Here is a 56,013-nt window from a genome sequence, read left to right on the forward strand (position 1 = left end):
CGGTTCGCCTCGACGATCTGCAGCGGAAACAGCGAGCTAGCCGTGATCAGTGCCACGAGGTCATCCGGATAAAGTGCGATGCGCGCGACAAGCGTCTCGAGTTCGTCCTCCGTCAAGGCCTGAGGCGCCGCTGCTGTTTCGGCGGTACTCGGTGCCGGCGCGGCGGCTGAAGCAGAAGCGGGTGCGGGCGCTGGCTGCTGCGCGTAGGCAGTCGGTAGCTCTGTCGGAATGACGAGCCAGGACACCGCCGCCAGCCAAGTTGCACACCAAGCAAGAAACCTTGTCATGATCGCACCTTTTCTTTCTTTGGTGGAAGACGGATCACCGTCTCCACTGGACGTCTGGGCAGCCTCGCTTGCACCCGCAGAAAATGCAGCCGCCGGTCGAGCGAAAAATACTTGCGGATGCGGAGGCCCCTCGCAACTCCATGAAGACAGGCTAGCAGCAATCAGCTCCGGCCGCACGTACGTTACGGTAAATTACGGGAGCCGATCTATGCCCGTCATGGCTGTCCAATGTGGAGAATTGCTGTCGACGTGCAGTTGGAATGCAAATTCATGCCGATCGTGCGAAATAGCGCGCTCGTGATCGCCGGACGAGCTAGTCAGATCGGGTTGATCAAGCAGTCACGGGCGCTACGATGAACTGTCATGTGTCACAGCGATCTAAGTCATCGCTGATGGGCGCGGAAACGGAAGTTGAACAGCGCCGAATGTTCGAACCACGGTGGCCCGCCTTCTTGTGAGGCCACGGGAGGTGAGATCAGCTATCGCCGCTACTCAAACGGCCGCGCAGATCCTCAGCAAGGAACTTTTGGTTTTCGAGCAGACGCTCATAGAGAACGAGCATCTCCGGCGTAATGTCCTCCCAGGACCCACCAGCGAATCTGGCCTGATGCTGCACCTCGCCCGTTTGGATCCGGGAAATGCGTTGCGAGAGATCTTCTATCATCGCGGCGCATTCTGCGAGGCGCTCGACGATCGTCGCGCCCATGTCTCCCTCCATGAAACATGCATGCTGCTGAACTGAACAACGAGCGCTGCCGAAATGCAAGCGGCTATCGGGTTGGTTCCCAACCCCGTCGTGTATTGGGACATGGTCCAATCCTGGGCCGGACTTTGTCTTCAAATGGCCGACCGGGCGTGGGGAAGCCACTGAAGCCAGAGACCGCTTCGACCCCAAGGCGAAATGGCGGTCGAGAACGGAAAGTGGTATGGGGCGGGATCGCAACCCGGTTCCGCTGATATGGCTGACGAACACCAGGCGACCCATACCACAAAAGCAAAGGAACCCGTGCGGCGATATCTCCTGGCGTCTGTACTGGCTATGGTTTGGGCGGTGAGCGTTCCGGTGCAATCCGTTGCGCAATCCTTGCCCCTGCCGGAGTTCCCAGAGGTGGAATTCGGCTCACGCAAGATATTCCTGATGCTTTTTTTGATGCTCGGCCCAATTAAGATACTGGTGCCATTCAAGGTCCTTGCGGGCAGCTACGAGCCCAGCGTTCGGCGACAATTAGCCACCAGAGCGATCCTGTTCTCCGCGGCGGCGCTCGCCATCGCCGGATTTCTCGGACGCACCATGCTTGAAAATCTGGAGATTTCGTTGCCGGTGCTGGCGATGACGGGCGGCATTATCTTGTTCATGGTGGCTTTGCGAACCGTTTTGCAGCCGACCGCGGACCCAATGATACGGCCAACGGAGCAGGGCCAGATAGACTTGAAATTTGCTCTGGCACCGTTGGCGTTTCCAACAATTGTGACGCCCTATGGTATAGCTGCCGTCATCGTCTTCGCTACGTTGGCGGGTGACCGGCAAGCGGAAGGCGTCACCGTGGCAGCGATCGTATTGCTGATCCTGACGCTTGACTGGCTGGCCATGATGTTTGCTGAATCCATCCTCAGATGGATCGGAACGTCATTGCAGGTTTTGGCGGTTGTGCTCGGGGTTACCCAAGCCGCTCTGGGACTGCAGATCATTCTGCATAGTCTAAGCATGATTGCTTGGTAACCGCCGCATTCTCACTAGGGAAGTTTGCACGCCTCGAATGTCCGCCCTGGCGCTCGGTGGCTTGATTACTTCAGTGGCACACGCGATGGCGAAGGAGTGTTTGCTCATGCCACAGTTGACCACACCCTCAGATTACATTTGCCCCAGTGGCAAGGCGAGAACCTCGCCGAGTATTACGTCAGCTCGCGCTTGCTGTCGTGGCTTCCGCCGAGATCTCAGGGCCCCGAGGAAACAATCGACGTTTCGTCGCCTGGTGAGGCGGAACTGCCCCTGGAGGATGGAATTGTCGCTAAGAGCGCTTTGCTGCAACAAGCCCGGTCAGCGCGGTCCGCGATCGAAAAGCACGCACCGGATCGCATCCTTACAATCGGAGGCGACTGTCTCGTCGATCTGGCCCCAATCGCGTATCTCAACAAGCGATACGGTGGGGACGTCGGAGTGCTCTGGATAGATGCACATCCAGATATCCAGACGCTGAAGGACACCGGTCACGCGCACGCGCAGGTGCTCGGTATGCTCCTTGGCGAGGGCCGACCGCGATTTCGTCGGCGAGGTTGATATCCCTGTTCGACCGTCCCAGGTCACGTATGCGGGGCTGGACGAGTGGTCTGCTAATGAGCAGAAGGTCATTGATCGCCTGAACCTCCGACACACATCCTCGCGTAAGTTGTACGGCGACAGTAACGCAATCCTGAAGTGGATTGCGGACGAGGACATCAAGCAGCTTGCAGTGCATCTCGACGTCGATGCGATCCTGCCCGGCCGTTTCCCGCCAATTCTTTTCAATAAACCGGGTACTGATAAAACGTTTCTATCCGGTGTCCCCAGGGGGCGCCTGGAACCTGAGCACGTGGTGCGGCTCCTTCGGGATGTGTCAGCTGCTTGCGAAATCGTGGGGATGGCCATCACCGAATACATTTCCTGGGATGCGATCGAAACCAGAAAACTTCTGAGCCAACTCCCGCTGGTCTAGCCGGGACCGATACATCGATCCAGTCATGAGACTAAGCCGATGGCAACGGACATGGAGCTACCTCCCAGATGTCGCGGGCATATTCGGCGATCGTGCGATCGCTCGAGAACCTTCCTGAAGCCGCGATGTTCATGATCGCCTTGCGGCTCCAAGCTTCCGGATTCCGATAGAGTGATTGAAGATTGGAATCTGCATCCATGTAGGAGGTGAAATCGGCCAAATGCATGTAAGTATCGCCACCGACCAGAAGTATGTTGCGCAGCGCGTCGGTGACTGCCGGCTCATTTCGCGAGAATTCGCCTGAGAAGATCAGGTCGAGGACAGCGCGTATCTCTGGCTCGTTCTCATAGTGCCAGCCGGGGCTATACCAGCAGCGGCTGTTTGCAACTTGGTCTGCGGTCAGCCCAAACAGGAAGAAATTTTCTTCGCCCGCGGCCTCGGCCATTTCGATCGTTGCGCCGTCACGCGTGCCGATGGTCAACGCCCCGTTCATCATGAACTTCATGTTGCTCGTGCCGCTTGCCTCGTATCCCGCCATTGATATCTGGTTGGATACGTCGCTGGCAGGAATGAGCTGCTCGGCGAGTGACACGCAGTAGTCGGGCAGGAATAGTAGCCGAAGGCGACCCCGCACCAACGGATCGCGGTCGATCGTGGCGGCAAGATTGTTCAAGAACTTTATAATCAGTTTGGCAGCGTGGTAGGCAGGAGCCGCCTTTCCTGCAAAGATGAAGGTGCGTGGCGGCATATCGAGACTAGGATTCTGCCGCAGCCGATGGTAGAGGGCGACGACTCGCAGCCCATTCAGGAGCTGTCGCTTGTATTCGTGGATGCGCTTCACCTGGCTATCGAAAATCGTGTCAGGATCAACCAGAACTCCCGCCTGCGCCTTGAGCCAATCGGCAAAACGGACTTTGGCCTTGCGTTTTGCGGTTTGGACGGCGGAAATGAACCCGCTGTCATCGGCAAGCGACCTCAGACGTTCGAGGTCCGTCGCGTTCGCTATCCAGCGGTCGCCGATAGCTTCGGAGATGCATTCGGCAAGACCCGGATTTGACAGCAATAGCCAACGGCGTGGCGTGACGCCGTTTGTCTTGTTGTTGAAACGGTCAGGATAGAGTTCTGCGAGGTCGCTCACGGTGACGTTTCGGAGCAGCTTCGAGTGTATCTCCGCGACACCGTTCGTGCTGTGGGAGCCGGCTATTGCGAGGTGAGCCATCCGCACCAGGTGATTGCCTTGCTCGACAATGGCTATACGCTCGATGCGGCCATTGTCGCCCGGCCAGCGAGTTTGCACCTCTTCCCGCAAGCGGCGATCGATTTCCAGGATGATTTCCAAGTGCCGTGGAAGCATCAACTCAAACCAGCGCACCGGCCACTTTTCCAGCGCTTCCGGGAGGAGGGTGTGGTTTGTGTAGGCAAGGGTCCTTTTCGTGAGGTCCCATGAACGCTCCCAGTCAAGTTTTGCCGTATCCAGGAGGATGTGCATGAGCTCCGCAACGGCGAGACTCGGATGGGTGTCATTGAGCTGGATAGCCACCTTCGTCGGCAGATCGTCCCAATTACTGTTGCTTTTTTGGAAGCGTCGAACCAGGTCGGCCAATGAGCACGCTACAAGGAAATATTCCTGCACGAAGCGAAGGCCCTGTCCCATGCTGGTGGAATCGTCCGGATAAAGAACACGTGTCACGGTTTCCGCTGTCAGCCGTTCGGCCAGTGCGCCAACAAAGTCACCTGCGCTGAATTCCTGGAAATCGAATACGTGGGGAGTTGCGGAAGCCCATAGCCGCAACGTGTTTATCGTTTTTCCGCCGTAGCCGACGACAGGCCTGTCGTAAGGGATTCCGAGCAAGCTTGAAGGCACGCCGGCGATCGCTCTCAGGCTTCCCCCGCGCACTTCGAACGAACATCCAAGCTCGACCGGCACGGCCAAGTGAGGTCGGGCAACTTCCCAGGGATCAGGCCTGCGCAACCAATTGTCCGGTTGTTCGCGTTGCCAGCCATCGACAATCGACTGTTTGAATATCCCGTACTCGTAGCGCAAGCCATAGCCCATTCCAGGCAATTGCATCGTCGCCATGGACTCGAGAAAGCATGCTGCCAAGCGTCCAAGACCACCATTGCCGAGCCCGGCGTCGGGCTCTTCGGAAAGCAAGGCCAATTCGTCCAGCTGATGTCTTTGAAAGAAGCGATCCGCAAGAGGGCCTAGCCCCAGGTTGACAACGTTGTTGTTAAGGGAACGACCGATCAAGAACTCCATCGAGAGATAATAGACCCGCTTGGGGTTCTCGCGATCATAGACCTCTTCTGTCTTTTCCCAGCGCTGGGAAAGAATATCCCGAACGGACCGTGCGACTGCCTCATACCGCTCGCGGTTTCCTATCTCGCTCGATGCCCGCACGTTGTCGAACAGAAGATGACGTTCGTACAACGCGTTGCTGCTGCCACTTAGCTTGAGGGGGCCGCAATCATATTGCGGGGGAATGGAGTCCGTCGCCTCCAATTCAGGAGCTTGGGCTGATGTTTCCTGGTCGTCTGCCATTCCATGCCTCCGAACCTGCCGGTCACGATCTTCGGGATTGGTTTACGAGCCATCGCAGTGCCATGCCGTCTTTCACGCGCTCAAAGGTCGAGCTAACGGTCCCGCGTGTTGCATGAAGAGGCGCTTTAGCAGGGCGGGTGCCGGGTTGATGGTGCCTGAAACCAACAGCGCAGTGAAGTATGTTACCGTAAACGACGCACGTAACGACACTGGTGAGGCTGCGGCGGCAAGCTCTAGGGCCGGGCCGCTGGGATCCAAAGTAGACATCATGATTGGCGGTCTAATTTCAAGAGTGTCGTAAAATCGTCCGGGCGACACGCCATGGGCCGTTCGAGACCATGAAAGCGCCGCGATCCGATAGGAGTCTTTGCCCGTAGCGACTCAGGGGAGGAGCACGCACATGCTTTCAAGGAGCGATTGGACCTTTGGTCTGGAAATCTGGCTGCCTGACTTTCCGCAACCCATCGATATCAAAGGAACTGGCGAAGCTTCCGCATTACTAGCTGACAAGTGGCCGGTAACCTTTGGGCCGGCATTTGAGCGTGCGCTTGCCGTTTGCGCGGCAGTTATGGAAGGGTTGCTCCCGGCAGACGATGCAAAGCTGGCCCTCATTGATGCGGCCGAAGAAGTCGGAATTTCCTGGATGGACCGGATCTATTATGTTCCCGATCGTCCGGATGGTCTGACGAAATCGCCACCTGCCGGGCAGGTTCACTAGCGCCGATGTCGGCTCAATCTTAAGCCGTCCTAGAGGCGAACGAAAAGAAGTACGTCACACGTTGCTGCCTGTGGATCCTCGCAGCTAGAACCGCTGCGCCGCCGCCGGCTTGTTTCCGGTAATTGCATCGATCCGATCGAGCACGTCGGAAGTCAACTTGTCCCTATGCGAAAGGGCCGCAAGATTGTCCTCCAATTGACTCGTGCGCGACGCGCCAACGATGACAGTTGAGACATTCTTGTTGGCCAGACACCACAGCAGAGCAAGGTGCGTGATCGAGATCCCGATCTCGTCTGCGAGCTTCGCCAACTCGCGGACTTTCGCGATCTGGGCGCGGCCAGCGTCGCTCGATAGCTTCTCCTTCAGCCACTCGTATCCGGGAAGGTTCATTCGGCTGTCAGCCGGCACGCCGTCGTTATATTTGCCGGTGAGGACGCCTGATGCAAGCGGCGACCAGATCGTGGTTCCGAGACCGAGAAGGTCGTAGAGCGGCCGATAATCGGCTTCCACCTTCTGGCGCTCGAAGATGTTGTATTGGGGTTGCTCCATCGTCGGCGGCGTGATGCGAAGATCCCGCGCGACGGCGTAAGCCTCGGTTAACTGCTGCGCCGACCATTCCGAGGTTCCCCAGTAAAGGATCTTCCCCTGCGCCACGAGATCGTGCATCGCCCGAACGGTCTCCTCGATCGGCGTATCGATATCCGGCCGGTGGCAGAAATAGAGGTCCAGGTATTCGACCTGCAGCCGCTTGAGCGCGGCGTGGGCAGCATCGGTTACGTGCTTGCGCGACAGCCCGCGTTGCGTCGGCTTCTCCCCGCCCCAGAACACCTTGCTGGAGACGATGAAGCTATCGCGGCTCCAGCCGAGCGTCTTGAGCGCTTCGCCCATCACAAGTTCGGATTTTCCACTCTCGTAGCCTTCGGCATTGTCGAAGAAGTTCACCCCCTTGTCATAAGCGAGCTTCATTAGGCTGACCGCATCGCCGCCATCAACCTGCTTGCCAAAGGTGACCCATGATCCGAAGGAGAATTCGCTGACTTTCAGGCCCGATTTGCCGAGACGACGATATTCCATAACGAACCTCCTACGAATGTTTACAATCAGCCGAGCAGCTGTTCGTAGCGAACCTAGCCCTATCCCGCTTGGGCGCAAGGCCAAAAACGAGAACGCGGAGCCGAGCATTTCCTCAGCCTTCGGGTTCCTGCTTGCTGTCCTTAGCCAGGCAGCCGAGACTCGCCAACTGATTGGGAAGGTTTACCGCAAAGGGACGGCAGCGTTCTGTTTTGGTTCTGCAGGATCTTCACTACCGCCGATCATCCCTGAAAATGTTGTCCGGCCGCAATATGCCCTCTCTTAGGTTCGTGACGGGTGGACCCAGCGGACTTTCGTTCATCGCAAAACGCCGCCCGCAATCTTGAGGTCTTCGGTATCAAGCGCTTCGTCAAACTTATCCAAGATCGGCTGAAGCAGCGCTCCCGCATCGCTTATGCGACCCTCAGCCGCTAAGAAACGAGCCAAGTCGGTCGCGGCACGCAATTCCCAGCCGCGGGCACCCATGTTCCGGATTGTGTCGAGGGCCTGCAGCAGGCACGTGTGCACCTCATCTGACGCCGACATCGACAACAACAGGTTCGCCTTTACACGCAGAAGTTCCGGCATATAGCAGAGATCGCCGTTGGCCTTGACTCTCCTCGCAAGCGCAGGCCGGGTGCTACGACCGCCGCGAAGCCGACATGCTGCGCCGCTCCCCATCTTCTGAGTGAGCTCCGACGGATCTCCGGGAGGCAGGAAGCATACGGTGATTATGCCGCTTGGCGGATGGGTGTCATCCTTCTATCGCCAATTCTCCCGAGACACGCAGACATCTAAATCAATTGCACCGACGCCGCTGGCGTTGGACGGACCGAGGGATCGGCCGTCGCAATCGAAAGGATGCAATCATGAGCAGTCATCAGAAGGTAGCCATCATCACCGGCGCGTCCCAAGGCATCGGCGAGGGCCTCGTCCGTGGATACCGGGAAAAGGGCTACAACGTCGTAGCTACCTCGCGTTCCATCAAGGCTGGTTCCGATGCCGGCGTTCACGCTGTCGCCGGCGACATTTCGAAGGTCGAGACCGCTGAGCGCGTCGTTCGCGAAGCCATTGAGCGCTTCGGCCGCATCGACACTCTCGTCAACAACGCCGGCGTGTTCACAGCCAAGCCGTTCGTCGACTTCACGCAGGAAGACTACGATCTGAACTTCGCCGTGAACGTCGCTGGCTTCTTTCATATCACGCAGCGCGCCGCAAAGGAGATGCTGAAGCAGGGATCCGGTCACATCGTCTCGATCACCACAAGCCTCGTCAACCAGCCGATCGCTGGCGTCCCCGCGGCCCTTGCTTCGCTGACGAAAGGCGGTCTGAATGCCGTCACCAAGGGACTCGCGCTTGAGTATGCCAAGACCGGGGTTCGGGTGAACGCCGTATCGCCCGGCATCATCAAGACCCCCATGCACGCCCCTGAAACGCATGAGTTCCTTTCGGCCCTGCACCCGATCGGCCACATGGGCGCGATCAGCGACATCGTAGACGCCGTTCTCTACCTCGAGAACGCCAGCTTTGTGACCGGCGAGATCCTGCACGTGGACGGCGGTCAGAACGCCGGTCGCTGGTAACACGCCTTCGGACCGAACGGCCTGACGCAAGTGCGTCAGGTCTCCCAGACGACAACGATTGGAACAACGATGGAACTGGTACTGGCCGCAGACCCGATGTGCTCGTGGTGCTATGGGTTCGGAAAGGAAATGGAACTGCTGCTCGAACGGCGCCCGGAAGCCTCTCTGCAGATCATACTTGGCGGTCTCCGCGCCGGCGCGACCGACGTTCTCGACGATGTCGGAAAGCAATTCAGGCTGCATCACTGGGCTAGGGTCGAAGAGGCAAGCGGTCTTCCGTTCAATCGTGAAGGGCTGCTGGCGAGACAAGGGTTCGTCTACGATACCGAACCGATTTGCCGCGCGGTCGTCGCCGCTCGCATCCTGCGTCCGGAAGCCAACCTTCTCAAGGTCTTCAGGGCGTTTCAGCATGCCTTCTACGTCGACGCGCTTGATACCACCGATGGCGTCGTCCTCGCAAAAGTCGGAAGCAGTGCCCTGACGACTTTGGGCCACCCCACAACTGCTGAAGAGTTCCTGGAGACGTGGAAGCGAGGCAGCACGATCGCGGAAGCGGCGACCGACTTCGCCACCGCCCGAGCAATGAGCGTTTCGAGCTTCCCGACACTTTTCGTTAGGAAGGATGCCGGGCTGGCCAGGGTTGGCTCGGGGTATGCACACGTCGACGCGCTCGAGCAGCACCTGTCGGCGCTGGGCTTTTGAAGGCAGACGGACAATTGGAAAGTACCAAACGATGCCTATTGTAAACGTGCAGGTCCCTCGTGAAGGAACTGCGCCGGGGCGCCAGTCGGTTACGGAGGAAGAGAAGGCCCGCCTCATTGCGGGCGTGAGCCAGGTGCTGCTCGAGGTCCTCAACAAGCCGCTCGAATCCACTTACGTGGTGATCGAAGAAGTGGACCTCGACAACTGGGGATGGGGCGGGCTGCCGACCGCGGAATATCGAAAGCTCGCCGCCGCCAAGGGCACCTAGTCCGCTTGGGGGCGGCAAGCGCGCAGTTTGATCGTGTCAATCCGGAAGATCGGCCCCTGCTTGCTCGGCAAGCATGTATGCGGCGTACCAATCGGGCCAGTCATCGTCATGCTTGCCCCCGTTTCGCTTCTCATGCTCGCCGTGGGCAGCCGCAGCGCGCCGAAGGGCTGCTGCCAGATCGCTGCCGGAGGTGAACGTCGCGCCGTTGGCCTCTTTTCGACCCGGTAGCCTCGTCGTAATCTCCTGGAGGAGCCATCCGTTGCCGTCCGGGTCGCTAAAGGATGCGAACGATCCATAGCTGGCGCGCGAAGGGTGTGGGCCGGGCAGCCGTCCATCGGTGTTCTTGTGGTGGAAGACGCCGCCGACGTCGTGGAAGACGCCGCTCATTTCAGCACCATGTGAGGCCAGTGCCGCGTGAGCCATCTCAATGTCCGATACGATAAGATGCAGTCCCTGAGCGGAACCCGGCGCCGCGGATGTGACGTTCGATCCGAAGATCACCGAGCAGGGAGATCCCGGCGGCGTGACTTGAACGACGCGGAAGCCGTCCTTGCCGGGCACGTCGGCGTCGAGACGCCATCCAAGTCCCGTATAGAATGCCTTGGCGCGGTCGATGTCCGAAACTGGGATCACGACGACCTCCAGTTTCATGTCGGCATCCTTCACTGTCTTTGTCGCGGTCGTGCTACGCTCCTGAATGGTCATCTTGTCATCCCTCGGTAAAATTGCCGCGGGGAACTTCCCGCGACCAGGCACACGATGCGCTCGCCTCGGGGGACCGTCCATTATCCAATGGTGTCGCCGCCAACGCCCCCATTGACTCTGGCATCCAGCGGGTGAGGAACGGGAGGAGTAAGACGGTTCAAATCGACAATTGAGTGTCGGTCTCCCTCTCGCTCATCATCCAGAGGCGCTCAGCAGAAGCAGGATCTACCGCATAAGGCGCGACTTTCGACGTTCGCCGGTCCCGCCCATCGAGCGAGGTGACGATGGACCCGTCCTCGAGAAGCGCTATGTCCGAATTCGCGCAGAACACGCCCCCGAGGCCGGCGAGCTGAGGGCTGACTGCGCACCAAACATGGGTTGCCGCACCTTGCGGAATCGATTTCATGTCCCTGTCAGGATCGATGACAGGCACACCCTTCTCGTCGAGATTTCCCATTTCCTTCAGGCGTTCGGTCGAGATGTGCTTCGCCAGACCAGTCACGATACCGCCGGGGTGTAACGAGAACGCGCGGATCCCGAAGTCGCGCCCTCGGCGATCAAGTTCGATAGCAAAGAGGATGTTGGCTGTCTTCGACTGTCCGTACGCGCTCCAGCCATCATATGGGCGGCGCTCGAAATTGAAGTCGTCCCAGACGATGTCGGAAAAGCGGTGACCCATTGAGGAGACCGAAACGACGCGCGCGCCTCTAGCTCGAACCAATGCAGGCCACAGGCGGAGCGTGAGCTGAAAATGACCGAGGTGGTTGGTCGAGAACTGCAGCTCGTTGCCTCGGGAGTCGCGGCTCAGTTCCGGCAGCGCCATGATGCCCGCGCTGTTGACGAGAATGTGCAACGGAAGCCCCGACCGGACGATGTCACAGCTAAAGGCGTCGATCGAGGCTGGATCGGTGAGGTCCATCGGCCGGACTTCGATCCCGCCACCAATCTCCGCGATAGCACGTCGCGCGCGATCTACGTCTCGCGCCGGGACGATCACCCGGGCTCCAGCCGACGCCAGCGTCCGCGCGGCTTCTAGCCCAAGGCCCGCATAGCCGCCTGTCACGATCGCCAACTTTCCGGTGAGGTCGATACCGGCGATGATGTCGAGCGTCGTGCTGGAGGCATGGAAGCCGGATCCGAGTGGCGTCTGCGTCGTAGGCATTTGGTGAGTTCCTTTCGGTGACTGTTCGCCCTTGGATATGCTCTCCGATTGCCGTACTTTGAATATTCAGAAGTTCCAGTTTCTTTCGCCAAAGTTCAAAATGACACGCGATCCGCTATCACATACCCTCAAGGTCTTTGACGCTCGTACGATCTATGCCGGCGGCTTTATTGGTGGCGGCGACTGGGCCATCCGTTTCGAACCACCGCGCAAGATCAAGTTCTTCGTTGTCGGTCGCGGGCACTGTTTCCTTGCCCTTGACGGCACAGTCGCAAGATTCCGGCTCGAGGCCGGCGACATCTTCATCTTGACGCGTGACGTCGGGTTTGTGGTCGCGAGCGATCTGGCGCTTGCTCCGCAGCCGGCGGCCGAGATCTTCAGGGGCGCCGGGAAGTCCATCATTCCAGTCGGGCAGGGCGACGACTTCCTGCTTCTCGGAGGTCATATCGATACACACCATGTCGGCGGACGCCTGATGATCGAAAGCCTGCCGGATTTTGTTCATCTTCCGGCGGCCGAAAGTGGAGCGAGCCGACTTGGAGCATTGATCGGCGAACTCGTCGAAGAGGCGGCAGGCGGCGCTCCAGGGGCCGAAATGGCGTGTTCAAGTCTAGCCCATTTGCTGCTCATCCAGATCCTACGTCGGCACCTTTCATCAGGAGACCAGGTTCGTCCCGGCTGGCTTCGCGCCGCCTGCGATCCAAAACTCGCCCCAGCGCTCAACCTCATGCACGGCGACATTGCCCGTTCCTGGACGCTTCCTGAACTCGCCCGTGCGGCGGGAATGTCTCGGACGGCTTTCGCGGTTCACTTTCGTAAAGTGACCGGAATCCCGCCGCTCAACTATCTGACTGAATGGCGAATGCTCCAGGCCGAACGCGCGCTTCGCCAGGAGGGCAGTTCTATCGCCAGGGTTGCGGCCTCAGTCGGATATGGTTCCGAGGCGGCCTTCAGCACCGCTTTCAAGCGCGTGATGGGCGTATCGCCTCGACGTGGAGGCCGACTTTATCTCGTCGAGGAAGCGGCGCACGCTTCCTGATTTTGTTTGCCCGTGCTCGCACGAATCATGTGAGGTGTCCGTGCGATTTGCCATGGACTGTACGGACACTTGTTTACCTATTTGTCGGCCAAAGTCCCTGTGTAGTGGCCAAGTCTGGCCTCGATGTCCGGATTGGTCTGCAGGCCCATGTCCATCAGCTTGCCAATGTTCTTCTGTGCGACCGGGCGCTGTACGGAGGTGATGAACGCGTCCCACCCGGCACCGATCTCGGGGTTGGACGGCAGGCTTGCATAGTCGACGAGACGTTTGGTGTCGGCAATCGCCTGCCGGTCGAAGCCGGAGATGCGAGTGGCGAGGGCGTCTACGAACGGGTCAAGCTTGTCGTCGGGGAACGACCGGTTGACGTAACCGTACTCCTCGGCGAGATCGCCATTGATGTCGTCGGAGCCGAGCAGAACCTCAAGCGCTCGGCCCCGGCCCATCAGACGGGGAAGCCGGGCCATAGGACCACCACCGGGTACGAAGCCTGCGCCGACCTCCCATTGGGAAAGGATTGCCTTCTCCCGGCTCGCAAAGCGCATGTCGCTGGCCAGCGCAAGTTCGCTACCGACCCCCGTTGCGCGTCCGCGTATCAGTGCGATGGACACCACTGGCGCCTTGCTGATGCGAACCAGCATGTCCGGAAGCGGATGAAGTCCCGTCGTCCCTGATGGCAGGCTGGTGGATTCGGAAAGCTTGGGCGTGAAGTTGTAGTGGGTCAGGAAAAAGCCCGGCACCGCACTGTCGAAGACAACGACGCGCAAATCGGGATCCGACTCGATCTCGGCGGCGACCTTCTCCATCTGCGGAATGGTCTCCGGCCCGAAGATGTTGAAGGGCGGGTTGTCGAAGGTCACCCGCCAGTACGCCGGGGTTCTTTTGTCGACCTTGATCTGTGTCTGCTCGCTTGCAGGCTGAGCTTGCTCGCCCGCCGGACGGGCCGTCTTTTCGGCGACGCCCGCCTGGCCGGAAAGCGCAAGGGCGGGCAGCATCAGAAGGGCGGTGGCCGTCAGAAACTTCGACGAGACAATGACGACGTTCCTCGCATCCGTTGGCTTGATCTTCATGACTTACTCCATCGTTCAGATTGGAAGAGAAAGGTTTGCTAGGGCTCGATCTCGAAAACGAGTTCGACTTCGACCGGCATGCCGAGTGGTATGCTGGCGACGCCGAGGACGATACGCGGTGGGACCCGATCCGCTCCGAAGACATCGAGCAGCAGTTCCGAGGCGCCGTCGGCGACCTTCGGATGTTCACGGAAATCTCCCGGCGTAGCGATGTAGACGCCGAGCTTGGCGATGCGACGAATGAGATCCAGCGATCCGAGCTGCGCCTTGGCAGCGGCAAGACCGCTGAGGCAGGCCGTCCGCGCCGCGTCATAACCTTCGAGGACAGACAATTCCTCGCCGACGCGCCCATGATAAACCGGATCGTGTCCAACCACTGGCAACATGCCGCTGAGGAATAACAGGGTGTCGCACTGGACAGCTTCGACGTAGGCGCCGAATGGGGTGGGCGGAGGAGGCAACGCAATGGCCAGTTCCTCCAGTCGCGCTTCTGGGCCGCGGGCTACCATTTGCCGAGATGTGCGCCGTTGTCGACGTGCAGCACCTCCCCGGTGATATTTGCGGACTCCGTCAGATAGACGACGCCGTCGACGATCTCCTGCACCGCGGTGATCGTTCCCATCGGCGACAGCGATTTCAAAAAGTCCTTCGGGTTGGACGCATGAAGCGGCGTGTCGACGACGCCTGGCGACACTGCGTTGACGCGAATATTGTCTGCCGCAAATTCCAGCGCGAGGCTTTTGGTTATCGCGTTGAGTCCACCCTTTGCGACCATCGGCAATGACGCGTTCACGCCCGCGATCGGGTGATCCGTAAGGGACGACGTGATGGTGACGATGCTTCCGCCAGACTTCTGGCGAAGCATCTGCCTGATCGCGTGATTGGTGAAAAGGATGAAGCCTTCGACGTTGGTCGCGGAGAGCTTCCGGAAATCGTCGACCGTGTATTCTAGGAAGGGCTTCGTAAAAAAGATTCCGGCGTTGTTGACGAGGGCGTCGACGGATCCGAAGCGGTCGATTGCCCGCTGCGCGACCCGTTCGGCGGTGTCGGGATCGCTGACGTCGCCGTCGACGAGTTCCAGACGGTCGGCGCGGTCGAATGGCGTCGTCTCGCTGATGCGTCTCGAGGTTCCCACGACGTTGTAGCCCTTGTCGAGGAAGGTCTGCACGATGCCGGCTCCGATCCCTTGCGAGGCACCGGTTACCACCACTGTCTTCTGCACACTCATGTATGCCTCCGTTTTGATGCAAAGAGCCATTCGCCTGCCGTGGGGGCAGGTCGGCTTGTTTCGAAATTGATGCGTTGATGCCGACCGTGCCGGGAACGAAGGCGCTTACGCCCTGCGTTCTCCGCAACCATCGCGCCGATTTCCTCGAGGCGCTATTGTACCAAGGTGTCCCCGATACTTTGGGATCGATTGGCGCGCGTAGACACCAAGGTGCAATGGACCGCAACGAGCACCGGAGATATGACGGTCAGACACAGGATACGAAATGGAGTCCGACATGACGCGCTGGCCCGACCGCCGAATCCTCGACTTATTCGGGATTGAAATCCCCATCATTCAAGCGCCCATGGCTGGCTCGACCACGAACGAGATGGTCATTGCCGCTGCACAGGCGGGCGGCCTCGGGTCGCTGCCAAGCGCGTTGTTGAGCATCGATCAGCTAAAGGCGGCTCTGACGAGCATCCGCAGCTCGACGAAGGCTCCTTTGAACGTGAACTTCTTTGCGCATCACACGCCGCCCTCCGATCCAGCCGCGCAGATGCGGTGGAGGGCGCTGCTCGCGCCATATTACGTCGAATCCGGCCTCGATCCAGCGGCGCCGGTGACGGCAGCCGGACGTGCACCGTTCGACTCCGCTTTCTGCGAGGTGGTGGAGGAGTTCAAGCCGGAGATCGTGAGCTTCCATTTCGGCCTGCCGGAGAAGTCCTTGGTGCAGCGAGTGAAGGCGACCGGCGCGAAGATCATCTCGTCGGCCACTACTGTCGCCGAGGCCGTCTGGTTAGAAGAAAACGGCGTCGACGCTGTCGTGGCAATGGGTTTTGAAGCCGGCGGTCATCGCGGAAATTTCCTGACGCATGACATGTCCACGCAGGTCGGAACGATGGCGCTGGTCCCGCAGGTCGTTGACGCGGTGAAGGTCCCCGTCATCGCGGCAGGAGGCATCGCTGACGGCCGAGGCGTGGCGGCCGCCCTGATGCTCGGTGCTTCTGCGGTTCAGATCGGAACTGCGTACCTCTTCTGCCCCAAAGCAAAGATTCCTGCCGTTCATGCGCAGGCGCTCGGTGATGCGCGCGACGACAACACCGCGATCACCAACGTCTTCACCGGCAGGCCCGCCAGAAGCGTTGTCAATCGCATCATGCGCGAGCTCGGGCCGCTCTCCGAAAGCGCTCCACCGTTTCCAACCGCAGCGGCCGCTCTCGCCGCAATCAAGGCGAAAGCGGAGGAGGCGTCCAGGAACGACTTCACGAATCTTTGGTCAGGGCAGGCGGCGAAGCTCGCACCGAGGCTGTCCGCCGGCGATCTGACCCGGCGCCTGTATCAGGATGCCCTCAAAGTCATCGAAGGACGGACGCAAGGCTGAGCCTGGGAAGTGTGTCGGATCGCGCTTCTGATACGGGGGCCGCAGTCGAGTGGCACGCGGAAGGTTGATGGGCTGGCTTCTATTTCCCAACGGTCGCTGTTGAAGAAACGAAAGGATTCGCGATGGAACGGCATTTCGTTGAAATCAGTGGAAGCGAAGCCAAGGCCGGCGACGGTAGCCCTCTCGACGCTCTGATAGAGTTTTATAGAGCCTTCAACAGCGGAGACATGGCCGGGCTGGAGTCGGTCTGGTTCGACGGGGAGGCTCCAAGCATGGACAATCCCATCGGCGGCATCCGCCGAGGGTGGCCTTCGATCTCCCAAGGCTATTCCAGGCTTTTCGAGGGCCAGGCTGAGGTCCGCGTCACCTTTCACGATTTCACGAGCCAGGGTGGCGCCGACTGGCATCTCTTCGTCGGTCGCGAGCGAGGCCAATGCAAGACGCCGCGTGAGACGATCGACGTTGCTTTCCGGACGACGCGGTGGTTTGTCCGAAAGGACGATGCCTGGCGGCTGCTCCACCATCACGGATCGGTCGAGGACCCAAAGATGCTTGCCGATTACCAACGGTTGATCTTTAGCGAACGCAAATGACCAAGGGGCAGAGCCGGCGGTTGTCGGCGCTGTCTCGTTCACGACGTGTGGCCATGGCCATAAATCGATAAAGCCGGGACCTTCGAGATTACCCGCGAACTCCGCCAGCCTGATGTGCCCTACATCACCCGCACGATTGGCTCCGTACAATCAACCATCGGCGACCCACACTCCAATGCAGGGAAGGCCGTCTCCAGGCGGATTGGAGACGGCCTTGGCGGATCGTGGGAGGGGGATCCGCGAGCTCCAGCGGCGGGAGGAACACTGGAGCGCTTGCTGCGCAAGCTTATCGCCAACTAGGGAGGCGATAAAACATAGCCTAAGCCGTGACGGCCATTCTGGTAAGTAAACTTAGGTATTGCCCGAATATACCTGATGGCAATTTCGGCAATCACCCGAGAGATTGATAGGAAGCATCCGAGGGCTAAGGACAAACGTCTCGGGCGGTAGCACGGGTCCAATGATCTCCGTCGAAGGCAGTCGGAGAAAAATGGATCGGCGAGGACGCCTCCGACCTCTTTCGCTGACAGTTCTCGGCGTCCCGTCGGAGCCGGCGGCAAAGAGTGGTGCCCCGGCTGGATCCGTGTTTAGTGTAGCGGTGCAGCGCCAAGTTCGAGTTTGGCAGCCATGTTTACGAGCTCTGGCAACGATCGTGCACGCATCTTCCTCATCACCTGCCCGCGGTGGGCCTTGATCGTGATTTCGCTGAGGCTCAGTTCATAGGCGACCTGCTTGTTGAGTAGCCCAGCCACCACGAACTGCATGACCTGGCGCTCGCGCACCGAGAGGGACCGATAACGCCGGTCGAGTTCATTGACCTTGATGGTTGATTCAATGGCGGCCTGTATCTCTTCAAGGAGAGCAACCGTGTTCACCGGCTTCGACATGATTGTAAAGTTGAACCGAGATGCCGTCATGGTCATGCCGCGATGGTCGTGGCTCGTTAGCAGAATGACCGGGCAATGCATCGCATAAAAGCAGATGATCCGGGTGAGAGTCTGGACATCCAGATCGGGCAGATCAGCATCGAGAACGATGCACCCGAAGCTCGAAACGCGTCGGGCGGAGAGAAATTCAACTGCTGATCCGAAGATGTCAGGTCGCCAGCCGCACGACCGCAACTCGTCGGGCAGGATCTCGCCGATCTCATCATTGTTGCTCACGACGGATACGGACGGCGCGTCCGACGTCGATATCTTGTTACTTGGGAATGTCTGAGGCAGACCGCCATTGTACATGCCATTCTCCTCCGGTTCAAAGATGAATTCACGTCGAAGTGGTATCTATGCTTAGAATGCGCCGACAGCGCGAAGCTCGCCAACAAGAATGGCTATTGTCTAAGCCAATACCGCCCGTGAAGCGACTTAAGTGGGTTGAGAGAATCTGAAATATCCTGAAGTATCCGGTGCGGCGTCTCCGCCGTCATGAATCGCCGCGGCGGTTACAGATGCCGCTGAACTATTTGGCATTGGCAAGAGAGATCGGATCGCTTTGGGACAGATCGAACGGGGCCTTTTCGAATTCTGCGGCTGGGAGATGGATCTCGCAAAGCGGGAACTCAGGGCTCTCGGCGCACCCGTTCCGATCGGAAGCCGCGCATTCGACATCCTCGAGGTCCTCGTTGTGGCCGGTGGAGACGCCGTGTCGAAGGAGGATCTGATGCGCCGCGTATGGCCTGGGATCGTCGTAGAGGAGAATACACTCCAGGTCCACATATCGGCCATTCGAAAGGCTCTGGGAAAAGACCGGAATCTGCTCAAGACGATCTCCGGCCGTGGATACCGACTTCTTGGCAACTGGAAATCTGGCGCGCCATCGCTCAACGGAACGGCGCCGTCGGTGAAAACTCATTCAGCCGACGCCCGTTACGTTTCCAAGATCCCGGCGTCGATATCTGATCTTATCGGTCGTGAGAATGCCGTGGCTGAGCTTCTTACGCTCGCATCCGCTTATCGGGTCGTGACGCTGACAGGCCCTGGCGGGATCGGCAAGACGGTACTTGCATCCGAAATCGCCCGTAGTCTTTTGCCCAGCGTCGAAGGAGACGCCTTCTTCATCGAGCTGGTTTCGCTGCAGGACCCCAACCTAGTTCCGACAACCTTGGCTCAAACTCTCGACCTGCAACTTCAAGGTGACGAAATCTCGGCCCAGGTCGTCGCGCGTTGCATTGGTGGGCGAACGATGCTGCTCGTTGTCGACAACTGCGAACACGTCATCGATGCTGCGGCAGCGATGATCGAGGCACTTGTCCGCACGTGCCCAAATGTGACGGTCCTTGCGACAAGTCGAGAATTGCTGAGGATCGAGGGAGAGTTCGCTTATCGCGTCCCACCTTTGGAGGTGCCAGCTAGGGAGGAGGCGACCAGCGCTCTGGAGCACAGCGCCATCCAACTCTTCGTGGCGCGCGCTCGAGCGCTGCAACGGGATTTCGCGGACGACACGGAGAAGCTCTTGGCCATTGCCGGGATTTGTCGGCATCTCGACGGCATACCGCTGGCAATCGAATTTGCAGCGGCACGTGCTGCGACGCTGGGAATAGAGCAGATCGCCGGCCGGCTCGACGATCGTTTCGTGCTGCTCACTGGCGGGCGCCGGACGGCACTGCCTCGTCATCAGACGCTCCGCGCTACCCTGGACTGGAGCTATCAACTTCTGCCGGACGCGGAACGGGAATTGCTTTGTAGCCTGGCGACTTTTCCCGGCGGCTTTACTCTGGACGCGGCGGTAGCGGTCAGCGGCGACGGGGAAGCGGAAACGGCGCTCGTGATATCAAATCTCGTCTCAAAATCTTTGATCGCATTCGACGGTTTCGACGCTGCTCCGCGCTGGCGCCTTCTTGAGACTGTGCGGGTCTACTCGCTGGAAAAGCTGGGAGCTCGGGACGAGTTTCGGCGAACAATGTCTCGAGTTACGAAATACTTCCTCAAGCTGTTTAAACCTTTTTCGGAGGAGCGCTCCCTTCAGACGGCGCTCGACAATATCGGTCGCTACCGAAAGGAGACCGACAACGTGCGTGCGGCCTTGAGATGGGCGTTCTCGGAAAGCGGCGATGGCGTGCTCGGCGCGAAGCTTGCTGCCGCGTCAAGCGACTTTTGGACGGCAATATCGCTGGTCTCCGAAGCTGGCGACTGGGCTGAGCGCGCGCTGGAGAACATCGGGGAAGAAAACGGCTCGCGCACCGAGATGGTCTTGCGATGTGCTCTGGGATACGCGCTCATCTACACTCAGGGAATGAACAAGCGCGGAAAGGAAGTACTCACCGGCGCGCTGGCACTTGCCAGGGATCTGAACGATTACGACTATCGCCAGCGCCTAACCTGCGCCCTGTGGCTCTTCTCCGCCCGCTCGGCGGAATTGAGCGACGCTCTAGCCTATGCGCGCGAATATGAGGGGGCAGTTGAAGAACACGATGTGCGCGGACGCGCAACGGCCTCATGGCTTGTAGGCATTCCCCAGACCTATCAGGCGCTCCATCAAGAAGCCGGCGAGAGGCTTGAATGGGCGGCCACACACTATCCGCTGGTGAACCGCCGGACAGACTTGCTGCGATTGGAAGCGGACGTACGAACGTCTTCTCTGGCTCACAACACAGTGAACCTGATCGCAGGTGGCCGACTGGACGCCGCAACACTTACGGCAGAGGTCGCCATACAGGAGGCCCGAGAGACACGGCAGCCTTTCGTCCTCTGCGTCGCGCTCGCATGGTCGGCTTCCTTCGTTTCGTTAACGCTTAACGATCTGGACCGCGCGCAGGAATGGGGCGAGGAGCTTTTAGCGGAGGCATCCAAGCACTGTCTTCGACCCTTCCATGCCGCCGGCTTGTGCATCAAGGGCAGTCTCGCCTATCGAACGGGTAGCCCGGCAGAGGGTATCGAGGCTCTTCGAACCGGCCTCGTGGAACTGCGTAGTGGGGCCTACCTGTTGTTCTATCCTTTCTACCTCTGTGAGTTCGCAGCTGCGCTACAGTCAATGGGGCGTTTCAACGAGGCTTTGAACGAGGTCGCCAACGCGTTGCTGTTCTCGGAAGAGAAAGGCTACCGTTGGATGGTGCCCGAAATCCTGAGGCGGAAAGCAGAAGTGCTCAAGGCGCAAGGCTCAAGCGAGACGTCCCTGATCGAAGGTCTCTTTCAACAGGCGATGGCGGAAGCGGCGAAGCAGGGAGCACTGTATTGGGAATTGAACGCGGGCGTCAGCCTTGGTGCGTTCCGCCAGGCAAGCGTTCCGAGTGTTCTGCTTCCTGTCTATCGGCGATTCACTGAGGGCTTCAGCAGTCCGAGGCTTCTCGAGGCAAAGGCATTGATCGAGGCATCGGCTGTGTGAAGCTGCCATGTGACGGACGTCGTTTTCGGTCCCGCACGACCGACGAGCAGCGCCGGCGTCTGTGGGCAGGCGCTATGACCGGTTGTCTCAGGTGGCAGGGGCCACGGGCTCCGTGGTTTTCAGCGCATCGACAATCTGCTCAGTGGTTACGATCGCGCTCGCATAGTTCGGCATATTGATCACCAGCGCCGCGTGCATCATCTCGTCGGAGTAGTCGGCGACGGCGTCCTTCACGACTGTCACGTCGTATCCAAGCTCTGCCGCGAAACGCACGGTCGCCTCGATGCAGGTGTGTGCGATCAGCCCGATGACAATGAGTTTGTGAATGCCCTGCCTCTTGAGCTGCAGATCGAGATCGGTGTTGGCAAAGCCGCTGGAGCACCAATGCTCCGAGGCGACAATCTCGCGGGACGCGGGTACAAACTCGGCCTTGAACTCTCCGCCCCAGGTCCCGTATTCAAAACTCCTACGGCTCCACGCAAGCTTTTGAATAGGCGCAATGTACTTCCAGTTCTTGTAGTCGCCTTCGCGGTACCTGTGGTGCATGGCAAAGAAGACGGGAATCTTGACCTGTCGTGCCGTACTGAGGATTTGCTCCATGTGCGGCACGCAATTGTTGGCTTCGGCGACTTCCTTGATGCGTGGCCAGATCTTGCCGCCTTCAGAGATGAAGTCGTTGTACGGGTCGACCACCAGAAGACCGGTGATGCCGCGCTCGTAGGACAGATGCATAATTATCGGCTCCTTTGGGCTTCAGGCTGCTTTCGACGGCTGTTGGCTGCGAAGCGCGTGGCGCTCGATGCTGGCTGCGAACAGTGGCGTCTCGCCCTTGTTATGGGCGATCGACATCGGCTGGCGCTGCGTGCGGAAGATCTCGAAAGGAATGCCCTGCCGGTCGAGAGAGGCGAGCATGTCCGGGGTCGCGAAGGACTGAACCCGGTTGGTAAATTCGCAGTGATATTTGTCGATTGCCTTGACGCTTAGTTCCCAGGTCACGTGAATGGCTACCCGGCCCGTCGGCGTGAACACATCAGAGTCGGAATCAAGGATCAGATGATCCTTTTCGCCGAGCGTTTCGACGTAGTGCTGCACCATCAGGCTGCCGCCGATCGTTTCGACGTTGATCGACATGCGCGTACCGTCTGGAGCGGTAGTGAAGCCAGCAGCGATATGGGCGGGCGAACAGCCCTGGTATTCCTTTTCGGGCAGCGTGAAGCACCACGTCGGGATGTCGATCTTCTCGATCGACGCGTTGATGATGGCCGTGAAGCTGGAATCGACGATCTGCTTGTCTGACATTGTCTTTCTCCTTCATCCAATGGGTGGGAATTTTGCGGCACCAGGGAACGCCGCAGACGCCGTCACATCGATTTGCGGAGCGGCTTGAAGGCGGCGCGCAGATCGGCCGTGAGAAGCATCGGCTGCTCCCAGGCTGCGAAATGGCCGCCCTTGGGAGGCCGGTTGTAGAAGATGAGCTTCGGGTATGCCTTCTCGGCCCAGCTCTGGGGAGCCTGGTAAATCTCGTCCGGGAAGGCACTGACCGCGACCGATATCTTGATGCCGCGCGGATCGAAGAAACCACCCGAAGGGAAGTGCGCGTTATCCCAGTACAGGCGGGCGGAAGAGATCGCCGTATTGGTCAGCCAGTAGAGCGTGATATTGTCGAGGATATCGTCCTTCGTCAGGCCTTCCGTTTTGCCGTCGAAGACGCGAGCGATCATGTCATAGCTGCGGATGTCATGGTCAAGCATCCATGAGGCAAGACCGATCGGTGAGTCGACGATGCCGTAAAGCGTCTGCGGGCGGTTGTTCATCTCGATGGCGTAGCCAAGACCATTCTTGTAGAAATCGTCGAGCTGGTCCCACGCGCGCTTTTCATCAGGCGTGAGGTTGGCAGGCGGCGTGCCGGCTGACAGCGCCTTGGATATGTCGGCGGGAACGGTTGCTGCCATGTTGGTATGGATGCCGAGCAATCCCGGAGGCTCTTGCACAGCCATCAGCTCGGTAACGGCGTTGCCCCAGTCGCCGCCCTGCGCGACGTATTTTGGGTAGCCGAGGCGCTGCATCAGTACAGCCCATGCCTTGGCAATGCGGGGAGGGCTCCATCCGGGCTCTGTCGGTTTGCCGGAGAAGCCGTAACCCGGAAGCGATGGGATGACGACGTGGAAGGCGTCGTCGGCGCTGCCGCCGTGCGCGGTCGGATCGGTCAGGGGCTCGATGATTTTTAGCTGTTCGATGATGGAACCGGGCCATCCATGGGTGACAAGGATCGGCAGGGCATTTGCGTGCTTAGATTTCACATGGATGAAGTGAAAGTCCAACCCTTCGATCTTCGTGGTGAACTGCGGGTAGGAGTTCAGTTTCGTTTCGATTTTGCGCCAGTCGTAGTGCTTGGCCCAGTGGTCGGCGAGCTTCCTGATGGTAGCGAGCTGGACGCCCTGCGAGTGATCCTCGACCGTTTCCCGGTCAGGCCACCTGGTCGCCGCGACCCGCCGGGCAAGATCGGATAGCTCCGCATCCTTAGCCGAGAATCGAAATGGTTTGATCGCGTTTGGATCGCCACTCGCGGCAAACGCTTCAGGAAGCACGCCCAATGCACTGATTGATGCTGCCACTGCGAGAAGTGTACGGCGCGAAACCGCCGGTTGGTTATGGGACATGAGAGCCTCCTGGAGTTAGTTTGCTGGCGAGTAACAAGTCACCAAAGAGGAAATGCAGCCATTGAACTAAGGTATCGGCGACACCTTCGTATAGTGGAATCGAGAGCACGTTTGGATGTTCGTATTCAGCTCTGTCCGCTATGGTTCCGATCGATGCAGCCAACCTGAGAACATCGTCGCTCCGGTTTGGCCATTGGCTAGTGGATCGCGGTTACCGTCGTCTGGCTTCGCTTCAGGTACTGCGCGAACGAGGGTTTTCAGCGCACGGTGTTACCCAATACCAAGGTGTTGCCAATACCAACGTGCAAGTGCGCTTCCTGGCAATCGTCGGCATACTTTCCTAATGCAGCCGGTTTCGCTGCGTAACGGCAAAGGAAGGAGCCGACAGATGAAGATCCTGATGGTTTTCACATCGCATGACATACTCGGAAGCACCGGCCGCAAGACGGGCTTCTGGCTCGAGGAAGGCGCAGCACCATATTACGTCTTTCGCGACGCCGGCATCGATCTGACGCTCGCCTCGCCGAAGGGCGGTCAACCGCCAGTCGACCCGAAGAGCGATCTGCCCGAAAACCAGACCGCCGCGATGGCTCGCTTCAAGAAAGATCCGGACGCGCAGCAGGTGTTCGCGACGACGAAAAAGCTGAAGGATATGCGGTCGGACGATTTCGACGCGGTCTTCTATCCTGGCGGCCACGGGCCGATGTGGGATCTTGCCGAGGATCCGGACTCAATCACCTTGATCGAATCCTTCTATAACGCCGGAAAGCCTGTCGCGGCGGTGTGCCACGCGCCTGGCGTCTTGCATCGCGTGACCTACAAGGGGGAGCCGATCGTCAAGGGAAAGCGCGTCACAGGGTTCACCAACACCGAGGAGGAGGAGGTTCAACTGACCAACGTCGTGCCATTCCTTGTTGAGGATGAACTGAAACGGCTCGGCGGACTTTTCGAGAAGAAAGACAACTGGCAACCCTTTGCCATCACCGACGGTCGGCTCATCACCGGCCAGAACCCTGCCTCGTCCACCTCAGGTGCGCAGGCCCTCGTCAAGCTTCTGAAAGGCGCAACGGAGCAGACAAGTTCCACGGCTGCGTAACTGGCCATGCGAACTGCGTAACGACAAATCTGCGGTCGCAATTCCAGCCGTTGTGACCGCTCGCAGCCCTGCGCCTTGCCTCGGCGTCGCCAGCCGGCAAATTCATTAGCTCCGCTACGGCTGCCAGGCCTCAGTTCCTCACGCCGAAGGATTACACGCTGATCATGATCGACTATCAGTCGCAGATGGCTTTTGCGACGAAGAGCATCGATGCCGTCAATCTTCGGAACAACGCAGATCTCGTCGCCCATGGAGCCAAGGGTTTCGGCGTTTCCACCAGTCTGACCACCATGGCTTATGATTGTCCGAAGCAAGTTCTCCGTCTTTGAACCTCGACGTTGAGCGAGGGAACTTTAATGCAGGCAGGCAGTTCTGGTGGCGCAAATCGATATCTAACGGCGATATCCGCGAAATGTTGTGGCTGGTCTCAGCCGCGCCTCAACCTCGATACGAGCAAGCCCACATCGAAATGTTTCAGTTAAAGTAGCAGGCATCACTCGCCTGTCCCATTATGAAGATCAGTCGATGATGTATGCGAGTAGGGAGATCACCGATGGTCATTTCGTGGGTTGAAGTGAAAGATCGGATGCAGCAGGGTTATCGATATCCTCTGACCGCGCCCACGGGCCAAGACTTCCACCAGGGCTTTGCACCGGAACTGACACCTGCGGAGATGCTAAGGCTAGGTGTATTCGGGGGCAAATACATGACCGATTGCGCGGACGAATTCCCCAAAGAATGGTTCGCCGCGGCCAAGATTTCATCCTGGTATGATCCGAGTTTGAATTTTTTCGGAGTGGGTGCCAGCCAACCACTTAGCGTCTGGCGAGCCAAAGGCTGGATATATCCGGACGATCCCCGCGGGTGGTTTCAATGGTACTGCCGCTATTTCCTAGGCCGCAGGTTACCCGGCGAGGATGAACGCCAGATTGGGCGTTGGAAGTCTATGAAGCGACATGCATCGCAGCTACGGCGCCACTGCGAGCCCCACGACTGGTTCTGCCGTCCTCGGCAGCGACAGGCACTACTTCAGTGGGCTTATGATAGCCGAGCCCTATGAACGCGCCCGATCCTGCGCCGAGGACGTGGCTGCGACCTTACCGAAAGCTGGCTGGCCTTTCGGCACTGCGGCGGCGAGAGGACATGACCTCCGTTAGTCAGCAACCACCATTTCGCTGATATCGGGGGAGCGCCATCTTCTCGCCGTATCCGCCTCGGCTGCCAGAACTGCATGAACAATGCGAGCGCGCCGCGCCCATGGCGCCAGCGGTGCCACGATGTCAGTACACTCGCCCTTGAGGAAATAGGGTGGGATTACCAGAATGCTCGCGCGACCCGGTGTCTTCGGCGTCAGGAAGCAGGTGCTGACGCTGTTGCATGTCGGCCCTTCTCAGAAGCAGGAAGACAAGGGGCAGCATGCCGAGGTCCATACCGCCCATCTTCCGCCCGATTGTCGGCGCTGTAGTCTGGCTCATAGAACATAACGGTAGCAGCGCACGGATCTTGCTTTAATGTTTCGAGGACACCCGATGGCCCTGAGAACACTGACACTCTTCGCGGGTGCGCTCGCCGGTCTAGTTCTGTTTGCCGCGTTGGAAGGCAAGGTTAGGGCCGAGCCGCAGCCGGCGCTTGCCGAGCAGGCCAGCCCGAAAAATGCCTACGCGGTTCCTGTGCGCCGGGCTGTCCATATTTCTCGGCAGGGAGCCAGTTCGTTCTCGACACTGTTTGAGACTGTGGGAGGTAATCAATCAAGGGTACTGCGCGAGATGGGCGGCGTCTCGATCGTGATGAACAACGATATAGCGGACGCAGTTGAGGCCTATTACGGCAATCCGAAAGCAAAACTTATCTGGGTCGATGGCAGAGGTCCCACCGCCAAGGCAGTGCAGGCGATGAACCTGTTGAAGCAGGCGGATGATTGGGGCCTGAGCACCAGTGACTATGCGGTCGCCACGACGTTTGAGACGGTTCCGCGGGGCTCGCCCGAATACGCGAAGTCTTTGGCCCTATTTGAAGCGTCGCTGTCCGGCGAGTTCTTGATGTTTCTGCAGGATAACTACCGCGGGCGGATCGATCCCAACCAGCTCTCCAACTACTATGACTTCAAGCGGAAGCAAGTTGATCTGAAGGCGGCCATCGACCAATTGTCTGCCCATCCGGATCTGATGCCGGTCGTCGACCGGCTTATGCCGAGCAATCCGAAGTTCGCCCAGCTTGCAGCGGAACTTCATTGGCTGCGATCGTCGGGTCAGGGAGGCGATAGCGCCGCCAACATTGATAAGGTCATTGTTGCGATGGAGGAAATCCGTTGGCTGCCTCAGGAGTTTCCTGATCGCTATGTCTTCATCAATCAACCAGCTTACATGGCGTATTACTATGAGCAGGGTCAGTTGGCACTTTCGATGAAGGCCGTAATCGGGCAACAGGATCATCAGACGAACTTCTTCGATGCTTCGATCAAGACTGTTCAGTTCAATCCCGACTGGGGCGTGCCGCAATCGATCATTCGCAACGAGATGCTACCGCATCTGAAGCGCGACCCCGCATATCTCGACAGGGAAGGTTACAAGGTTTCTGTAAATGGAAAGCCGATGTCCTCCGCGAAGGTCGATTGGGCCCAGCCTCTCGAGAACATCTCCGTTGTTCAGCCGCCGGGGCCGGACAATGCACTCGGACAGCTAAAGATACTGTTCCCGAACCCTCACGACATATACATGCACGATACTCCGGCGCGCGGAAAGTTCGCCGCGCAGGATCGAATGTTCAGTCACGGATGCGTACGGTTGGAAAACCCACGCGCAATGGCGGCTGCGGTTCTGAAAACATCCGTTGAATTTGTTGCACAACAGATAGCCGATGGGGAAAAGAAGGAGATGCCGGCACCGGAAGAAGTTCCGGTATATGTCTCATACTTTACAGCATGGCCAACTGCAGACGGCGTCGTGCACTATTTCGATGACATTTACGGTCGTGATGCAGAGACGCTCGCCGCGATATCGATGACGACCTCAAGCCGCAATCAATCCTGAGCGCCCAAACAACGCAGGGCGTCTACGACATCTTCAAGTCAGCCGCGCAAGACTTCGTTGGCTGCCCGGATACCACTTTCCCAGGCACCATGCGCCGTTGAGAAATCCGAGATGTGGGTGGCCTCGCCCGCAAAGAACAGTCGATCATCGACTGGGCGCGCCAATATGTTGCGGGCATCGGAGTGATTTGGGAGCGCATGACTGTAGGAACCGCGTATCCAATCGGTACGACACCACGAAGTCGCGGCCAGTGGCCGCAGATGCCGTCGTATGCCGCTACCCAGCAGGGACGACAACTGTTCAATCGCGAAAGCGAACGCATCCAGCAGCCCCGCACGCTCAATGACCAGGGCACCTGCGCCTCCGAAGAAGCCCTCGATAATCGGTCGGCCAAGCGGACGGATATAGTAGCTGCCAGTTTCGGCGTTGCGGGGATCGCCGAGAAGATGGGTCTCGGGCTCGAGGCCATGGTTCCCGTGCAGTTCGAGGAATAGCTTGTCTGCCAGGCCAAGCGGCAATTGGCTTGATGCGTGAAGATGATCGTCAACTGCCGCATCGAACGCGATCATACCGTTGGCAAGGACGTTGGTCGACGACGTAATCACAGCCTTCTGGGCGCTGATCGCACCGCGGTCGGTCTCCAGCTGGACTCCACGATCGGACAGCGCGATACGGCGCACAGGTGTCGAGGGTCGCAATGCAACATCAGGAATGCTCGAAGAAATCAGAGTGCCGTAGCCTTCGTGAACCCGCCAATTGGCATCTGATGCGGCATTGTCGTATGCAAGGAAGTCTTTGATCGACAGCCGCTCGAGCGGTGTCCCATTCATGTATCCGCTTGTCGCGTCGCAATAGGCATTCCATTCCGCGTTTGCCGGCAGCGCATCGGAAGCACGGTCGCTTGGTTGGCGATCGCTGCGAATGCGGGTTTGGAATGCGTCCCACGCTGCTTCCGCCGCCTTCTGATCTTCCGGCGTGAAGCCCAAATCGCGCCACTGCCGTCGCCATGCCGTCGGGCCGCTTTCGATGGTAAGCCCGGCAGCACGAGCCATCTCGACGAGTGGATTGCGTTCGGCCGAATGAAGCCAACCACAACCCATGTCGAGCGGCATTCCGCTGATCTCAATTGTCCAGGCGCGACCGCCGATGCGGTCACTCGCTTCCAGGAGGATGACCGAGGAGCCGGCGCTGGACAGGGTCCGTGCCGCCGCAATTCCAGCAGCGCCGGCACCGACAATCGCTACGTCGTAATCCATGGTCGCCGCTCCGCCTTGAGGCGCTCGTCGCTCGTCTTTGACTGGTTCTACAAGGGAATCGATCCCTCTTCAACGCGCGCTAAAGACTGCTACTATTCGGGGCATGACATTCTTCGAAACACTCGTTGCACTGCTTGCTGTCGCAATCCTGCTATTGCAGGTAACCAGACGAATGCGGCTGCCGTATCCCGGCATCCTCGCCGCAGCCGGCGTTGCCGTCGCGGTGTTGCCGGGTGCGCCAGATATACCCATCGACCCTCCAACCGCCCTTGCATTGTTCATCGCCCCCGTACTTGTCGATTCCGCCTACGACTTCCCGCTCGGCGCGGCGCGGCGCATGCTGGTGCCGCTGTTCGTCTACGCGGTTGTGGCAGTGCTGTTCACGGTTGGAGTCGTGGTGTCGATCAGTGCACTTACCGTCGGGTTGCCCATCGCGGTGGCAGTGACTCTCGGTGCGATCGTCGCACCGCCGGATGCAGCTGCGGCCACCGCGGTCCTGTCCAATCTGCCGGTCGACCGCCGGGTCGACGCACTTCTCAAAGGCGAAAGCCTGTTCAACGATGCTACGGCGCTGCTGCTGTTCAGCGCGGCTTTGACCATCCAGGCGAGGGGTGGGTTCGATACTGAAACCGTAGCGCGGATGGCTTTTGCGGCGCCGGGCGGAGTTTTGTTCGGAATTGCCTTCGGGTTTCTGGTTTCACGACTTCGTCCCGTCACCGACAATACGGTTGGCGGCACGCTGCTTCAGTTCGTCTATGCATTCGCGACGTGGCTGATTGCCGAGCGTCTGCACCTCTCTGCCGTGCTGGCAACAGTGGCAAGTGCGATGACACTCGCTACCCTTGCCAAGGTCGACGATCCTCCGCGCATGCGGGTCCACTCGTTTGCCGTCTGGACGACCGTGGTCTTCTTGTTGAACGTGGTTGCCTTTCTGCTGATGGGACTGCAGGCCCGCCGCATTGTTGGCGCCATGTCGGCGGCCGAGCTGGAGAGGGCGATCGGGTTCGCTGCGATCGTCGTCGTAGGCGTTATTGCGTCGCGCTTGGCGATTGCATTCTTTTTTCACGCGGTTGTTGGCTATCGGCATCGGCGCGGTCATGAACTCGCACCCTTTGAACATGGTGAAACGCTGCTGGTTGGGTGGTCGGGTATGCGCGGACTGGTTACCCTTGCCACCGCGTTCGTGTTGCCCGCGGACTTCCCCGAACGAGACCTCGTGGTTTTGACGGCCTTCTCGGTCGTGCTCGCAACACTGGTCATCCAGGGCGCAACTCTCGCGCCCATGATCCGCCTCCTGAAGCTCGGGAGGGAGGACAAGTCGAGGCAGGAAATCCACATGGCACGCAAGTCTCTTGCCCAGGCTGCCCTTGGCCGCCTTGAAGGCGAGAAGGGCCCGGAGGTCGAGGCCATCAGACTAGCCTATCGAGAAATCTGCGAGAGTGGCCCTGGGTCTTTGCCAGCACGCCGTCGTGATCTGGCCCTTGCCGCTGTACTGGCGCAACGCAAACGCCTCGACGAACTGCGCGACGCGGATCGTGTCGGTCCTAGCCAGTATCTTGAACTGCAGGAGGATCTCGACTGGAAGCAGCTTGCCGTGGCTTTGGACGAGGAGCGGCGAATTACCGAGAGTTAGGTGCGCACCAAGAGCGGCTCGCGCCTGGATGAACTCCATTTCCTGGTCCTGATGAAGGACAAGATCCTCGAAATTCAGAGAGTTCTCAGGAGGGTCGAGGTTGGATCGTCAGTGGAATGTTTGTCTGGCTAGCCCAAGCGCCTCGCTCCTTGGGCAGCGTTTGCCTGGCGCTCGACTCCGATCATTTCAGGCTGCATTTGTGATCGACATCAAGGCTGGGGAATTCTTTCTGTTGATGCTTCCAACGGTCGTAGCCGTCACCTTTGGCATAAGCTTGACTTTCGACCGTCCGCCAATCCCGCGCATATCGGACGGCAAAACCCTCCACCCCCCATTCCCGGAATTGGTCGACATGCGTCAACTCATGGGCCCACGCACAGGGACTCGCGGCTACACGCGGGTCTCTGAACACAACGACATCGATTAGGGTAACTGCATCTGCAAAACCGCCATGCTCCAGCAAGTAGGCAAGGCTGAAGGAGCTGTCGTTATTGATTTTGTATCTGACGCGATTCATTGAGTCTTCGCTGGCATAGCCGGTCAACTGACGGCGAATGTGTGCAGGTATCGGCAAAGCCTTGTGGATGGCCTCATCGCGGCTCGCAGTGATTACGCTCGCGAGTATCGGGCCGCTCAGAGCATGTGCCTGAAGCTCGTTGAGAGCGTCGACCACACTTTCATTTGCGATGATGACGAAGCTATTGTCCCTGCGGTCAGCCTGATAATGAGCAACGGCGGATGGTCCGTCGAGCATCAGACTAACGGCAACGATGACAGACAGGACCCAGATAGTCGCGCGGCGTCGGTTCATCGCAGTAATTTCTTCTCATCGGTAAGACATGATAGTCCTGTGGATCATCCGCGGCTACTGCGTTGAATTCTCCTATGGATCGCCGAGCCTCGGTCACCCGTATGGGTTTCTCCTCTCATTCCCAGCATGGCGCAATCTAAGATAGCAAGCGAGAACGAGCTATCGATGAAACTCGTCTGATATCAGTGTTATGAATAAAAAACTTGGCGGAAGAGGTGGGATTCGAACCCACGGTACGGTCTCCCGCACGCCGGTTTTCAAGACCGGTTCCTTAAACCACTCGGACACTCTTCCATGCAGTTGATTTGAAGCGGGCTCGAAACCCGCGCACCTGCGGTTGCCTGACGCCATCAGCTCAGGCTATGCAGCGTTTAAAGCCGTTCGGCGGCAGCGTCAACTGGTTCTGTACGGTACCCGAAGGGCCGCGGAGGGGAGAAGCTCCCCGTTGCTGAAACGCCCAGCCGGGCTGAACCGACTGCGTTATTCAGAATCTTAAATTAGTGAATTATTAACCATATTAATTAGAATTGTCCCTATCTTGGCGAAATGCTTCGCAAATTTGCCATGAAGGCCGCATGATTAAAGTCTCGTTAGGTTGGTGGGATTAGGGGTGTCTTGCCCGGATCGGGCAGATTTCTTAACCATAACGGTCTTGAGCGGCGTGGGACATATGAAACGAGAGTACGGGGCGGCGTCATTCGCAACGGGAATGCGATGGGTAGGGCTGTCGCTGATCTGCGCAACGGTTACGGCTTGCGGTTCCTCGCCTACGCCCACAAAGCGCACTCACGGCAAGGAGTATTTCTCGGAGAAGGAATACGGCGTCAAGGCCAGCCCCCGTGTTGCCACCGGCAACAACATCCCGAAGGGCGGCGGCCGCTATATGGTCGGGGACCCCTACGTGGTGAAGGGGAGGTGGTACTACCCGAAGGAAGATTTCTCCTACAACAAGGTTGGTGTTGCGTCGTGGTACGGCTCGGCCTTTCATGGCCGTTTGACGGCGAACGGCGAAGTCTATGACCAGATGCACCTTTCCGCCGCGCATCCAACGTTTCCGCTGCCGAGCTATGCACGCGTGACGAATACGGAAAACGGCGCGTCCATTATCGTGCGTGTCAACGATCGTGGTCCGTATCACGAAGGGCGCATTATCGACCTGTCCAATAAGACGGCGGATATGCTTGACCTGCAGCACAGTGGTACCGGAAACGTCCGCGTCCAGTATGTGGGGCGTGCCCGGATGGATGGGCATGATATGCCTTATCTGATGGCCTCCTATGTGCCGAAGGGCAGCCGCATTCCGGGCATCAACCCGGGTGGCGGGCAGATTGCCACCGGTGTCATGGTCGCCTCCAACAGCAAGCGCATAACCGCAGACCAGCTCCAGAGCTTCGGCGGTTTCGCGCCCGAGCCGGAGAATGTTCCTGTGCCGGTCTCGGCGACGTCCTATGCCGGCTCGACTCCGAGCGCGCGCTACAATGCTGCGCCTGTCCCGACGCCGATGCCGTCACCGTCTTTTGGCCGCGTCGCGCCGCTGGCGGAGCCGGCGGCCGCTCAGATGATCGTCCTCCCGGAATTTGGTCCTTTCCCATATGAACGCCCCTATGGAGGGCAGCGCTCTCTCGCAATGGGGTATCAGGAAGAGGGCGCCAAAACTGTTACCGTCGAACTCGCTTTCGACGCCGTGATGGTTCGCAACAACGGCCTCACGCAGGACTCGATCCTGGCATCCGTCAAGCGTCAAAAGACAGCCGCCGCGCGCGGCGAGTAACGGCGGCCATTGCGTCGCTCCAGGTCCGTTGTTAGCATCGTCGAGCTCGACCGAGCTGTGGGGTTTTTCGGTGTTCAAGCGTTTCGTTGGCCTCTGTGTTTGCCTTCTGCCTTTCGCAACGGTTGCCGCTGCTGCGAGCGGTGATGCCAACGCTTCATTCGTGACCAAGGCGGCCCAAGCCTACATGGTCGAGGCATCTACCCGGACCGTGCTTCTTGCCAAGAACGAGAATCAGACCTTCTCGCCGGCGTCACTCGCGAAGCTGATGACGGTGGATCTCGTCTTCGACGCCCTTTCGAAGAACCAGATCACCCTCGACACGCAGTATCCGGTTTCGGAATACGCCTGGCGAACTGGGGGGGCGCCGTCGCGCACGGCAACGATGTTTGCCGCGCTCAAGTCGAACGTCCGCGTCGAGGATCTGATCAAAGGCATTGCCATTCAGGGCGCCAACGACAGCTGCATCGTTCTCGCTGAAGGCATGAGCGGCAGTGAGCCGGCCTTTGCGGCTGCCATGACGCGGCGTGCTAAAACGCTCGGTATGGAGCGGTCCATCTTCGGGAATTCGACCGGGCTGCCTGACGGCAAAAGCAGGACGACGGCGCTCGACATGGTGACGTTGGCGGCGGAACTGCAAATGTCCTATCCGAACCTCTATTCCTATTTTGCGCAGCCTGATTTCGAGTGGAACAGGATTTTCCAGCGCAACCGCAATCCTTTGCTTGGTTTCGGCATGGGTGTTGATGGCCTGGCGACCGGCTTTGCCGAGGGAGAGGGCTATTCCATCGTCGCCTCCGCCGAACGCGATGGCCGGCGGCTCTTCATGGCCCTGGGCGGCATTGCCTCCGACAAGGAGCGCACCGAAGAGGCCAAGCGCGTGCTCGAATGGGGGCTGACCGCCTTCGAAAGCCGTCAGATTTTCGCCGACGCCGAGGTGATCGGCGAAGCAAGCGTCTACGGTGGAACCTCGCGAAGCGTTGATCTCGTCGCAAAGACGCCCGTGAGTGTCTATGTACCGATCAGCAATCCCGAGCGACTGTCGGCGCGCATCGTCTACCATTGGCCGTTGATGGCTCCCGTGGAGGCCGGCCATGAAATAGGGACGCTGCGCATCTTCGCGGGCGGTCGCCTGTTGCGTGAGGTACCCCTTTATACGAAGGAGACCGTGGAGGTTGGCTCTTTGAGCAGCCGTGCCGTCGACGCGCTGATGGAACTCGGCGAGACGCTGTTGTTCTCCTGGCTGTGGGATAAGCCCGAACCCACCTGATCGCCGAATTCGCTATTCAGGGTGAGAGTTACCGTCGAGCGGTTTCGCTTTTCGCTGCCTTCCGTTAAATGTACGGCAGTGGTGCGGGTGACCGCCGTAATGCAGGAATTAGTCATTGCCATCCGGTACTGGGTTGTTTGTAACGTTTGAAGGCGGGGAGGGCGCGGGCAAGTCGACGCAGATCCGCCGCCTTGCTGAGTCTCTCCGTGCCCGCGGTCATGACGTGCTTTTGACACGGGAGCCGGGCGGTTCTCCGGGCGCCGAGGCTGTGCGTCACGTGCTTCTGTCGGGTGCTGCCGAAGCCTTTGGAACCCGCATGGAGGCAATCCTCTTCGCAGCGGCACGCAATGATCACGTCGAGGAAGTCATCCGGCCGGCTTTGATGACCGGCAAGGTGGTCCTTTGCGATCGCTTCATGGATTCGTCGCGGGTCTATCAAGGCGTGACCGGGAATCTTGAGTCGGAATTCATCGAGGCGCTGCAGCGCGTCGCGGTCAATGGTATCGTTCCCGACTGCACGCTTGTCTTCGATCTGCCGGCGCTGGCGGGTCTCGAGCGCGCCCGGAGGCGAGGCGCTGCTGGCGACGTCGCCCCGGACCGTTTCGAGAAGGAGGAGCTCGAAACCCACGAGAAGCGCCGAGAAGCGTTTCTCGATATCGCCGCCCGGGAGCCTGACCGTTGCCACGTCATCGATGCGACGCGGTCCGAAGAGGTCATTGCCGCCGAGGTTCTGGAGACCGTCTGGCGGCAACTGCCGCATGCGACAGCGACCAAGTTAGCGGAAGCAACTCATGAACGATGAACGACCGGGATTGCTTGACGGTGCCATCTGGCCAGCCGAAAACATGAAGCTATTCGGCCATGATGACGCCGAGGCCTTCCTCGCGCAGTCGTATCGGTCGGGCAAGGGCCACCATGCGATCCTGATCGAGGGACCGCCGGGCGTCGGCAAGGCAACGCTTGCCTTCCGCTTCGCCAATCATGTCCTGACGCATCCGGATCCGGCCAGCGCGCCGGATCGGTTGGAGGATCCGGATCCGGCCTCTCCTGTCAGCCGCCAGATCGCCTCGGGCGCCTCGCATAACCTGCTGCACCTGGCGCGGCCCGTCGATGAAAAGACGGGGAAGATGAAATCCGCAATCACGGTCGATGAGGTCAGGCGGGCAGGGCGCTTCTTCTCGCAGACGTCGGGCACCGGCAATTGGCGCATTGTCATCATCGATCCTGCCGATGACATGAACCGCAATGCCGCGAATGCGATCCTGAAAATCCTCGAGGAGCCGCCGAAACGCGCACTGTTCCTGCTTATCTCCCATGCGCCCGGCAAGCTGCTTCCAACCATTCGTTCGCGCTGCCTGCCGCTGAAGCTCGCGCCGCTTGACGACAGTGCTCTCGGTGCGGCGCTCGCCCATCTCGGTATCGAGGCCAACCGCGACTTGCTTGCGGCGGCAAATGGCAGCGTAGGCGAGGCGCTGAAGCTGGTGAACTACGGCGGCAGCGATATCATCGCTGCTTACAACGATGTATTGGGTGCGCAGGGGGCATCTGCCCGCAGGGCTATGCATCGGCTGGCGGATGCGCTTTCCGGGAAGGACAGTGACACAATCTTTGAATTTTTCACCGGCCACGTCGGCGAGGACTTGATGCAGAAGGCACGGGCTGCGGCGATGGCAGGGCAGGTGGCTGCCGCGGAGAGGCTGGCCCGCCTGCATTCAGACATTGGCGAGCGGCTGACCGTTTCGGATGCCTACAATCTGGATCGCAAGCAGACGATCCTCAGCATCCTTGGAGATATCAAGCAGCCCGGCCCCTGATCAGGTTGCCAGCAGCTTCCATGCGACGACGGCAAGCGTCAGCGCCAGCACGATGCGGATTGTCCGTTCGTGGAGCTTAGGTGCGATCAGGCTGCCCGCGATAATCCCGGGGATCGAGCCGACCAGCAGGGCAAACAGCATTCCCCAGTTGATCTCGCCTATCACCCAGTAGCCCATCCCGCCGATCAGTGTCAGCGGGACGGCGTGAACGATATCGGAGCCAACAATTTCGCGAACATCGAGGCGCGGGTAGAGGACCAGCAGTACCGTCACGCCGAGCGCCCCTGCGCCCACCGACGTCAGCGTCACGAGGGTGCCTAGCACCAGCCCGAGGACCATTGTCCAGATGGCGATCGTGAGCGGCTTGGGCGGAGAGCGCTCTCCAATCGAGCGAAGCGCGAGCGCGAGGACTTGCTTGCGAAAGACCAGCATAAACGCGGTCATGACAAGCAACCAACCAAGGGCCATTGTAATCGTGTGGGCGACCTCGACGCTCCTACGATCGACTCCCGCCATCAGCCAGAGCGTCAGCAGGGCGGCCGGGACGCTTCCGGCAGCCAGGCAGCCTACAATGCGCCAATTCACCCTGCCATGCATGCCGTGAACTGCTGTTCCGGCTGTCTTGGTCACAGCTGCGTAGAGCAGATCCGTTCCGACGGCTGTCGCTGGATGAACCCCGAAGAGAAGTACCAGCAACGGCGTCATCAGCGACCCGCCACCGACACCCGTAATGCCGACCAAGGCGCCGACAAGAAGCCCGGAGAGGGAATAGAGGGGATTGAAGCTGAAAAGGTCGGTCAAATAGGAGACCTCGAGCCCTGCGCGTGAATGGTGCTGCCGAGTGCTAAATATGTCACGTCGCTGATGCCCGCCCTTTGAATTTTCTTTGGGTAGAATGCGCCCAGAATCGAGTCAAGTGCAGCACGCCGGCGAACGGCAAATCGCCTGCTTTCGAAACTTGCTGTTTCGCTTCGCCATGACTTGCGCTAAGAGCGGCTGACAAATTTTATAGAGTAAGCCGGACACGAATGGCCGCCATGACAGAGAAGACACCGTTTTACATCACCACCGCGATTTCATACCCGAACGGCAAGCCGCACATCGGCCATGCCTATGAGCTGATTGCGACGGACGCAATGGCGCGCTACCAGCGCCTCGACGGCAAGGATGTCTTCTTCCTGACGGGTACCGACGAGCACGGCCAGAAGATGCAGCAGACGGCCCGAGCCGAGGGTATGTCGGCCCAGGAGCTTGCAGATCGCAATTCCAGTGCGTTCCAGTCGATGGGGCAGCTCCTCAACGCCTCGAACGACGACTTCATTCGCACGACGCAGGAGCGTCACCACGAGACGTCGCAGAACATCTGGAACCTGATGGCTGACAATGGCGACATCTACAAGGATTCTTATGCCGGCTGGTACTCGGTTCGCGACGAAGCCTACTATCAGGGAAGCGAGACGGAGCTGCGCGCCGATGGCGTGCGCTACGGACCGCAAGGCACGCCTGTCGAATGGGTGGAAGAGGCCAGCTACTTCTTCAAGCTTTCCGAATATCAGGACAAGCTGCTCGCGCACTACGAAGCCAACCCTGACTTCATCGGGCCTGCCGAGCGGCGCAACGAGGTCATCTCCTTCGTCAAGTCGGGACTGAAGGATCTCTCGATTTCACGCACGACCTTCGATTGGGGCATCAAGGTGCCGAACGACCCTGATCACGTCATGTATGTCTGGGTCGATGCCCTGACCAACTACATTACGGCGACCGGGTACATCGAGGATCGCAACGGTCCCCGCGCCAAGTACTGGCCGGCGGACGTTCATATCATCGGCAAGGACATCATCCGCTTCCACGCGGTCTACTGGCCGGCCTTCCTGATGTCCGCCAAGCTGCCGCTTCCCAAGCGCGTCTTCGCGCACGGCTTCCTGCTCAACAAGGGCGAGAAGATGTCGAAGTCGCTCGGCAACGTCGTCGATCCCGTCAATCTGGTGAACCATTTCGGCCTCGACCAGGTGCGTTATTTCTTCCTCCGCGAAGTCTCCTTCGGTCAGGACGGCAGCTACAGCGAAGAGGCGATCGGTACGCGCATCAACTCCGACCTTGCCAACGGCATCGGAAACCTTGCCAGCCGCTCGCTGTCGATGATCGTCAAGAACTGCGACGGCAAGGTCCCGGAATGCGGTCCGCTGACGGACGAAGACAAGACCATGCTGGCGCAGGCCGACGCGCTGCTCGCGTCGACGCGTGACGACATGAACAAGCAGCTGATCCATCGCGCGCTCGCGTCGATCATCGCTGTCGTTTCCGAGACCGACCGCTACTTCGCCGGCCAGGAGCCCTGGGCGCTGAAGAAGACCGATCCGGCACGCATGGGCACCGTGCTCTACGTCACGGCCGAGGTCGTCCGCCAGATTGCCATCCTGTTGCAGCCTTTCGTGCCTGAATCGGCCGGCAAGCTGCTTGATCTGGTTGCGGCTCCTGCCGACAAGCGCGACTTCGCGGCGCTCGGCGAAGCCGGCCGCCTCATCGCAGGCACGGCGCTCGAAGCGCCGAAGCCAGTGTTCCCGCGCTACGTCGCGCCGGAAGCGTGAGGACCTCATGCTGATCGATACGCATTGCCATCTGGATTTCGCCGACTTCGAGGAGCAGCGGGACGAGATCGTCAAGCGCGCCCACGACGCGGGTGTCAAGCAGATGGTGACGATCTCGACGCGGGTGCGCAAGCTGGACGCGCTGCTGGCCATCACCGAGAAATATCCGTCTGTTTTCTGTTCCGTCGGCACGCATCCGAATAATGCGGGCGATGAGCTCGATATCCAGACGGAAGATCTCGTGCGTCTGGCCAATGCCCACGAGAAGATTGTCGCGATCGGCGAGGCCGGCCTTGACTATTTCTACGATACGCAAAAGCCGGAGGACCAGCAGACCGGGCTGCGGCGCCACATTGACGCTTCGCGCGAGACGCAGCTGCCGCTCGTAATCCATAGCCGCAGCGCCGACGGAGACATGGCTGCGATCCTGACAGAGGAAATGGGGAAGGGGGCGTTTCCCTTTATCCTCCATTGCTTCTCGTCTGGCGCTGAACTCGCAAGGATCGGCGTCGACCTGGGCGGCTACGTGTCCTTCTCCGGTATCCTGACCTTCCCGAAGTCGGAGGAACTTCGTGATATCGCCAAAACGGTGCCGCAGGATCGGCTTCTTGTCGAGACCGACGCGCCCTACCTTGCGCCAAAGCGCTGGCGCGGCAAGCGCAACGAACCGTCCTATGTCGTGAACACGGCCGAGGTTCTGGCCGAGACGCTCGGCCTCAGCCATGCCGAGATGGCGCGGATCACCACCGAAAACGCATTCCGCATTTTCTCAAAGATGCCGAGGATCTGACAGCGTGGGCTACAGGCGGCGTTTCACCATTCTCGGCTGTTCGTCGTCGCCCGGCGTTCCACGCATCACTGGCGATTGGGGTGCCTGCGACCCGACCAATCCGAAGAATCGCCGCACCCGCGCGGCGTTCATGGTCCAGCAATATGATGACAACGGCGGCGTCACGACCGTTGTCATCGATACCGGGCCGGATTTTCGCGAGCAGATGATCGCGGCCCGCGTCACTCACATCGACGCCGTCCTCTATACTCATGCCCATGCCGACCACATCCATGGCCTCGACGATCTGCGTGGCTATTTCTATGGCGCGCAGCAGCGGGTTCCGATTCACGCCACGCGTGAGACGATGGACCGCATTCGACAAGGGTTCGGCTACTGCCTTGAAACGCCGCCCGGCAGCAACTATCCGCCGATCGTCGAAGCAAAGGTCATCGGAAGCCTCGACGTCCCGGTGCGGATCAGCGGCGGGGGCGGAACGATCTCGATCCGACCGCACCTGCAGCAGCATGGCGACATATACTCGCTTGGCATTCGCGTTGGCGACGTCGCTTATTGCAGTGATATCAGTGACTTTCCGCCTGAAACTGTCGAAAAACTTCAAGAGCTCGACGTCCTCATCATCGATGCCTTGCAATATCGCTATCATCCGAGCCATCTGTCGCTCGAGCAATCGCTCGACTGGATTAAGCGCCTGAAGCCGAAACGGGCGATCCTGACCCATATGCATACGCCGCTCGACTATGACACGGTCATGGCCGAAACGCCCGATCATGTGGTTCCGGCTTATGATCAGATGAGCTTCGATATCGAACTGGTCGAACTGGAAAGCGGCTGACGACCTGCATGATGTCGCGCGGCGTAATGATCGCAGTTTGCCTGTTGTTGAGGTGTCGCGGTTTTTGTTGTTTCGCTGGCGCTGAAAGCGCGAAGTGATTTAATCGGCACATCAGCATCCAGCGGTAAGCGCCGAAAGAAAAAGCGATTTGGCGATGTTGGCGTACGGCTGATAGTTATGAGCTCCTTCGCAGATCTAGATACGCAATGGTTCCATAATCTATCTTATCCGATCAATGTGTGTAAGAAGGGTACATTCTATCTCGAACTGCAACAAAGGCGTAAGCTGCCTGCTTTTCGGGAGCCATAGTTTGATCCGTACCTTTTCCCATTTGAGTTTTGACGAACGCCGATCGATTTCCAGGATGTTGGATCAGAAGTTTAGCCAGTCTGAGATCGCCAGACGCCTCGGCCGGGACCGTGCGACCATCTCCCGGGAGATCAAACGCAACTACTGGCACGATCAGGAATTCCCCGCGGAATAAAGATCGTCAGTGCACGCCGATGTCGCTTTGCGTATCCGATTCCAGCTGCAGGCATGCGGACCAAAGCGGTGTCTTGTGGAAGGATCCGTCCTGGAAGAGTGTGAGGCCCTCTCTTGCTTCATAGAGCAAGCCGAGCCAGCACAAGCGCTGTAAGACGCCGTATTTTAGATCGGATTTCAGCTTCCAGGCTTCCAGGGTCATTTCGGTTTCCGAAAGAGGCGCCAGATCTGGATAGAGGATTTTCACAACCTCCATTGGCGTGCAACCTTCTCTGGCCTTGATATTGAGAAGATTGAGGAACATGCGCCACCAGCGCAACCGCGCTTGCACCTCCTCTTCCCGTTCGGTGGCGTGGATGTAGGAATAGAGATAATCCGTGGCGACCAGATCGAAGAAGGCGTTAGGGTTCACCAGAAACTCGCGGCCGCGTCTGGTTGGCAGCAGCACATCCTTTTTCCGACGAAGCAGCTTCAGATGACGGGTCATGTCGCGCACGACCCAGAGCGGCGGCATGTCGCGTTCATTGAGCACCTTGTGCATGCTGTAGAGATCTTCGGCTGTAAAGTCGGGCCAGAGGAAGTTAACAGCGGCCCAATCCACGAACTTGCGGTTCATGGCGCCGGTTGCCGTCAATCCTATGCCCCCCTCACCGTCAGCATAGGCAACCGAAAGAAGCATGCCGCGAAGAAGTGGTGACAGCGCGGCGATGTCGACGTCACCTTGCAGGTTGATTTCCGGAAGCATCGTGCGGCTTTGATCCCCAACTGGGCCTTGCAAGTGCTAGCGAGTATCGAGCGGTAAAGGAACAATTGCCAGTGAGAAAGCTAAAGCCGAAGGGGAATGTTATCACCCACCCCCGCTCCGCCCTTTCAACCCGGCCCAGCCGGCCGGATCGGGGGCTGATTGTCAGAGCCAGTGTCGCATTTGTAACTGGCTAACAATGTCGCGCCTCTAGCCAGCTTTGACAATGGCTGTAGCCGGGTGGGTTCTAGGATGAAGAGCGACTTGCTAATGATCCCAATGGGTTATCAATTGCAAGGACGATGCAATGAAGCGCACCTACTCTCAGATTGGATTGGACGAACGCCGTAAGATTGCCCGTTGGAGGTTGGCTGGGCTCAGTATTGACGCCATTGCAGAGAAGCTCGGAAGGCATCGTTCGACGATCTTTCGCGAAGTCCGGCGCAACATAATCTCAGCGGCTACCACTGCGTGACCGCGCATCAGATGGCCTGTGATCGCCGGTTAAAGCTGCGCAAGCTCGCGCGCTTCTCGCATGTCCGGCAATCGGTGATCGAGCGGATCGTAGACGGCTGGTCACCGCAGCAGATTGCCGGTCGGATGCGCCTGGAGCACCATCCGATCTCGGTGAGCCACGAGACGATCTACAAATTCGCATACTCGGCCGACGGCCAGGCGATCAAGCTGTGGCGACATCTGCCGGAGCGTCGTGCCAGGCGCAGGCCAAGACATGCCAGATGCAAGCACGGTCAACGCTTTAGCTCGGATCTGAACATTTTGCGTCGTCCCGACACTGTCGCTGACCGCAAACAGTTTGGGCACTGGGAATGTGATCTTATCCAGTTCCGCAAGAAGTTTGGAAAGGCCAACGTCACGTCGCTCGTCGAGCGCGTTAGCCGATTTGCGATCTTCCTGCGTAACAACGACCGTCAGTCACGTCCGGTCATGGACGGCCTCATACAGGCCCTCAAGGCCCTACCCCATCTAGCCCGTCGCTCGATCACCTTCGACCGTGGCACGGAGTTTACGGATTGGCCGTATCTTCAGGCGAGCATCGGCACCCAAACCTGGTTCTGCGACCCGCAATCGCCGTGGCAGAAAGGCACCGTCGAGAATACCAATGGCCGCGTCCGGAAATGGCTTTCGAGAGAGGTCGATCCATTATCGGTCACAGATGCCGATCTGATCGAGATCTGCAACCGGCTGAACGCAACACCCCGCAAATGCCTTGGCTATCGAACCCCGGCCGAAGTCTTCCGAAAGAAACTGCTCGCGCAGATCAGACATGCCGGCTAGCTTGATGAGCCACAAAAGTCGCGGTTCAGCATGAACTCACAATCTACCGTAAGGAATAGCGCACGAAGGACGCCTACCAACACCCCGCCTGCTGATCTATGCTCTTTCCTTGTGCGTAGACTGCCCTAGAATTCCTAGGACAGCCGGAGCCGTTGCCATGCGCGCCTTTCTCGCAGTTTTCATTCTGTGTGCCGCGTCCTTCGTTTTGTTTGCGACCGCTCAAGCCGAAGATCCGATCGACGCGACGCGAGCGATGATCGAGGCGCAGATCAAGGCGTTCCTGAACGACGACGTCGACACGGCCTATTCCTTCGCCGCACCCGGGATCAAGGCGATCTACCCCGACAAGAACGTCTTCTTCGCCATGGTCAAGAAAAGCTACGAGCCGGTTTACCACCCTGGCAATTATGCCTTTGGGCGCAGCCGCTCGATCGACAATGGCGCGATGATCTATCACGAGGTGCTGATATCAGGCCGTGACGGCAAGGATTGGACTGCCGTCTACCAGCTGGCGCGTCAGCCTGACGGAAACTACAAGATCAACGGTGTGCAGATCGTGCCAAATACCGAAAGCAAAGGCATCTAAAGAAATGCCGCGGAAAGCCTCTCGCGATTTTTCGTTTGGAATTCAGATCAGGCTGGCTGGTTCCAAGGCATCAAGTTGAGCAGCTTCGCCATCCCGCACCAGCCGGATATGCCGGCAAAGGCAAGCGCCGCGCCAAACAGGCCGGCAACGACGAAGCCAGCTGGGCTGATGAAGAAGCCGGCAAGCACCGACAGCAGCACGAGGAAGCCGACGACGATCTGGACCTGACGGAAGATCGTTAGGCGCGGGGCGGCTGTGCCGACCACCGGCAGGCCTTCCGCTTTCCAAGCAGTGATGCCGCCCTCAAGATTGAAGACCGGATACTCGCTTCCCTCCTGGGCTACCAGCCGCTCGCAGGCTTGCTGGCCGCGACCGCCCTTCAGGCACTGGAATACGACTTTGCGTCCGGCCGGGACGGAAAGGACTCGGGTGAGGTTTCCGACCTCGGACAGAGGCAGGGAAAGGGCCGAAGCGATATGCTCGCTGCGGAACTCCTCCGGCTCGCGGACGTCGATAAGGACCGCCTCGCCCGCACCTATCCACTCTTTCGCCTGGCGCGGTGTCACCACCTTCATCGACTGCGTCATTGCTCAAACCTTCCTGCAGAAGCGGTTGTAGAGAATTTCCATGATCTCCAGAGCCGCCGGATCGTTTATAAAATAATAGAGCGTACGGTGGTCCCGCCGGAAATCGACGAGGCCTTCCTTCTTCAATTTCGCCAGATGCTGCGACATTGAGGTCTGGCCGATGCCTGTCTCCTCGACCAGCGTACCAACGCTCTTCTCGCCGGCGGCAAGAAGACAGAGGATCAGCAGCCTGTGCGGGCTTGCAAGTCCACTCAGGAACTCCGCAGCCCCTTCCGCCTTGCCGCTCATCTCCAGCGTGAAGTCCGTCATCGGCGCCTCTTTACATTTCGTATTTTACTGATATCACATTTTTACGAAATGAAAAGCAAGAAATACGGAAACAGAATGATGAACAAGGATTACAAGCAGATCACCCGTGATATCGCCGCCTATACCGGAGAACTGAGAAAGCTGGCGCCGGAGGCCATGCAAGGCTTCTACGCACTAGCGAAAGGCGCAAGCGCCGATGGCGCCCTCGACAAGAAGACGAAGGAACTGATCGCGTTGGCGATCGGCGTCACTCAGCGCTGCGACGGCTGCATCGGCTTTCACGCCAAGGCATTGAAAGAACTCGGCGCCACTCGTGAAGAGGTCGCCGAGGTCATGGCGATGAGTGTTTATATGGGCGGTGGCCCAGCGTTGATGTATGCCGCAGACGCGCTGCGCGCCTATGACCAGTTTGCCGAAGCTTAAGGCGGCTCAGACTGGATCGAGATCGCCCCTGGCCCATTCCTCCATGGTCTCGGCCATGAAATCGGCGAAACGGCCTTCGGCGATTGACTTGCGGATGCCCTGCATCAGCTCCTGGTAATAGGCGAGATTGTGCCAGGAGAGCAGCATGCCGCCGAGGGCCTCATTGGCACGCACGAGGTGGTGCAGGTAGGCACGGGAGTAGTCGCGCGATGCCGGGCAGTTCGATTGTTCGTCGAGCGGCCGCATATCCTCTGCGTGACGGGCATTGCGGATGTTGACCTTGCCGCGACGTGTAAAGGCAAGCCCGTGACGGCCAGAGCGGGTCGGCATCACGCAGTCGAACATGTCGATGCCGCGAGCGACGGACTTCAGGATATCGTCAGGCGTACCGACGCCCATGAGATAGCGCGGCTTCTCCGTTGGCAATACCGGAAGGGTCTCCTCGAGCATCTTCAGCATGACCTCCTGCGGCTCGCCAACGGCGAGACCGCCGACCGCGTAGCCCTTGAGATCGAGATCGGTCAGTGCCGCGGCCGACCGGACGCGCAGCGCGGGTACATCCCCGCCCTGCACGATGCCGAACATGGCTTTACCCGGCTGGTTGCCGAAGGCGACCTTGCAACGCTCCGCCCAGCGCAGCGACAGCTCCATGGCGCGCTCGATTTCCCGCGGTTCCGCCGGCAGCGCCACGCACTCGTCAAGCTGCATCTGGATGTCGGAATCGAGCAGTCCCTGGATCTCGATCGAGCGCTCCGGCGACATGTGATGCAGGCTGCCGTCGACATGCGACTTGAAGGTTACGCCCTGCTCATCGAGCTTGCGGAGACCCGAGAGCGACATCACCTGGAACCCGCCGGAATCGGTCAGGATCGGATGCTCCCAGCGGATCAGCTTGTGCAGACCACCGAGCCGGGCCACGCGTTCCGCTGTAGGGCGCAGCATGAGATGATAGGTGTTGCCGAGGATGATGTCGGCGCCCGTGTCGCGAACCTGGTCGAGATACACGGCCTTAACGGTACCGACGGTGCCGACGGGCATGAAGGCCGGCGTGCGGATCGTGCCCCGCGGCATCGAGACTTCGCCCAGGCGAGCACCGGCGTCAGTCTTCTTGAGGGTGAACTGAAAGTTCTCGGTCATTTAGTCTTTCCGGAAAAGAAGGCTGGAATCGCCATAGGAATAGAAGCGGTAGCCCGTCGAAATCGCGTGCTGATAGGCTGCATGCATGGTCTCGAAGCCGGCAAAGGCCGAAACGAGCATGAACAGGGTCGATCGGGGCAAATGGAAGTTCGTCATCAGCATGTCAACCGCCTTGAAGCGGTAGCCTGGCGTGATGAAGATACCCGTGGCGCCGGCCCAGGCCCGGATCTCGCCATTGTCCTCCGCAGCACTTTCGATCAGCCGTAGCGAAGTCGTGCCCACACAGATGATGCGCCCGCCCCTCGCCTTCACGGCATTGAGGCTCGCAGCCGTTTCGGCGCTGACATGGCCGCTTTCGAGATGCATCTTGTGGTCGTCGGTATCGTCCGCTTTGACTGGCAAGAAGGTGCCGGCGCCGACATGTAGCGTCACGAAATGGCGCTCGACCCCAGCCTTGTCGATCGCGTCGAAAAGCGCGGGCGTGAAGTGAAGTCCGGCCGTGGGAGCGGCGACGGCGCCTTCCTCGCGTGCATAGATGGTCTGGTAGTCGGCGCGGTCGCGTTCATCCTCGGCGCGTTTGGCGGCGATGTAGGGTGGCAGCGGAATATGTCCGACGGAATGGATGGCCTCGTCGAGCATCGGCCCAGACAGGTCGAAGGCAAGGGTGACTTCGCCGCCCTCGCCTTTTTCCTCGACCGTGCATTCGAGCTTGCCGAGCAGGCAGCTGGTGCCGTCATGGCCAAATGAGATGCGATCACCGATCTTGATGCGCTTACCGGGCTTGGCAAAAGCCTTCCAGCGGCTGGTGCCGGTGCGCATATGCAGCGTTGCCGAAACCTGCTGACCGCCGGCGCCCTCACGATAACGGATGCCCTCGAGCTGCGCCGGGATCACCTTGGTGTCGTTGAAGACGAGCGAGTCCCCTGCCCTTAGAAAGCTGAGCAAATCGCTAACCCGATGGTCCGACAGCTGCACTTCGCCCGCCGGGTCGACGACGAGCAGGCGCGCGCTATCGCGCGGCTCGGCGGGCCGCAGGGCGATCCGTTCATCCGGCAGGTCGAAATCAAAGAGGTCTACGCGCATCACTCAAATCCAGGCAAAGCGAAACCCGCCCCACGCTTTCGCGCAAGGGCGGGTTTCAGCAAAAATCACAATCAGACGTCAGCGGCAACCCGCATCGAGACGATCGAGTCCGGATCGACGACCGGCTCGCCCTTCTTGATCTTGTCGACGTTGTCCATGCCTTCGATGACCTGACCCCAGACGGAGTACTGCTTGTTCAGCCAAGGAGCATCGGTGAAGCAAATGAAGAACTGCGAATTGGCAGAGTTCGGGTTCTGGGAGCGGGCCATTGAGCACGTGCCTCTGACGTGGCTGACCGCCGAGAACTCAGCCTTGAGGTCGGGCTTCTCGGAACCGCCCATGCCCGCGCGGCTCGGGTTGAAGCTCTCGCCGCCCTTCTTGCCGAACTTCACGTCGCCGGTCTGCGCCATGAAATCGTTGATGACGCGATGGAAGACAACGTTGTCATAGGCCTTCTCGCGAGCGAGTTCCTTGATGCGGGCGACATGTTCCGGCGCTACTTCCGGCAGCAACTGGATGACAACCTTACCCTTAGTGGTTTCCAGGATGATGGTGTTTTCGGGATCCTTGATCTCGGCCATTTTTCTTCTCCTACTTGTCTTGAAACTTACTTGCTGCCGACAGTGACCTTGATCATCCGGTCGGGATTGCTGACTTCGCCGTTCTGGCCCTCGCCGCGCTTGATCTTGTCGACATTCTCCATGCCGGAGACGACCTTGCCAACAACCGTGTACTGGCCGTTGAGGAAGGAGCCATCAGCAAACATGATAAAGAACTGGGAGTTCGCCGAGTTCGGGTCCTGTGAGCGGGCCATACCGACCGTACCCCGCACGAAAGGCGTCTTCGAGAATTCGGCCGGCAGGTCAGGCAGGTCGGAGCCACCGGTACCGGCACGGCTCGCATCGAAGCCCTTTTCCATGTTGCCAAACTTCACGTCGCCAGTCTGGGCCATGAAGCCTTCGATGACGCGATGGAAGGCGACGTTGTCATACGCGCCCTTCTTGGCGAGCGCTTCGATCTGCGCGACGTGCTTCGGCGCGACGTCCGGCATAAGCTGGATCACGACCGGACCGTCTTTCAGCTGGATCGTCAGCGTGTTGCCGGACTGCGCGAATGCGGCGCCCGCGAACGAGGCAAGGGAAAGCACGGCTGCAAATGCGAAAGAGAAAAGTTTCATAATGGCTCCGTTGCGGCGAAAAGGTCGCCTAGGATTTGCGCTTGGATTGAAGAGCTTTCAAGACCGCAGCCGGCACAAAGGCGCTGACGTCGCCTCCCATGGCAGCGATTTGCCGGACCAATGTGGCGGTTATGGGCCGCGAGGCCGTTCCGGCTGGCAGAAAGATCGTTTGAATGTCGGGCGCCATCTGGCGGTTCATCCCGGCCATCTGCATTTCATAGTCGAGATCGGTGCCGTCCCTGAGGCCGCGGATCAGTAGGGTCGCGCTATGGGATCGCGCCGCGTCGACGACGAGATTGTCGAATGCAACGACTGAGATGTCGCCGGTCTTTTCAGGCATTGCTTCCGCGAGCGACTGGCGAATGAGATTCGCCCTCTCATCGAAGGAAAAGAGCGGTGCCTTGCCGGGATGAACGCCGATCGCGACGATAACCTTGGACGCAACGCTCAGCGCCTGGACAAGAACATCCAGATGTCCGTTGGTGATCGGGTCGAACGACCCCGGATAAAAAGCTGTCGTCATTGGCCTAGCCATTTGTTTCGACGCCCTTTTGTCATGGATGACGGTTGCCCGCAAGTCATTTGCCCATCGCTGAACGGCGGATGAATGCAGCATTCAAGGCGGCTTCAGACCGGCTCGCTATAGTTGAGACCGTCAACACCCGATGTCATTCCGGCATCGGTCAGCCCCGGAAAACGCCCATGCTGATCATCCTTGTTGTATTCGCTGTCATCGTCTCGCTGCTTGCCGAATTTTTCTACGGCTACGTGCGGGAAATGCAGGATGCAAGTTGGGTGCGGCCAAGCGTACGGGAACATTATGCAATCGTGCGTAAGACAGGAAATGTGGCGTTTAAACCGATTAAGGATTCTGAATGCCAGATGAACGGCGCATTCAAGGTCGCTTCAGAACGGCCTTGCTAAACGACCCGTCAATATCCCTGGAACCATTTTCGCACGCATGCGTTCACTCAACCAGCGTAACGCGATACGCGCCGCACAAGGAAGAAGATATGCCCAATAAAATTACCATGATTAATGCTGTCTGGATGGTAATGATGACTGGTATGCTTGCAGCGACTGTCGCGCTTTACGATCACAAAGTGGATGCGTCCAAGGTATATGGCCCTTATGCGTCGGCTCGTGCGGCGGTAATGAGCCAGTACTAAGGGACGTGAACGCAAAGCCCAGGAGGATTGCTCATGTTCACGATACTAGCTGTGCTCACCGCCCTTATCAGCATAATGTTTATCGTGTCCGTGGCTTCCACCATCTCTGCCCTTCGCCATGAAAGCGAAGAACTGAAGAAGACCGATGGAAAACACAGCTGGTTCTAGCCGCTATCGACATCTGGGATTGCATGTTTTCAATCGAAATAGGCCGGATGAACGAGGTTTGTCCGGCCTATTTCGTGCCTAGAGATGGCGTTCTCTCGCGCATAGCTTAACGTCGCTTCTAGCAGAGCCTTGGCATAGCCGCCGCCCATTTCACTTCGACGCACATAGACCATTGATGAGCGTTGGCCGATGCACCATCTTACTGGCACGCTGGCGGCTCAGCCCCATCATCCCGACGGGCTCACCCTGCTTAAGGGCCACGAGAACAGGCCCGTCGACCAATCGCCTACGCCATTCATCGTCTGAGAGCGCTTCCCAGTCGCCGACGGTACTGGCAAGGCTGCGGGCTCGGTCCGCAGCGCTTCCAGCCGAATGACTTTGAAGATGGCAACATCGTCAATACCGAGAATCCGGATCACTCTGCCCTCCATTTCGGCTGCAGCACCGCCAGCCGGTTCCCGCAGTCAAGGTGCCCAAAAAGAAAACCGGGCAGTCGCCCGGTTTTCAAGATCAAACGCTTAGAACATCACGCTTCCGTTTCAGGCTCACCTTCCGGAACCGAGGCAATGTCGTCGCCATTCTCGGCAACGTCTTCAGTCTCCTCCTCTGGCTCGCTAATGCGCTCGACGGATACGACCTTTTCATCCTTGGCAGTCGAGAAGATGGTGACGCCCTTCGTTGCTCGGCTCGCGATACGGATGCCGCCCACCGGAACGCGGATGAGCTGGCCGCCATCGGATACGAGCATGATCTGGTCGCCTTCGTTGACCGGGAAAGCGGCCACGAGTTCGCCGATCTCCCCCGTCTTCGACGTATCGGTGGCGCGAATGCCCTTGCCGCCACGGCCGGAAATGCGGAAGTCGTAGGAGGAGGATCGCTTGCCGAAGCCCTTCTCGGAAACCGTCAGGACGTACTGCTCGCGCGCCTTCAGTTCCTCATAGCGCTCGTCGCTCAGTTGACCTTCCTCGGTCACTTCCTCGCCAACCAGCGAGATTTCCTCGGCGTCACCCGTCGCGAGGCGGCGTTCGCTCGCGGCCCGCTTCAGGTAGGCTGCGCGTTCCCAAGGTTCGGCATCGACATGTCCAACAATCGTCATCGAGATGATGCGGTCGGCGTCACCGAGGTTGATGCCGCGAACGCCGATGGAGTTGCGGCCAGCAAAGACGCGGACGTCATCGACGGGGAAGCGAATGCACTGACCGAGCGCCGTGGTCAGAAGCACATCGTCATGCTCGGTGCAGGTCTCGACGGAGAGGATTTCGTCGCCTTCTTCCTCGAGCTTCATCGCGATCTTGCCGTTGCGGTTGACCTGAACGAAGTCGGAAAGCTTGTTGCGGCGAACTGTCCCGCGCGTCGTCGAGAACATGACGTCGAGCTTATCCCAGCTGTCCTCATCCTCCGGCAACGGCAGGATCGTGGTGATGCGTTCGCCGGGCTCCAGTGGCAGCATGTTGATGAGCGCCTTGCCGCGCGCAGTCGGCGTGCCGATCGGCAGGCGATAGACCTTTTCCTTGTAAACGATACCGCGCGAGGAGAAGAACAGAACCGGCGTATGCGTGTTGAGAACGAATAGCTGGCTAACAAAATCCTCGTCGCGCGTCGTCATGCCGGAGCGGCCCTTGCCGCCACGGCGCTGGGCGCGATAGGTCGTCAGCGGCACGCGCTTGATGTAGCCGAGATGGGAGACTGTCACGACCATGTCTTCGCGGGCGATGAGATCCTCATCGTCCATTTCAAGGCCGCCGTCCATGATCTCGGTGCGGCGCGGCGTGCCGAATTCGTCGCGAACGGCTGCAAGCTCTTCTTTGACGATCGTCTGGATGCGAACCCGCGACGACAGGATTTCAAGGTAATCCTTAATCTCTTCGCCTATCTTGTTGAGTTCGTCACCGATTTCGTCACGGCCGAGTGCGGTCAGACGGGCCAGACGCAGTTCGAGGATGGCGCGCGCCTGCTCTTCCGAGAGGTTGTATGTCAGGTCCTCATTGATGCGGTGACGCGGATCGTCGATCAGGCGGATCAGGCTTTCGACATCGGCGGCCGGCCAGCGGCGCGTCATCAACTGCTCGCGTGCGGTCTGCGGATCCGGCGCCTGCCGGATCGTGCGGATGATCTCGTCAATATTGGCGACAGCGATCGCCAGGCCGACCAAGACGTGAGCGCGCTCGCGGGCCTTGCGGAGAAGAAATTTCGTTCTCCGGCTAACGACTTCCTCACGGAAGGAAACGAAGGCGCGCAGCATATCGAGTAGCGTCAGCTGTTCCGGCTTGCCGCCGTTCAGCGCCACCATGTTGCAGCCAAAGGAGGTTTGCAGCGGCGTGTAGCGGTAGAGCTGGTTCAGGATGACATCGGCATTCGCATCGCGCTTCAACTCGACGACGACGCGATAGCCCTGACGGTCGGATTCATCGCGTAGGTCGGAGATCCCTTCGATACGCTTGTCGCGCACCAGTTCGGCCATCTTCTCGATCATCGTCGACTTGTTCACCTGATACGGGATCTCGGTGATGATGATCTGTTCGCGATCGCCACGCATCGGCTCGATGGTGGCAACGCCGCGCATGATCACCGAGCCGCGACCGGTCTCGTAGGCCGAGCGAATGCCGGCGCGACCAAGGATCTTGGCGCCGGTCGGGAAGTCCGGACCCGGAATAATCTGCATGATGTCAGGCAGTTCGATCGCCGGGTTGTCGATCAGCGCAATGCAGCCGTCGATGACTTCGGACAGATTGTGCGGCGGAATATTCGTCGCCATACCCACGGCGATGCCGCCTGCCCCGTTCACTAGGAGGTTCGGGAACTTTGCGGGAACAACGACGGGCTCGGACAGCGTGCCGTCATAGTTATCGCGGAAGTCGACCGTTTCCTTGTCGAGATCGTCGAGCAGCGAATGCGCGGCCTTTTGCAGGCGGCACTCTGTGTAGCGTTCGGCCGCCGGCGGATCGCCGTCGACGGAGCCGAAGTTGCCCTGGCCGTCGATCAGCGGAAGGCGGAGCGACCAGTCCTGCGCCATACGCGCTAGCGCGTCGTAGATCGCTGCGTTGCCGTGCGGATGGTATTTACCCATCACATCCCCGGTAACGCGGGCGCATTTGACGTATTTCTTGTTCCAGTCGATGCCGAGTTCGGACATGCCGTAAAGGATGCGCCGGTGCACGGGCTTCAGGCCGTCGCGGACATCAGGCAGGGCGCGGCTGACGATAACGCTCATGGCGTAATCGAGATACGACCGCTGCATTTCCTCCATGATGGAGATGGGCTCGATGCCTGGCGGGAGCTTCCCGCCGCCGGGGGGTGTTTGCTCAGTCAAAACAGATCACGATCTCTTCTAGAATCACTTGAAGATTTATAGCGGAAAGCCTGTTCCTACGCTAATTTTGGCACGGGTTTTGAACAGACTTTTGCGGTCTTATGAGGGCAATGGGAGCCTCTGGGACGGTTATTTGCACCGCCCTAATAACACCATTTGCCAAAATGGTCTCTCCGCATCACAATCGCGCAAAAACCAAGTGTTTATATGGGCTCACGGAGAGACAATGGCAAGCGTCGACCAACTGATCAACGCCTTCACGACGCTGCTTGTCACGATCGACCCGCCTGGTCTTGCTCCACTCTTTCTCGGGCTCACGACCGGCATGAGCCGCAGCCAGCGAAAACAGGTGGCACTGCGCGGCTCGATCATCGCCTTTGTCATTCTTGCCGCTTTCGCCCTGTTCGGGGCCAGCGTGCTCGGGGTGCTCGGAATCTCGATCGGCGCCTTCCGCATTGCCGGTGGTCTTCTGTTGTTCTGGATCGCCTTTGAAATGGTATTCGAGAAGCGGCAGGACCGTAAGGAGAAGACGAGCACAGCCGCAATCACCGTCGATCATATCCATAATATCTCGGTCTTTCCGTTGGCGATCCCTCTGATCGCCGGTCCCGGTGCCATTTCGGCGACGATCCTAATTGCCGGATCGATGCAGGCTTCGCTCGAGCGGGCGCAATTGATCATTGTCATCGCATTGAGCCTGCTGCTGCTGTTTCTCTCGCTGCTCATCGCCGAAAGACTTGATCGCTTCCTCGGCGTAACGGGGCGCGCAATTCTGACACGCCTTCTCGGTGTCATCCTGGCGGCGCTTGCCACGCAGTTCGTCGTCGACGGTTTGAGATCTACCCTCATCACGACGCCAGCCGGCTAGGTCAAAAAGCCGGTTACCTGCACGGCTTCCATCGCGGCAAGCTCGGGGGACGTCCAATCCCGGAGATTGAAAAGCAGACGGCGCACCTTGCGGCGCGCCGTCCAACTTATGCCACGAATACTCTGCGATCAGAACGGGATATCGTCGTCGAGATCGCGCGAGAAGTTTCCACCGCCGCCGCCACCGCTGCTGCGGCCAGATGATTGCGACGGCGCGCCGTAATCGTCGCCGTAGCCACCGCCGCCACCGAAATCGTTGCCGCCGGCATTACTGCCGCGACCACCGCCGAAGCCGGAGCTTGCGCCGCCACCCTCGCCGCGACCGTCCAGCATCGTCAGCGTCGAGCCGAAGCCCTGCAGAACGACTTCCGTCGAATAGCGGTCCTGGCCGTTCTGGTCTTGCCACTTACGCGTCTGCAGCGCGCCTTCGATGTAGAGCTTGGCGCCCTTCTTCACATACTGCTCGACGACCTTGCAGAGGCCTTCGTTGAAGACTACGACCGTATGCCATTCCGTCTTTTCGCGGCGTTCGCCGGAGGTGCGATCACGCCAGGTCTCGGACGTCGCGATGCGAAGGTTGGCGATCGGCCGGCCATCCTGGGTCCGCCGGATTTCGGGGTCAGCGCCCACGTTCCCGATCAGAATTACCTTGTTTACGCTGCCAGCCATACTTTCACCTTACCTGCCGCCCTGCCCGGCGGCGCTTGAAACAATCGGTGCACCTTAAACCATAGAGCGCCGGCGATGGGTGTCCATCGCCGGTTCATCCACAAGGAATTTTGTTCTTTATTTGTTCTAGTTTATCCCTATGATCCTGTCAACCGAATCGAAAACCTTGCAGCAGACGGACATTCAGCCTCGACTCGCCAGCCGGCATCACTAAATAAGGGGCTTGTTCCAGCACAGAAGCAGAAGACGATGAGCGAACTGAAGACGATTTCCATCCGCGGCGCGCGCGAGCACAATTTGAAGGGCATCGATCTCGATCTGCCGCGAAACAAACTCATCGTCATGACCGGCCTTTCGGGATCCGGCAAGTCGTCGCTTGCGTTTGACACGATCTATGCCGAAGGACAGCGACGCTATGTCGAAAGCCTTTCGGCCTATGCGCGCCAGTTCCTTGAAATGATGCAGAAGCCTGACGTCGATCAGATCGACGGCCTGTCGCCAGCGATTTCGATCGAGCAAAAGACGACCTCGCGCAACCCACGCTCGACGGTCGGTACGGTGACCGAGATCTATGACTACATGCGCCTGCTCTTTGCCCGCGTCGGCGTACCCTATTCGCCCTCGACCGGGCTGCCGATCGAGAGCCAGACGGTCAGCCAGATGGTCGATCGCGTGCTGGAATTCGGAGAAGGCACGCGTCTCTATATTCTCGCCCCGCTCGTGCGCGGGCGTAAGGGGGAGTACAAGAAGGAACTGGCAGACCTGATGAAAAAGGGTTTCCAGCGCGTCAAGGTCGACGGCCAATTCTACGAGATCGCCGACGTGCCAGCCCTGGACAAGAAGTACAAGCACGATATCGACGTCGTGGTCGACCGTATTGTGGTGCGGCCGGATATGGCGTCGCGCCTTGCCGACAGCTTCGAGACTTCGCTCAAGCTCGCCGATGGCCTCGCCGTTGCGGAATTCGCCGACAAGCCGCTGCCGCCGGAAGAAACTGCCGCCGGCGGCTCCGCCAACAAGTCGCTTAACGAAACGCATGAACGCGTTCTCTTCTCCGAGAAGTTCGCCTGCCCGGTATCGGGCTTCACCATTCCCGAGATCGAGCCGCGGCTTTTT

Annotated in this window: 56 protein-coding genes, 1 tRNA gene and 3 pseudogenes (1 of these 60 only partly in view); 32 read left to right on the plus strand and 28 right to left on the minus strand. The window is 59.2% G+C overall.

The features are described 5' to 3' along the window. Both IB244_RS21715 and IB244_RS21720 read right to left on the minus strand, forming a co-directional pair. Positions 1-287: DUF3300 domain-containing protein (locus IB244_RS21715; protein WP_192305530.1), on the minus strand; the 287-nt coding region annotated here is incomplete at its 3' end. 475 nt (positions 288-762) lie between these two features. Continuing rightward, positions 763-993 (minus strand): hypothetical protein, encoded by a 231-nt coding sequence (locus IB244_RS21720; RefSeq protein ID WP_192242223.1) that lies wholly within the window; start codon positions 991-993, stop codon positions 763-765. A 195-nt stretch (positions 994-1,188) separates the two neighbouring features. Here IB244_RS21720 and IB244_RS21725 point away from each other — a divergent pair, with 195 nt between their 5' ends. From IB244_RS21725 to IB244_RS21735, 3 genes are all read left to right on the plus strand, one after another. Next, on the plus strand, positions 1,189-2,007 hold the full coding sequence (locus IB244_RS21725; RefSeq protein ID WP_169684011.1) for a MarC family protein: 819 nt from the start codon (positions 1,189-1,191) through the stop codon (positions 2,005-2,007). Between the two features lie 96 nt (positions 2,008-2,103). After that, on the plus strand, positions 2,104-2,565 hold the full coding sequence (locus tag IB244_RS33180) for an arginase family protein (protein WP_409564079.1): 462 nt from the start codon (positions 2,104-2,106) through the stop codon (positions 2,563-2,565). Then, positions 2,528-2,980 carry a hypothetical protein gene (locus tag IB244_RS21735; RefSeq protein WP_192305532.1) on the plus strand — a complete coding sequence of 151 codons (453 nt, stop codon included), beginning with the start codon at positions 2,528-2,530 and terminating at the stop codon, positions 2,978-2,980. Before IB244_RS33180 ends, IB244_RS21735 begins: the two co-directional genes overlap by 38 nt. Positions 2,981-3,011: 31 nt before the next feature. Here IB244_RS21735 and IB244_RS21740 read toward each other — a convergent pair whose 3' ends face one another. Next, positions 3,012-5,522 (minus strand): glycogen/starch/alpha-glucan phosphorylase, encoded by a 2,511-nt coding sequence (locus IB244_RS21740; RefSeq protein ID WP_192305534.1) that lies wholly within the window; start codon positions 5,520-5,522, stop codon positions 3,012-3,014. Between the two features lie 400 nt (positions 5,523-5,922). Here IB244_RS21740 and IB244_RS21745 point away from each other — a divergent pair, with 400 nt between their 5' ends. Continuing rightward, the gene (locus IB244_RS21745; protein WP_018855092.1) at positions 5,923-6,240 is read left to right on the plus strand and encodes a DUF982 domain-containing protein; all 318 of its coding nucleotides are present in this window, start codon (positions 5,923-5,925) and stop codon (positions 6,238-6,240) included. 84 nt (positions 6,241-6,324) lie between these two features. On the opposite strand, the gene IB244_RS21750 is transcribed toward IB244_RS21745, so the two are convergent. Then, positions 6,325-7,314 carry a potassium channel beta subunit family protein gene (locus IB244_RS21750; RefSeq protein WP_192305536.1) on the minus strand — a complete coding sequence of 330 codons (990 nt, stop codon included), beginning with the start codon at positions 7,312-7,314 and terminating at the stop codon, positions 6,325-6,327. A 315-nt stretch (positions 7,315-7,629) separates the two neighbouring features. After that, positions 7,630-7,899 (minus strand): hypothetical protein, encoded by a 270-nt coding sequence (locus tag IB244_RS21755; protein ID WP_018855090.1) that lies wholly within the window; start codon positions 7,897-7,899, stop codon positions 7,630-7,632. Between the two features lie 281 nt (positions 7,900-8,180). Between IB244_RS21755 and IB244_RS21760 the strand changes: the two genes are divergently transcribed. From IB244_RS21760 to IB244_RS21770, 3 genes are all read left to right on the plus strand, one after another. Beyond that, a complete protein-coding gene (locus IB244_RS21760) occupies positions 8,181-8,894 on the plus strand; it encodes an SDR family NAD(P)-dependent oxidoreductase (protein WP_018855089.1) in 714 nt (237 codons plus the stop codon). 69 nt (positions 8,895-8,963) lie between these two features. Further along, positions 8,964-9,596: a DsbA family protein gene (locus IB244_RS21765; protein ID WP_192305538.1), complete on the plus strand. Its 633-nt coding sequence runs from the start codon at positions 8,964-8,966 to the stop codon at positions 9,594-9,596. A gap of 31 nt (positions 9,597-9,627) precedes the next feature. Continuing rightward, positions 9,628-9,864: a tautomerase family protein gene (locus tag IB244_RS21770; RefSeq protein ID WP_192305540.1), complete on the plus strand. Its 237-nt coding sequence runs from the start codon at positions 9,628-9,630 to the stop codon at positions 9,862-9,864. Between the two features lie 36 nt (positions 9,865-9,900). Here the strand turns inward: IB244_RS21770 and IB244_RS21775 are convergent, their stop codons facing one another. Beyond that, on the minus strand, positions 9,901-10,569 hold the full coding sequence (locus tag IB244_RS21775) for a VOC family protein (RefSeq protein ID WP_018855086.1): 669 nt from the start codon (positions 10,567-10,569) through the stop codon (positions 9,901-9,903). Positions 10,570-10,726: 157 nt separating this feature from the next. After that, positions 10,727-11,731: an SDR family NAD(P)-dependent oxidoreductase gene (locus IB244_RS21780; protein ID WP_192305542.1), complete on the minus strand. Its 1,005-nt coding sequence runs from the start codon at positions 11,729-11,731 to the stop codon at positions 10,727-10,729. Positions 11,732-11,831: 100 nt separating this feature from the next. On the opposite strand from IB244_RS21780, the gene IB244_RS21785 reads away from it, so the two are divergent. Beyond that, positions 11,832-12,770 carry an AraC family transcriptional regulator gene (locus IB244_RS21785; RefSeq protein ID WP_192305544.1) on the plus strand — a complete coding sequence of 313 codons (939 nt, stop codon included), beginning with the start codon at positions 11,832-11,834 and terminating at the stop codon, positions 12,768-12,770. Positions 12,771-12,847: 77 nt separating this feature from the next. On the opposite strand, the gene IB244_RS21790 is transcribed toward IB244_RS21785, so the two are convergent. Genes IB244_RS21790 through IB244_RS21800 form a run of 3 tightly spaced genes read right to left on the minus strand, consistent with a single transcriptional unit; the run spans position 12,848 to position 15,065 of the window. Next, positions 12,848-13,837 carry an enoyl-CoA hydratase/isomerase family protein gene (locus tag IB244_RS21790; protein WP_169684017.1) on the minus strand — a complete coding sequence of 330 codons (990 nt, stop codon included), beginning with the start codon at positions 13,835-13,837 and terminating at the stop codon, positions 12,848-12,850. Between the two features lie 38 nt (positions 13,838-13,875). After that, on the minus strand, positions 13,876-14,346 hold the full coding sequence (locus IB244_RS21795; protein WP_018855082.1) for a RidA family protein: 471 nt from the start codon (positions 14,344-14,346) through the stop codon (positions 13,876-13,878). Further along, a complete protein-coding gene (locus tag IB244_RS21800; protein WP_169684018.1) occupies positions 14,340-15,065 on the minus strand; it encodes an SDR family NAD(P)-dependent oxidoreductase in 726 nt (241 codons plus the stop codon). Before IB244_RS21800 ends, IB244_RS21795 begins: the two co-directional genes overlap by 7 nt. Before the next feature lie 277 nt (positions 15,066-15,342). Here IB244_RS21800 and IB244_RS21805 point away from each other — a divergent pair, with 277 nt between their 5' ends. Beyond that, positions 15,343-16,428, plus strand: coding sequence for an NAD(P)H-dependent flavin oxidoreductase (locus tag IB244_RS21805; protein WP_025658975.1), 1,086 nt, complete (start codon positions 15,343-15,345; stop codon positions 16,426-16,428). A 122-nt stretch (positions 16,429-16,550) separates the two neighbouring features. Beyond that, entirely contained in the window at positions 16,551-17,021 is a 471-nt protein-coding gene (locus tag IB244_RS21810; RefSeq protein ID WP_192242044.1) for a YybH family protein, read from the plus strand. A 587-nt stretch (positions 17,022-17,608) separates the two neighbouring features. On the opposite strand, the gene IB244_RS21815 is transcribed toward IB244_RS21810, so the two are convergent. Beyond that, positions 17,609-18,259 (minus strand): response regulator transcription factor, encoded by a 651-nt coding sequence (locus IB244_RS21815; RefSeq protein ID WP_025658973.1) that lies wholly within the window; start codon positions 18,257-18,259, stop codon positions 17,609-17,611. A 253-nt stretch (positions 18,260-18,512) separates the two neighbouring features. Between IB244_RS21815 and IB244_RS21820 the strand changes: the two genes are divergently transcribed. Continuing rightward, positions 18,513-21,341 carry a winged helix-turn-helix domain-containing protein gene (locus tag IB244_RS21820; protein WP_169684021.1) on the plus strand — a complete coding sequence of 943 codons (2,829 nt, stop codon included), beginning with the start codon at positions 18,513-18,515 and terminating at the stop codon, positions 21,339-21,341. Positions 21,342-21,428: 87 nt separating this feature from the next. On the opposite strand, the gene IB244_RS21825 is transcribed toward IB244_RS21820, so the two are convergent. The 3 genes from IB244_RS21825 to IB244_RS21835 all read right to left on the minus strand — a co-directional run bounded on the left by IB244_RS21825 (position 21,429) and on the right by IB244_RS21835 (position 24,001). After that, positions 21,429-22,073 carry an isochorismatase family cysteine hydrolase gene (locus IB244_RS21825; RefSeq protein WP_210258417.1) on the minus strand — a complete coding sequence of 215 codons (645 nt, stop codon included), beginning with the start codon at positions 22,071-22,073 and terminating at the stop codon, positions 21,429-21,431. Between the two features lie 21 nt (positions 22,074-22,094). Beyond that, on the minus strand, positions 22,095-22,640 hold the full coding sequence (locus tag IB244_RS21830; RefSeq protein ID WP_169684022.1) for a hypothetical protein: 546 nt from the start codon (positions 22,638-22,640) through the stop codon (positions 22,095-22,097). 62 nt (positions 22,641-22,702) lie between these two features. Continuing rightward, complete coding sequence (locus IB244_RS21835; protein WP_169684024.1) at positions 22,703-24,001, minus strand: epoxide hydrolase family protein; 1,299 nt, start codon at positions 23,999-24,001, stop codon at positions 22,703-22,705. Positions 24,002-24,389: 388 nt separating this feature from the next. Between IB244_RS21835 and IB244_RS21840 the strand changes: the two genes are divergently transcribed. The 4 genes and pseudogenes from IB244_RS21840 to IB244_RS21850 all read left to right on the plus strand — a co-directional run bounded on the left by IB244_RS21840 (position 24,390) and on the right by IB244_RS21850 (position 28,126). Then, entirely contained in the window at positions 24,390-25,097 is a 708-nt protein-coding gene (locus IB244_RS21840; RefSeq protein WP_018855073.1) for a type 1 glutamine amidotransferase domain-containing protein, read from the plus strand. 164 nt (positions 25,098-25,261) lie between these two features. Then, a pseudogene (locus tag IB244_RS21845) lies at positions 25,262-25,393 on the plus strand (hydrolase); the annotation flags it as partial. A 257-nt stretch (positions 25,394-25,650) separates the two neighbouring features. Beyond that, positions 25,651-26,157: a hypothetical protein gene (locus IB244_RS32435; protein WP_018855071.1), complete on the plus strand. Its 507-nt coding sequence runs from the start codon at positions 25,651-25,653 to the stop codon at positions 26,155-26,157. Between the two features lie 469 nt (positions 26,158-26,626). Continuing rightward, positions 26,627-28,126, plus strand: a complete 1,500-nt coding sequence (locus IB244_RS21850) for a murein L,D-transpeptidase (RefSeq protein WP_192305546.1) — start codon at positions 26,627-26,629, stop codon at positions 28,124-28,126. Between the two features lie 38 nt (positions 28,127-28,164). Here the strand turns inward: IB244_RS21850 and IB244_RS21855 are convergent, their stop codons facing one another. Continuing rightward, positions 28,165-29,382, minus strand: coding sequence for a flavin monoamine oxidase family protein (locus tag IB244_RS21855; RefSeq protein WP_018855068.1), 1,218 nt, complete (start codon positions 29,380-29,382; stop codon positions 28,165-28,167). A 103-nt stretch (positions 29,383-29,485) separates the two neighbouring features. Here IB244_RS21855 and IB244_RS21860 point away from each other — a divergent pair, with 103 nt between their 5' ends. Then, positions 29,486-31,015: a cation:proton antiporter gene (locus tag IB244_RS21860; RefSeq protein WP_169684029.1), complete on the plus strand. Its 1,530-nt coding sequence runs from the start codon at positions 29,486-29,488 to the stop codon at positions 31,013-31,015. A gap of 181 nt (positions 31,016-31,196) precedes the next feature. On the opposite strand, the gene IB244_RS21865 is transcribed toward IB244_RS21860, so the two are convergent. Continuing rightward, positions 31,197-31,826: a DUF4157 domain-containing protein gene (locus IB244_RS21865; RefSeq protein WP_246734588.1), complete on the minus strand. Its 630-nt coding sequence runs from the start codon at positions 31,824-31,826 to the stop codon at positions 31,197-31,199. A gap of 204 nt (positions 31,827-32,030) precedes the next feature. Then, positions 32,031-32,120, minus strand: a tRNA-Ser gene (locus IB244_RS21870). Positions 32,121-32,496: 376 nt separating this feature from the next. Here IB244_RS21870 and IB244_RS21875 point away from each other — a divergent pair. The 4 genes from IB244_RS21875 to IB244_RS21890 all read left to right on the plus strand — a co-directional run bounded on the left by IB244_RS21875 (position 32,497) and on the right by IB244_RS21890 (position 36,678). Further along, positions 32,497-33,597: a septal ring lytic transglycosylase RlpA family protein gene (locus tag IB244_RS21875; protein WP_192305548.1), complete on the plus strand. Its 1,101-nt coding sequence runs from the start codon at positions 32,497-32,499 to the stop codon at positions 33,595-33,597. Between the two features lie 70 nt (positions 33,598-33,667). Beyond that, on the plus strand, positions 33,668-34,864 hold the full coding sequence (locus IB244_RS21880) for a D-alanyl-D-alanine carboxypeptidase family protein (RefSeq protein ID WP_169684033.1): 1,197 nt from the start codon (positions 33,668-33,670) through the stop codon (positions 34,862-34,864). A 115-nt stretch (positions 34,865-34,979) separates the two neighbouring features. Next, positions 34,980-35,666: a dTMP kinase gene (gene tmk, locus IB244_RS21885; protein ID WP_026371504.1), complete on the plus strand. Its 687-nt coding sequence runs from the start codon at positions 34,980-34,982 to the stop codon at positions 35,664-35,666. Next, a complete protein-coding gene (locus IB244_RS21890; protein WP_169684035.1) occupies positions 35,656-36,678 on the plus strand; it encodes a DNA polymerase III subunit delta' in 1,023 nt (340 codons plus the stop codon). Before tmk ends, IB244_RS21890 begins: the two co-directional genes overlap by 11 nt. Here the strand turns inward: IB244_RS21890 and IB244_RS21895 are convergent, their stop codons facing one another. Continuing rightward, the gene (locus IB244_RS21895; RefSeq protein WP_018855060.1) at positions 36,679-37,479 is read right to left on the minus strand and encodes a sulfite exporter TauE/SafE family protein; all 801 of its coding nucleotides are present in this window, start codon (positions 37,477-37,479) and stop codon (positions 36,679-36,681) included. A gap of 236 nt (positions 37,480-37,715) precedes the next feature. Here IB244_RS21895 and metG point away from each other — a divergent pair, with 236 nt between their 5' ends. The 4 genes and pseudogenes from metG to IB244_RS32795 form a co-directional block, all read left to right on the plus strand. Continuing rightward, positions 37,716-39,266, plus strand: a complete 1,551-nt coding sequence (metG, locus tag IB244_RS21900; protein WP_026371503.1) for a methionine--tRNA ligase — start codon at positions 37,716-37,718, stop codon at positions 39,264-39,266. 7 nt (positions 39,267-39,273) lie between these two features. After that, the gene (locus tag IB244_RS21905) at positions 39,274-40,056 is read left to right on the plus strand and encodes a TatD family hydrolase (RefSeq protein WP_113472155.1); all 783 of its coding nucleotides are present in this window, start codon (positions 39,274-39,276) and stop codon (positions 40,054-40,056) included. A gap of 4 nt (positions 40,057-40,060) precedes the next feature. Continuing rightward, positions 40,061-40,891 (plus strand): MBL fold metallo-hydrolase, encoded by an 831-nt coding sequence (locus IB244_RS21910; RefSeq protein ID WP_169684036.1) that lies wholly within the window; start codon positions 40,061-40,063, stop codon positions 40,889-40,891. A gap of 310 nt (positions 40,892-41,201) precedes the next feature. Next, positions 41,202-41,342 (plus strand): annotated as a pseudogene (locus IB244_RS32795) (helix-turn-helix domain-containing protein); the annotation flags it as partial. Between the two features lie 39 nt (positions 41,343-41,381). On the opposite strand, the gene IB244_RS21920 reads toward IB244_RS32795, so the two are convergent. After that, a complete protein-coding gene (locus IB244_RS21920) occupies positions 41,382-42,119 on the minus strand; it encodes a hypothetical protein (protein ID WP_192305550.1) in 738 nt (245 codons plus the stop codon). Between the two features lie 304 nt (positions 42,120-42,423). Between IB244_RS21920 and IB244_RS21925 the strand changes: the two are divergent. Further along, positions 42,424-43,412 (plus strand): annotated as a pseudogene (locus IB244_RS21925) (IS30 family transposase). 157 nt (positions 43,413-43,569) lie between these two features. Next, positions 43,570-43,998, plus strand: a complete 429-nt coding sequence (locus IB244_RS21930; protein WP_113470402.1) for a DUF4864 domain-containing protein — start codon at positions 43,570-43,572, stop codon at positions 43,996-43,998. Positions 43,999-44,045: 47 nt separating this feature from the next. Here the strand turns inward: IB244_RS21930 and IB244_RS21935 are convergent, their stop codons facing one another. After that, positions 44,046-44,585: a rhodanese-like domain-containing protein gene (locus IB244_RS21935; protein WP_018855054.1), complete on the minus strand. Its 540-nt coding sequence runs from the start codon at positions 44,583-44,585 to the stop codon at positions 44,046-44,048. Between the two features lie 3 nt (positions 44,586-44,588). Continuing rightward, complete coding sequence (locus IB244_RS21940; protein ID WP_018855053.1) at positions 44,589-44,894, minus strand: ArsR/SmtB family transcription factor; 306 nt, start codon at positions 44,892-44,894, stop codon at positions 44,589-44,591. A 78-nt stretch (positions 44,895-44,972) separates the two neighbouring features. Here IB244_RS21940 and IB244_RS21945 point away from each other — a divergent pair, with 78 nt between their 5' ends. Further along, positions 44,973-45,317, plus strand: coding sequence for a carboxymuconolactone decarboxylase family protein (locus tag IB244_RS21945; RefSeq protein ID WP_192305568.1), 345 nt, complete (start codon positions 44,973-44,975; stop codon positions 45,315-45,317). A gap of 6 nt (positions 45,318-45,323) precedes the next feature. Here IB244_RS21945 and tgt read toward each other — a convergent pair whose 3' ends face one another. The 5 genes from tgt to coaD form a co-directional block, all read right to left on the minus strand. Then, positions 45,324-46,454, minus strand: coding sequence for a tRNA guanosine(34) transglycosylase Tgt (gene tgt / locus IB244_RS21950; protein ID WP_113470403.1), 1,131 nt, complete (start codon positions 46,452-46,454; stop codon positions 45,324-45,326). After that, complete coding sequence (queA, locus tag IB244_RS21955; protein ID WP_192305552.1) at positions 46,455-47,537, minus strand: tRNA preQ1(34) S-adenosylmethionine ribosyltransferase-isomerase QueA; 1,083 nt, start codon at positions 47,535-47,537, stop codon at positions 46,455-46,457. It lies immediately after the preceding gene. 71 nt (positions 47,538-47,608) lie between these two features. Then, entirely contained in the window at positions 47,609-48,118 is a 510-nt protein-coding gene (locus IB244_RS21960; RefSeq protein WP_018855049.1) for a peptidylprolyl isomerase, read from the minus strand. Between the two features lie 26 nt (positions 48,119-48,144). Continuing rightward, positions 48,145-48,714, minus strand: a complete 570-nt coding sequence (locus IB244_RS21965; protein WP_025660993.1) for a peptidylprolyl isomerase — start codon at positions 48,712-48,714, stop codon at positions 48,145-48,147. A gap of 28 nt (positions 48,715-48,742) precedes the next feature. Then, the gene (gene coaD / locus IB244_RS21970) at positions 48,743-49,237 is read right to left on the minus strand and encodes a pantetheine-phosphate adenylyltransferase (protein ID WP_018855047.1); all 495 of its coding nucleotides are present in this window, start codon (positions 49,235-49,237) and stop codon (positions 48,743-48,745) included. A gap of 179 nt (positions 49,238-49,416) precedes the next feature. On the opposite strand from coaD, the gene IB244_RS21975 reads away from it, so the two are divergent. From IB244_RS21975 to IB244_RS32800, 3 genes are all read left to right on the plus strand, one after another. Continuing rightward, on the plus strand, positions 49,417-49,638 hold the full coding sequence (locus tag IB244_RS21975) for a hypothetical protein (RefSeq protein ID WP_018855046.1): 222 nt from the start codon (positions 49,417-49,419) through the stop codon (positions 49,636-49,638). Positions 49,639-49,727: 89 nt separating this feature from the next. Beyond that, complete coding sequence (locus IB244_RS21980; protein ID WP_018855045.1) at positions 49,728-49,883, plus strand: hypothetical protein; 156 nt, start codon at positions 49,728-49,730, stop codon at positions 49,881-49,883. A 33-nt stretch (positions 49,884-49,916) separates the two neighbouring features. Continuing rightward, positions 49,917-50,051 (plus strand): hypothetical protein, encoded by a 135-nt coding sequence (locus tag IB244_RS32800; protein ID WP_018855044.1) that lies wholly within the window; start codon positions 49,917-49,919, stop codon positions 50,049-50,051. Between the two features lie 526 nt (positions 50,052-50,577). Here the strand turns inward: IB244_RS32800 and gyrA are convergent. Further along, the gene (gene gyrA, locus IB244_RS21985; RefSeq protein WP_169683845.1) at positions 50,578-53,361 is read right to left on the minus strand and encodes a DNA gyrase subunit A; all 2,784 of its coding nucleotides are present in this window, start codon (positions 53,359-53,361) and stop codon (positions 50,578-50,580) included. Between the two features lie 226 nt (positions 53,362-53,587). Between gyrA and IB244_RS21990 the strand changes: the two genes are divergently transcribed. Then, positions 53,588-54,229: a MarC family protein gene (locus IB244_RS21990; protein ID WP_018855040.1), complete on the plus strand. Its 642-nt coding sequence runs from the start codon at positions 53,588-53,590 to the stop codon at positions 54,227-54,229. A 128-nt stretch (positions 54,230-54,357) separates the two neighbouring features. On the opposite strand, the gene IB244_RS21995 is transcribed toward IB244_RS21990, so the two are convergent. Beyond that, positions 54,358-54,897: a single-stranded DNA-binding protein gene (locus IB244_RS21995; RefSeq protein ID WP_018855039.1), complete on the minus strand. Its 540-nt coding sequence runs from the start codon at positions 54,895-54,897 to the stop codon at positions 54,358-54,360. A gap of 249 nt (positions 54,898-55,146) precedes the next feature. On the opposite strand from IB244_RS21995, the gene uvrA reads away from it, so the two are divergent. Beyond that, positions 55,147-56,013, plus strand: the beginning of a protein-coding gene (uvrA, locus tag IB244_RS22000; RefSeq protein ID WP_192305554.1) for an excinuclease ABC subunit UvrA. Its footprint extends 2,058 nt past the window's final position; the window shows 867 of its 2,925 coding nt (coding positions 1-867); its start codon is at positions 55,147-55,149; the stop codon falls past the right edge of the window.

The organism is Rhizobium sp. RHZ02 (genome assembly GCF_014851575.1).
In the GTDB taxonomy this organism is placed as follows: Bacteria; Pseudomonadota; Alphaproteobacteria; order Rhizobiales; family Rhizobiaceae; genus Rhizobium; species Rhizobium altiplani.

Coding starts and splice junctions, on each gene's coding strand:
- IB244_RS21760 (WP_018855089.1), top strand. CDS start 8,181: ATGAGCAGTCATCAGAAGGTAGCCATCATCACCGGCGCGTCCCAAGGC.
- IB244_RS21775 (WP_018855086.1), bottom strand. CDS start 10,569: ATGACCATTCAGGAGCGTAGCACGACCGCGACAAAGACAGTGAAGGAT.
- IB244_RS21890 (WP_169684035.1), top strand. CDS start 35,656: ATGAACGATGAACGACCGGGATTGCTTGACGGTGCCATCTGGCCAGCC.
- IB244_RS21930 (WP_113470402.1), top strand. CDS start 43,570: ATGCGCGCCTTTCTCGCAGTTTTCATTCTGTGTGCCGCGTCCTTCGTT.
- IB244_RS21725 (WP_169684011.1), top strand. CDS start 1,189: ATGGCGGTCGAGAACGGAAAGTGGTATGGGGCGGGATCGCAACCCGGT.
- IB244_RS21810 (WP_192242044.1), top strand. CDS start 16,551: ATGGAACGGCATTTCGTTGAAATCAGTGGAAGCGAAGCCAAGGCCGGC.
- IB244_RS21835 (WP_169684024.1), bottom strand. CDS start 24,001: ATGTCCCATAACCAACCGGCGGTTTCGCGCCGTACACTTCTCGCAGTG.
- tgt (WP_113470403.1), bottom strand. CDS start 46,454: ATGACCGAGAACTTTCAGTTCACCCTCAAGAAGACTGACGCCGGTGCT.
- IB244_RS21745 (WP_018855092.1), top strand. CDS start 5,923: ATGCTTTCAAGGAGCGATTGGACCTTTGGTCTGGAAATCTGGCTGCCT.
- IB244_RS21995 (WP_018855039.1), bottom strand. CDS start 54,897: ATGGCTGGCAGCGTAAACAAGGTAATTCTGATCGGGAACGTGGGCGCT.
- IB244_RS21905 (WP_113472155.1), top strand. CDS start 39,274: ATGCTGATCGATACGCATTGCCATCTGGATTTCGCCGACTTCGAGGAG.
- IB244_RS21965 (WP_025660993.1), bottom strand. CDS start 48,714: ATGAAACTTTTCTCTTTCGCATTTGCAGCCGTGCTTTCCCTTGCCTCG.
- metG (WP_026371503.1), top strand. CDS start 37,716: ATGACAGAGAAGACACCGTTTTACATCACCACCGCGATTTCATACCCG.
- IB244_RS21840 (WP_018855073.1), top strand. CDS start 24,390: ATGAAGATCCTGATGGTTTTCACATCGCATGACATACTCGGAAGCACC.
- IB244_RS21860 (WP_169684029.1), top strand. CDS start 29,486: ATGACATTCTTCGAAACACTCGTTGCACTGCTTGCTGTCGCAATCCTG.
- IB244_RS21780 (WP_192305542.1), bottom strand. CDS start 11,731: ATGCCTACGACGCAGACGCCACTCGGATCCGGCTTCCATGCCTCCAGC.
- IB244_RS21875 (WP_192305548.1), top strand. CDS start 32,497: ATGAAACGAGAGTACGGGGCGGCGTCATTCGCAACGGGAATGCGATGG.
- IB244_RS21830 (WP_169684022.1), bottom strand. CDS start 22,640: ATGTCAGACAAGCAGATCGTCGATTCCAGCTTCACGGCCATCATCAAC.
- IB244_RS21805 (WP_025658975.1), top strand. CDS start 15,343: ATGACGCGCTGGCCCGACCGCCGAATCCTCGACTTATTCGGGATTGAA.
- IB244_RS21850 (WP_192305546.1), top strand. CDS start 26,627: ATGGCCCTGAGAACACTGACACTCTTCGCGGGTGCGCTCGCCGGTCTA.
- IB244_RS21945 (WP_192305568.1), top strand. CDS start 44,973: ATGAACAAGGATTACAAGCAGATCACCCGTGATATCGCCGCCTATACC.
- IB244_RS21825 (WP_210258417.1), bottom strand. CDS start 22,073: ATGCATCTGTCCTACGAGCGCGGCATCACCGGTCTTCTGGTGGTCGAC.
- coaD (WP_018855047.1), bottom strand. CDS start 49,237: ATGACGACAGCTTTTTATCCGGGGTCGTTCGACCCGATCACCAACGGA.
- IB244_RS21765 (WP_192305538.1), top strand. CDS start 8,964: ATGGAACTGGTACTGGCCGCAGACCCGATGTGCTCGTGGTGCTATGGG.
- IB244_RS21800 (WP_169684018.1), bottom strand. CDS start 15,065: ATGAGTGTGCAGAAGACAGTGGTGGTAACCGGTGCCTCGCAAGGGATC.
- IB244_RS21920 (WP_192305550.1), bottom strand. CDS start 42,119: ATGCTTCCGGAAATCAACCTGCAAGGTGACGTCGACATCGCCGCGCTG.
- IB244_RS21980 (WP_018855045.1), top strand. CDS start 49,728: ATGCCCAATAAAATTACCATGATTAATGCTGTCTGGATGGTAATGATG.
- IB244_RS32800 (WP_018855044.1), top strand. CDS start 49,917: ATGTTCACGATACTAGCTGTGCTCACCGCCCTTATCAGCATAATGTTT.
- IB244_RS21750 (WP_192305536.1), bottom strand. CDS start 7,314: ATGGAATATCGTCGTCTCGGCAAATCGGGCCTGAAAGTCAGCGAATTC.
- IB244_RS21770 (WP_192305540.1), top strand. CDS start 9,628: ATGCCTATTGTAAACGTGCAGGTCCCTCGTGAAGGAACTGCGCCGGGG.
- IB244_RS32435 (WP_018855071.1), top strand. CDS start 25,651: ATGGTCATTTCGTGGGTTGAAGTGAAAGATCGGATGCAGCAGGGTTAT.
- IB244_RS21960 (WP_018855049.1), bottom strand. CDS start 48,118: ATGGCCGAGATCAAGGATCCCGAAAACACCATCATCCTGGAAACCACT.
- IB244_RS21815 (WP_025658973.1), bottom strand. CDS start 18,259: ATGTACAATGGCGGTCTGCCTCAGACATTCCCAAGTAACAAGATATCG.
- queA (WP_192305552.1), bottom strand. CDS start 47,537: ATGCGCGTAGACCTCTTTGATTTCGACCTGCCGGATGAACGGATCGCC.
- IB244_RS21785 (WP_192305544.1), top strand. CDS start 11,832: ATGACACGCGATCCGCTATCACATACCCTCAAGGTCTTTGACGCTCGT.
- IB244_RS21720 (WP_192242223.1), bottom strand. CDS start 993: ATGGGCGCGACGATCGTCGAGCGCCTCGCAGAATGCGCCGCGATGATA.
- IB244_RS21990 (WP_018855040.1), top strand. CDS start 53,588: ATGGCAAGCGTCGACCAACTGATCAACGCCTTCACGACGCTGCTTGTC.
- IB244_RS21940 (WP_018855053.1), bottom strand. CDS start 44,894: ATGACGGACTTCACGCTGGAGATGAGCGGCAAGGCGGAAGGGGCTGCG.
- IB244_RS21755 (WP_018855090.1), bottom strand. CDS start 7,899: ATGCCGGAACTTCTGCGTGTAAAGGCGAACCTGTTGTTGTCGATGTCG.
- IB244_RS21935 (WP_018855054.1), bottom strand. CDS start 44,585: ATGACGCAGTCGATGAAGGTGGTGACACCGCGCCAGGCGAAAGAGTGG.
- IB244_RS21740 (WP_192305534.1), bottom strand. CDS start 5,522: ATGGCAGACGACCAGGAAACATCAGCCCAAGCTCCTGAATTGGAGGCG.
- IB244_RS21855 (WP_018855068.1), bottom strand. CDS start 29,382: ATGGATTACGACGTAGCGATTGTCGGTGCCGGCGCTGCTGGAATTGCG.
- IB244_RS21795 (WP_018855082.1), bottom strand. CDS start 14,346: ATGGTAGCCCGCGGCCCAGAAGCGCGACTGGAGGAACTGGCCATTGCG.
- IB244_RS21975 (WP_018855046.1), top strand. CDS start 49,417: ATGCTGATCATCCTTGTTGTATTCGCTGTCATCGTCTCGCTGCTTGCC.
- IB244_RS21865 (WP_246734588.1), bottom strand. CDS start 31,826: ATGAACCGACGCCGCGCGACTATCTGGGTCCTGTCTGTCATCGTTGCC.
- IB244_RS21790 (WP_169684017.1), bottom strand. CDS start 13,837: ATGAAGATCAAGCCAACGGATGCGAGGAACGTCGTCATTGTCTCGTCG.